Source organism: Kutzneria sp. NPDC051319, assembly GCF_040682195.1.
Classification (GTDB): Bacteria; Actinomycetota; Actinomycetes; order Mycobacteriales; family Pseudonocardiaceae; genus Kutzneria.
The window spans coordinates 1-55,000 of the sequence record NZ_JBFBAM010000024.1 but is presented as its reverse complement, the minus strand read 5'-3'; the positions used below and the strand labels follow the sequence as shown (position 1 = coordinate 55,000).

Below are 55,000 nucleotides of genomic sequence, written 5' to 3'. Positions count from 1 at the left end.
GTTCGGCCAGGAGGTCGGCGAGCAGCGGCCACGCCTCGGTGGGATGGCCGGCGCGCCAGGCAGTGCGGACCACGACCTCGTCGTCATCGCGAGTGAGCACGCCGATCTCGACGAGGCGGCGGCTGCCGTCGGAGGAGCGTTTGAGGTGGAGGACAACGCGGATGGCGGCGGCCAACTGGCTGTGCAAGGCGGCGCGCGAGACGCCGCCGAGGGCGGCGAGGGCCTCCATACGAGCGGGGACCTCGGCGGCGGAATTGGCGTGCAGGGTGCAGGCGCCGCCGTCGTGGCCGGTGTTCAGGGCCGCGAGCAGCTCGCACACCTCGGCCCCGCGAACCTCACCGACGACGATGCGGTCGGGGCGCATGCGCAGCGCCTGCCGAACGAGTTCACGGGAGGTGACCTCGCCGGCTCCTTCGACGTTGGGCGGACGGGAGACGAGACGGACGACCTGGGGATGGTCGGGGTGGAGCTCGCCGGCGTCCTCGACGCAGACGACGCGTTCGCCGGCGGGCACCTGGCCGAGCAGGGCGCCGAGCAAGGTGGTCTTGCCGGAGCCGGTGGCCCCGATGACGAGGAAGGCGAGGCGGGCTCGAACGATCCGGATCAGCAGCTCCTCGGCGGCGGCGTCGAACAGGCCGAGGTCACGGAGGGCGGAAAGGTCATGGCCGGCGGAGCGCAGGACCCGTAGCGACAGGCTGGTGCCGTCGGCGGCGATGGGCGCGAGCATGGCGTGCAGCCGAATGCCGCTGGAAATCCAGGCATCCACGAAAGGTTGGGCGTCATCGAGGCGTCGGCCGGCGGCCAGCGCCAGGCGCTGAGCCAGTTGTCGCACGGCGTCGTCGTCGCGAAAGGTGACAGAGGTGAGGCGAAGGCCGTCGGGACCGTCGATCCACACCCGGTCGGGCCCGGTGACGAGCACGTCGCTCACGCCGGGATCACGGAGCAGGGGCGCGAGCTGCCCCAGACCGGAGAACTCCTGCCGCAGCTCACGAACGGCGCCGAGGGTGTCAAGATCGCTGGCCACGCCGCCGGTTTCGGCCCGGAAGGCATCGGCCATCTCGGCGTCGGTGACGCCGCCGCCGATGGTGGCGATGCGGTCTCGCACGCGTTCTACGAGGTCACGCCGCATCGGGCACCCCGCACAGGACCTCGACCGCCAGGTCGGCGGCGTCGGCCAGCGGGCCGCGCGGCCGGGCCGGCGGACGGCCGGCTTCGAGCGACATGGCCAGGCCGGGCTCGGCCGGCATGCCGGTCAACAGGTTCAGGCCGACGGTGCTGGCGACCTCGTCGGCCCGCAGGCCGCCGGGGGCCGGCCCACGCACCACGAGCTGGGCTTCCCGTCCTTCCTCGATGAAGCGCTCGACCAGGCGACGCGCGGCGGCGCAGGCCCGGAACTCGGCGGGCATCACGACGACGATCAGGTCGGCCCGGTCCAGCACGACGTTGGACGGCTCGGTCGGATGTCGTGGCAGGTCACAGATGACCAGTTCCCCGCTGCGCTTGGCCGAGGTGACCACCGTGGCCACGGCCTGCGGATCGAGGTCGACGTTGCCGCGGTCGCAGGACAGGATCGTGAGCCGGGACTGCCCGCGTTCACTGCCGGGCAGTGCGGTGTGCAGCGAGGATGCGGCGACCCGGCCGGCGCTGAGCTTCAGCTCGGGCCATCGCAGCCCGTCCATCCGCTCCGCGCCGAGGACGAGATCGAGCCCGCCGGCCATCGGGTCGCAGTCGACGAGCAGCACTCGGCGACTTCGGCGCAGCGCCGCATAGCCGACGGCCGCAGCGAAAACGGAAGCGCCCGCGCCTCCTCGTCCGCCGATCACGGCCATGATGCGCCCGGTGTCCTTGGCCGGACCGGCCACGGCGTCGGCGATCGCCCCGGCCAGCCACGATTCCGCGTCCGGCAGGCCGACGACTCGTTCCGCGCCAACGGTCACGCCGTGCTCGAACATCACGGGCGGCGGCGTCCCGGCGGCGAGCAGCACCACGCCCGGTCTGCGTGGCAGGCCGACCTCGCCGCATCGCTGCGCGCCGTGTTCGTCCAGCACCACCATCGGCGCGTGGGCCCAGCCGGCGCGGACGGCAGAGACATCCGCCGCCCGTTCCACCTCGCAGCCGGCAGCCGCGGCGACTCTGAGCAGGTCGTCGAGCAGGTCGTCGTTGTCGACCAGGGCCAGCGGCCGTGCTCGGTCCACGTTCTCCCCCGTCCTCGTCCTGCGGCGCGGATGTGCGCCGCGGAACCAGACTCGCCCGGGCGGCGGGCGGCGAGGGGTCGTCGGAGATCCACATGTGGACAACTCGGGGGCTGTGGACAACTCGGCCGATGTTGATCTCTGCGGCCGAAATCGTCGGACCTGGTGGCCATACTGGAGCGGGCGATACCCGGGCTGCCGGCCGGAGGCCAGAGGACACGGAACCGGCGACACGGAACCGGACGAAGATATGGGACGACCCCCGTCAGGGGGGAGGGACGGGGGTCGCCTAGGTTCAGTCCCGGGGGGTTGGACTGAACACGTCCGGATCTGTGGCCGGACCTCACTACTGTATCCCCCCGAAGGCCTCTCGCGCTTCCCATCCCTGCAACAGACACGCCATATTTTCGCGACGACACCTATGCTGGCGCCGTGGATCCCAGCACCGGCGCTCGTGTGGCGGCCTTTTTCGACCTGGACAAGACCGTCATCGCGAAGTCGAGTCTGCTGGCCTTCAGCCGCCCCTTCTTCCAGGGCGGCCTGATCAACCGCCGAGCGGTGCTCAAGAGCGCATACGCCCAGTTCGTGTTCATGCAGTCGGGCGCCGACGCGGACCAGATCGAGCGGATGCGCCAGCACATCACCGCGCTGTGCGCGGGCTGGGACGTCGGCCAGGTGCGGGCCATCGTCGAGGAGACGCTGCACGACATCGTGGACCCGCTGGTCTACAAGGAAGCCACCCAGTTGATCGCCGACCACCGTGCCGCAGGTCACGACGTGGTGGTGGTCTCAGCCTCCGGCCAGGAGATCGTCGCGCCGATCGCCGACATGCTCGGCGCCACGCAGAGCCTGGCCACGCGCATGGTGGTGGCCGACGGCCGCTACACCGGCGAGGTCGACTTCTACTGCTACGCCGAGAACAAGGCCGTCGCGATCAAGCAGCTGGCCGCGGCCAACGGCTACGACCTCGCCGACTGCCACGCCTACTCCGACTCCGCGACCGACGAGCCGATGCTGGCCGTGGTCGGCCACCCGACCGCCGTCAACCCGGATCGGGCGCTGCGCAAGGCCGCCGCCCAGCAGGGCTGGCCGGTGCTGACCTTCTCCGACCCGGTGTCGCTGCGGGCCCGCATCCCCACCCCGTCGGGCACCGCCGTCGCGGTCACCGCGGTGAGTCTGGGCGCGGTCGCGGCCGCCGGCGTCGCCTGGTACGGCATTCGCCGCCGCCGTCGAGCCTGAACTCCACCCGAAAAGGGCATCGGCGCAGGTCAAGATCTGTGCGGTCATCCTGATCGGTCACGCAGCGCCACTTGACCGGTGCACCCGACCGTGCCCTTGATGTGGCCGCCGTCACCCACTACAAAGGAAGTGCGGACATCGAGTCGGCCAGGGACGGAGCGGAGGAGAAGCCCCGTCCACCCCGGAAGATCTCCGTGCGCGAACGTCGGGCACCCACGCACAGCACGCCGCGGGAGGCATGTCGTCTGGGGGCTGCGTACCGGGACGCCGGACGCCGAGCACCCCACCTATACGACACTAGTTGCACGCTTGGTAACCCGATTAGTTCGCGCTGAAGACGAGCGACTCCCCAGCCTCCCAGAGGCTGGGGAGTCGCTGTGTTCGGGGAGAAAAACACTGGGCCAATCCAGCGAGGATCGTTGACCGGCCGACCGTGACGTCAGTAACTTGCCGATTGATCTGCATAGTCGGTGAGAGGGTCACGGGAGGACGCCGTGCGCAGGACACACGTCGCCCTACTGGCAGGGTTGGCCGCGATGGCCACCGCGATCCCCGGCGCCGCCGACGCCCAACCCGACCAGGTCACCGCCCTCATGGGCGGCATGAGCCTGGCCGAGAAGGTCGGCCAGCTGTTCATGACGTACGGCTACGGCCCGAACGCCGACACCGTGGACGCCCGCAACCAGACGGAGTTCGGCGTCGAGACGCCCGCCCAGTTGGTGCAGAAGTACCACCTCGGCGGCGTCATCTACTTCGCCTGGTCGAACAATGTGCAGAACCCGACCCAGATCGCCGGGCTGTCCAACGGCCTGCAGAAGGCGGCGATCGGCTCCGGCGCGCACATCCCGCTGCTGATCTCCACCGACCAGGAAGAAGGCCTGGTCACGAGGATCGGCGCGCCGGCGACCACGTTCCCCGGCAGCATGGCGCTGGGCGCGAGCCGCAGCACCGCCAACGCCGAGCAGGCCGCCGCCATCACGGGGCGTGAGCTGCGGGCCATGGGCATCAACATGAACAACGCGCCGGATTCCGACGTGAACGTGAACCCGGCCAACCCGGTGATCGGGGTGCGCTCCTTCGGATCGGACCCGGATCTGGTGTCACGCATGGTGTCCGCGCAGGTCAAGGGCTACCAGTCGAGCGTGGTGACGACGGCCAAGCACTTCCCCGGCCACGGCGACGCCGCCACCGACAGCCACACCGGGCTGCCGGTCATCGACCACGACAAGGCCACCTGGGAGAAGATCGACGCGCCGCCGTTCCGGGCCGCGATCGCCAGTGGCGTCGACGTGATCATGAGTGCTCACATCGTCTTCCCGAAGATCGACCCGTCCGGCGACCCGTCGACGCTGTCGCCGACCGTGCTCACCGGCATGCTGCGGGACGAGCTCGGCTACCGCGGCATGGTGATCACCGACTCGCTCCAGATGGCCGGCGTGCGGCAGAAGTACACCGACGCCGAGATCCCGGTGAAGGCGCTCCAGGCCGGCGCGGACATGCTGCTGATGCCGCAGAACGTCGGCACCGCCGTGGACGCGGTGATCAACGCCGTCAAGACCGGGCAGTTGTCGGAGCGGCGGATCGACCAGAGCGTGGCCCGCGTCCTGGCCGTCAAGCTGCGGCGGGGCGTGCTGTTCAACCCGTTCACCGACGTCAACGCCGTGGCCAAGAAGGTCGGCACAGCCACGAATCTGGCCACTGCGCAGCGCATCACCGACTCGACGGTCACAGTGCTCAGCAATGACGGCGCGCTGCCGCTGAAGGCGAAGTCCGTGCTGGTCACGGGCTGGGGCGTGACGACGACCCAGACGCTGGCCGATGCCCTGACCGCACAAGGCATTCCGGCCAGCAAGACCGCCGCCGACTACGACGCGATCGTGGTGACGACGAACGGCGCCGCGACCGATCCCGGTCAGCAGCAACAGGTTCGCAACCTGGTCGCCACCGGCAAACCGGTGATCGCCGTCGGCGTCGGCAATCCGTATGACCCGGGGGCGATTCCCGAGGCCCGCACGTGGATCGACACCTACTCGTACACCGCAGTGTCGATGCGGTCGCTGGCCCGGGTGATCGCCGGGGCGGTCGGGCCGCGTGGCAAGCTGCCAGTGGACATCCCCAACTCCTACTCCTTCGGCACGGGAATGACCTGGTGAGCCTGTCGCGCAGGGGGTTCCTGGCCGCGTCGGCGCTGACCGCGGCTGTGCCGGCCGCGCCCGCGCAGGCGGAGTCGCAGAAACGGCTCAACGGCGCGGACGTGCTCGCCGCCGAGGGCTACAAACGGCTGCGGGGCCGCAAGGTCGGGGTGCTGACCAACCCGACCGGCGTGCTGGCCGACCTGACGCATCTGGTCGACGACATGGTGGCCCACCAGCTTCGTCCGGTCGCCGTTTTCGGCCCGGAACACGGCTTTCGCGGCACCGCGCAGGCCGGCGGATCCGAGGGTGACTACACGGATCCGCGGACCGGGATCCCCGTCTACGACGCGTACAACGTCACCGTCGACAAGCTGGCGGCCATGTACCGCAAGGCGGGCGTGGACACCGTGGTGTTCGACATCGCCAATGTCGGCGCGCGCTTCTACACGTACACGTGGACGATGTTCATCGCCATGGAGGCAGCCGCCGCGACGGGGGCGTCGTTCATGGTGCTTGACCGGCCGAATCCCATCGGCGGCCAGGCGTGCGGGCCGCAGCTGGACCCGAAGTTCGCCACGCTCGTCGGCCTGAAGCCGGTCGTGCAGCAGCCGGGCATGACCGTCGGCGAGCTGGCCCGGCTGTTCGACGCCGAGTTCCTGACGACCCGGCTGAGCAGCCTGGAGATCGTCAAATGCACGGGATGGCGGCGAAACGACCTGTTCAGCGGGCAGTGGGTGCCGCCGAGCCCGAACATGCCGACCGCCGACACAGCGCTGCTCTACCCCGGGACCTGCCTGTTCGAGGGCACTCTGCTGTCCGAGGGCCGCGGCACCTGCCGGCCGTTCGAGACGATCGGCGCGCCCGGCATCGACTGGCAGTGGGCCGAGCGGCTCAACGACCTCGGCCTGCCGGGGATCGAGTTCCGCGAGGCCTACTTCGTGCCGACGTTCAGCAAGTTCGTCAACCAGACCTGCGGCGGCGTGCAGGCGCACCTGACCGACCGGCCGCGGATCGACGCCATCCGCACCGCCGTCGCGATGATCGTGACGGCCCGCGATCTGTACCCGAAAGTGTTCGGTTGGCGGCCGGACAACTGGGTCGACAACCTCAGCGGTTCGGCCCGTCTGCGCAGCATGGTGGACGCGGGCGCGGGGGTCGACGACGTCGTGGGCGCATGGGCGGGCGAGCTCGCCGCCTTCCGCCGTGATCGCATCCGGTATCTGCTGTACAGATGAGGTGGCCATGCGGATTCGTGTCCTCGCCCTGCCGGCCGTGCTCGTGCTGGCGTTCGCCGTGACCACAAGCGCGGACGCCGGGCCGAACTCGGCCCGCTTCGACCGGCCGTACCAGGGATTCGCGCCGGCCGGCACGGTGCTGCGCGCGGGGTCGCCGCCGGCGGCGGGGTTGAACGCGGCACCGATCGACGCCTTCAACCAGCAGCTCGCCGCGTGGGTGCCGTCGATCTATCCCGGTGCCACGGTGTTGTTGGCGCACAACGGTGTCGTGGTCGACCGGACGGCGACGGGCGAGGCCGTCAAGTACAAGGACGCGACGACGCTGCTGCCGCCGGACCAGATGGTGGCGGCCCGCACCGACACCATCTACGACCTGGCGTCGCTGTCCAAGCTGTTCACCTCGATCGTGGCCGCGCAGCAGCTGGAAGCCGGACGGATCGCGCTGGACGAGCCGGTCGCGCACTACCTGCCGGAGTTCGCCACCAACGGCAAGAGCGCGATCACCATCGAGCAGCTGCTCACGCACACCTCCGGGCTGATCCCCGACCCGATTCCGTCGCTGTGGGCCGGCTACCCGGACATCCCGTCGCGGGAGAAGGCGATCCTCGACACGACGCCGGCCTCGCCGCCCGGCACCACGTACGTGTACTCCGACCTGAACATGCTGACCATGCAGCTGGTGTTGCAGCAGGTCACCGGCAAGCCGCTGGACGAGCTGGTGCGCAAGGACATCACCGAGCCGCTGCACATGGTCGACACCGGCTACAACCCGCCCGCGTCGAAGCTGGACCGGATCGCCGCCACCGAGTTCGAGGCGTCGCCGCCGCGGGGCATGGTGCGCGGGTCCGTGCACGACGAGAACGCCTGGGCGATGGGCGGCGTCGCCGGGCACGCCGGCGTCTTCTCCACGGCCGACGACCTGGCTGTGCTGGCCCAGGCGATCCTCAACGGGGGTGTGTACCGGGGGCACCGGATTCTCAGCGAGCACGGCGTGCATCTGATGCAGGTCAACTTCAACCAGAAGTTCCCCGACGACTCGCACGGGCTGGGCTTCGAGCTGGACCAGATCTGGTACATGGGCGGCCTGTCCGGCCCGGACACCATGGGGCACACCGGTTTCACCGGCACGTCGCTCGTGATCGACCCGCGCTCGCGGTCGTTCGCCATCCTGCTGACCAACCGGGTGCACCCGACCCGCAACACCCCGAGCACCAACGGCGCCCGTCGCGCGGCGGCGCAGGCGTTGGCGGAGGCCATGACCGTGCAGGCGCCGGGCGGCGGCAAGTCGTGGTTCTCCGGGGAGGGCGGCGGTTCGACGAGCACGCTGACCACGGGGACGCTGCACGGCACGGTTCGGGTGTCGTTCGACGCCTTCGTCAACACCGAGTCCTCGGATCTGCTGACGTTGGAGGCCAGTACCGACGGTGGCACCACCTGGACCACGGTTCCGGTCACGGTCCGTGGTCAGACCCGGACGTCGCTGTCGGGCCAGTCCGGCCGGGCCTGGCAGCAGGTTCGGGCCCAGGTGGCGAACCCATCGAACGCTTTGCAGCTCCGCTGGCGTTACACAACCGATCCCTCGTACGAAGGACGGGGCGTGAACGTCGCCGACATCTCGCTGAGCTGCGGCCGCACCACGTTCACACCGGTCGGCTGGCAGCTGACGTAACCGCAGGTCAGGGGCAGTCATGTTGACCGAAACAGTTACTGTTAGTAAGTTTCCCACGTGGCACCCGCCAAGTCAGTCAATGAGATCAGCGAGGCGAGCCCGCTGGTCCGGATCCGTTCGCTGCTGCCCGGCCTCGCCCGCGCCGAGCAGCGCGTGGCCAAGGTCGTGCTCGACAACCCGCAGGTCGTCGCGCACCGCAGCATCACCGAGGTCGCCGAGGCGGCCGGCACGAGCGAGACGACGGTGACCCGGTTCTGCAAGGCGATCGGTGTCGGGGGCTACCCCGAGCTGCGGATCGCCCTTGCCGCCGACACCGCGCGTACCGCCGCTCGGATCGACCGCGACCTGGGCAGCGACATCGCGCCCACCGACGACCTGTCGCAGGTGGTCGGCAAGGTCGCGTTCGCCGACGCGCGCGCCGTCGAGGAGACGGCCGACCAGCTGGAGATCCCGACGCTGACCGCCGTCGTGGACGCCGTCGCCGCCGCCGGCCGGGTCGACGTGTACGGCGTCGGCGCCAGCGCCTTCGTCGCCGCCGATCTCCAGCAGAAGCTGCATCGCATAGGGCGTATCAGCTTCGCGTGGAGCGACACCCACATCATGCTGACGTCCGCCGCCGTGCTGTCCGACGGCGACGTCGCATTCGGCATTTCGCACACCGGCGCCACCGTGGACACCGTGGAGGCGCTTCGGGTGGCGCGGGAGCACGGCGCGACCACCGTGGCGCTGACCAACTTCCCCCGCTCGCCCATCTCCGAGGTCGCCGACCACGTGCTGACCACCGCCGCGCGCGAGACCACGTTCCGCTCGGGCGCGATGGCCAGCCGGATCGCCCAGCTCACGGTGATCGACTGCCTGTTCATCGGAGTCGCTCAGAAACACCTCGACAGCGCGCGTAACGCGTTGGAGTCCACCTACGAGGCTGTGGGTGGGCATCGACTCGGTCCGCGTCCCGACGGCCGCCGAAAGGCACGGGAGACAGGTAAATGACGTTGCCGCAGCCACGCGAGTCGATCGTGCGTGTCGATTCCCCCACCGAGCAGCGCAATCCCAGGACGGAGGGGATTGACAGACTGCCGACGGTGGACGTGCTGCGGATGATCAACGCCGAGGACCGCCTCGTGCCGGCCGCCGTCGGCGACGTGCTGCCGCAGGTCGCCCGGGCCGTCGACTACGCCGTCGCCACGCTGCGCTCCGGCGGCCAGGTCCACTACGTCGGCGCCGGCACCTCCGGGCGCCTGGCCACCCTCGACGCCGCCGAGCTCATGCCCACCTTCAACACCCCCGCCGACTGGTTCGTCACCCACCACGCCGGCGGCACCGCCGCGCTGCGCACCGCCGTCGAGAATGCCGAGGACGACTGGGACGCCGGCGCCGCCGAGATCCACGGCTCAGTCCGCCCCACCGACCTCGTGTTCGGTCTCACCGCCTCCGGCCGCACCCCGTACGTGCTCGGGGCCCTGGCCGCCGCCAACGAGATCGGCACCCGCACCGTGCTGCTCTCCGCCAACCCCGTCGACGCACCTGCGGTGCCCCTCGACGTGCTCATCGCCGTCAACACCGGGCCCGAGGCCATCGCCGGCTCCACCCGTATGAAGGCCGGCACCGCCCAGAAACTCGTGCTCAACGCCTTCTCCACCGCCGTGATGGTGAAGTTGGGGCGCACCTACTCCAACCTGATGGTCAGCATGCGAGCCACCAACGCCAAGCTGCGCGGCCGCACCCTGCGCATCCTGCGCGAGGCCACCGGGCTGGACGAGGCGGAGTGCATGGCCGCGCTGTTGGAGGCCGACGGGGACCTGAAGGTGGCGTTGGTTCGGCTGCTGGCGGGGATCGACTCCGTGCAGGCGGCGGAGGCTTTGACCGCCACCGGCGGGCATGTCAGGAATGCGTTGGTGGCGCTGGGGGCAGCGGCGAGCTAGACCGACGGCTTGGCATGGGGTGGGCGGAGCCGCCGGGACCACTCGTGGTTACGGGCGGGCGCGGCCGGTTCGTGCGCTGACGAGCAACCCCCACCCGACCCGGGGGGCGACCCCGGACCCAGTCTACCCGCGCTGCATGCTGGGCGATCTTGAACGGCGGGCGCTGTGGACAAGGGCAGAACTGTCCACAGCCGGGGAATCAGCCTTGCCCGACGGCGTCGGCAATGCTGCGGGCTTCGGAGGCGCCGGCTTCGAGGGCGGAGCAGGTGAAGAGGAGCCAGCCGGCGACGCCCTCCGGGGTGCCGGAGGAGAAGCCCTCCAGAGCGGAGCGGTACTCGGCGGCGCGGCGGAGGTAGGCGACCTCGGGGACGGCGAGGCCCTTGGTGTCGAGGCCGGTGCCGATCATCGTCAACCTGGCGGCGGCGCGGGCGATGAGGCCGCTGACGGGGCCGAAGGGGGCCAAGGACAGGAGCTCGCCGTGGACGACGGCGACGAGGACGGGGCCGGGGGCCTTGGTGCCGCCGGCGACCAACGACGCGAGCAGCTCCAGGCGGGAGCCGCTGGAGGAGGGTCGGCCGAGGTCGGAAGGGGAGACGAGGTCGGCGGCGGCCAGCACGTGCAACCGGGCCAGGGCCTGCAAAGGGGCCTTCTGCCAGGTGGCGAGCAGGGGGCCGATGGCCTCGGCGACCCGGAGGGATCCGGCCAGCACGGGATCGGACACGGACCCGTCCGACGGGATCTCGACGGTGCCGCCGTCGAGGGCGGCCGAGGCCCGGGCGGCACGGACGGAGGCCTCGGCGGCGGTGGTGGGCCAGCCGCGACGGTTGGCGGGATGGCGGTGGACCTCGGCGACGGCGTCGCGAGCGGCCTCGACGGCCGCGGCGACACCGGGCAGATCCAGCAGGGGCGCCAGCGGGTCGGTCACGGACGTTCCCCGCTCACGCTCGGAGCACGAAGATCCGCGACCAAGGTCGCGGTGCTGGATGGCTCGGTCACAGCCGGCGACCCTACCCGGCCGATATGGTCTAGACCTTACGGCACTGGTACGGGAGTCTCCGTAGCACTAGGTTCAGCACCACTACCGCAGGCGAGTTCCAGGAGGCCACGCACCATGACAGAGTCGTCCGCGTTGGACAACCTGCTCTCCGAGAGCAGGTCGTTCCCGCCCAGCGAGGAGTTCGCAGCTCAGGCCAACGCGACCGCCGCGCTGCAGCAGGAGGCGGACGCCGACCGCGAGGCCTTCTGGGCCGAGCAGGCCGAGCGCCTGAGCTGGGCGACCAAGTGGGACCAGGTCCTGGACTGGTCGGGCGCCCCGTTCGCGAAGTGGTTCGTCGGCGGCAAGCTGAACGTGGCCTACAACTGCGTCGACCGACACGTCGAGTCGGGCCACGGCGACCAGGTGGCGATCCACTGGGTCGGCGAGCCCGGCGACACCCGCACGATCACCTACGCGGACCTCAAACGCGAGGTGTCCAAGGCGGCGAACGCGTTGCTGTCGCTGGGTCTTGAGGCCGGCGACCGGGTGGCCATCTACATGCCGATGGTGCCCGAGGCCATCTTCTCGATGCTGGCCTGCGCCCGCCTGGGCCTGGTGCACAGCGTGGTGTTCGGCGGCTTCTCGGCCGAGGCGCTGCGCTCGCGCATCGACGACGCCGCGGCCAAGCTGGTGATCACCACCGACGGCCAGTACCGCCGCGGCAACCCGGTCTCGCTCAAGGCGGCCGTGGACGAGGCGGTGGCCAAGACGCCGACCATCACCAACGTGCTGGTGGTCCGGCGCACGGGCGGCGAGGTCGACTGGACCGACGGCCGCGACCTGTGGTGGCACGACGTGGTGGACGGCCAGTCCGAGGACCACACGCCGGAGGCCTTCGACTCCGAGCACCCGCTGTTCATCCTGTACACCTCGGGCACGACGGGACGGCCCAAGGGCATCCTGCACACCTCGGGCGGCTACCTCACCCAGGCGTCCTACACGCACTACAACGTCTTCGACCTCAAGGCGGACACCGACGTCTACTGGTGCACGGCCGACATCGGCTGGGTCACCGGGCACAGCTACATCGTGTACGGCCCGCTGTCCAACCGGGTCACCCAGGTCGTCTACGAGGGCACGCCGAACACCCCGCACGAGGGCCGGCACTGGGAGATCATCCAGCAGTACAAGGTCTCCATCTACTACACGGCCCCGACGCTGATCCGCACGTTCATGAAGTGGGGCGCGGAGATCCCGGCCGGTTATGACCTGTCCTCGCTGCGCGTGCTGGGCAGCGTCGGCGAGCCGATCAACCCCGAGGCCTGGATCTGGTACCGGGAGCACATCGGCGCCGGCAAGACGCCGGTGGTGGACACCTGGTGGCAGACGGAGACCGGCGCGATCATGGTCGCCCCGCTGCCCGGCGTCACGGTGGCCAAGCCGGGTTCGGCGATGGGCCCGCTGCCGGGCATCGGCGCGAAGGTGGTGGACGACACCGGCAAGGAGGTCGGCCCGGGCGGCGGCGGCTACCTGGTGCTGGACAAGCCGTGGCCGTCGATGCTGCGTGGCGTCTGGGGCGACGAGGAGCGTTTCCGCGAGACCTACTGGGCGCGTTTCCACGATCAGGGCTACTACTTCGCCGGTGACGGCGCGAAGTACGACAGCGACGGCGCGATCTGGCTGCTGGGCCGGGTCGACGACGTGATGCTGGTGTCCGGCCACAACATCTCCACCACGGAGGTGGAGTCGGCGCTGGTGTCGCACCCGCGCGTGGCGGAGGCGGCGGTGGTCGGCGCGACCGACCCGACGACGACGCAGGCGGTCGTGGCGTTCGTGATCCTGCGCGGCGTCAAGGAGGGCGAGGATGCCACCGCGCTGGTGAAGGACCTGCGCGACCACGTGTCCAAGGAGATCGGCGCGATCGCCAAGCCGCGGCAGATCCTGGTCGTGCAGGAGCTGCCCAAGACCCGCTCCGGCAAGATCATGCGCCGGCTGCTGCGGGACGTGGCCGAGAACCGCAAGATCGGCGACGTGACGACGCTGGCCGACTCGTCGGTGATGGACCTGATCTCGTCCGGCCTGAAGTCGGGCAAGGCCGAGGACTGACCCACGGCTCGAAGGCGGCCCGGCAGCGGGCCGCCTTCGAGGGTCAGACCACCTTCGACGTGACGGAGCTGTAGGACAGCACGGTCCCGGTGTGCACGCCGTCGAAGTCCTGCATCGCCACCTCGCGCTCGCCGATGAACTGCCCGGTCGCCGGGTCGATGATCAGCTGCGTCTCGACGTTCTTGTTGGCACTGCCGGGATATCCGGCCCGCAGGCCCAGCGCGACGCCCTTCTTCCCGTTCAGGTTGGCCACCTGGTCGACGACCTCGAGCCCCTTGATGTAGGTCAGCGCGCGGTACAGCCGGGCCCGGAACTCGGCCGGCATCAGGCCGCTGGCCAGGCCGGCCCCGGCCGCTTCGAGCAGGCGCTCGTCGGTGCCGGCGAAGCCGGGGCCCTGCCCACGCTCGAGGGCGTCGTAGAGCTGCTTGGGATCGGTCGGCAGGCCGGCCAGGTACTTGGGCGTCGGGTTGCCCAGGGTCGCCGCGGCCTCCGGGCCACCGGGGTAGTGGTAGAAGTCGCCGCCGTCGGCCTCCTTGGTGCCCTCCTGGGACTTGCGCCACTGGGCCAGGTTGGCCCGGGCCTTCGCCTCGTCCCCGTAGAGAATCTTCGGGTCGGGGCTGACGGTCACGGTCTGCCGCCACTTCTTGCTCCGGTCGGCCGGGATCCAGGTGTCGGTTCGCACCTCGGCCAGGTACGCGTAGTCCGCCGGCCACGTCGCGTCGAACGGGCCGCCGGTCCACTGGTCCTCCTGCACGAGCAGGTACTGGCCGGGGCCGACCACCGGGTCCGGCGCGGAACCGATCGTCACGTCGGCGGCCTTGCTCAGCACCGGGGCCGCGGAGACGTGTGGCACCGGGGAGTCGGGCGAACCGGGGATGACGGCGATGCCGATGACCGCCGCGGCGGCCGCGGCCGCGCCGACGAGCAGGGGCGTGCGCACGCGGCGTCGGCGCATCGGGACCATGTTGTCGGCGGTCGCGGCGAACAGTCGGGCGCGGGTGGCCCGGAAGGACGCCTCGCTCATCTGCGGGGCGTCGGCCTGCACGCCGCCGACGGCTGCGTCGACGCGGTCGTCGTCGAGTTCAGACATCACGGCTGTCCTCCAGGTGCTTGCGAACGGTCGTGCGGGCGCGGTGGAGGCGGGTTCGCACGGTGGCGACGGCGACGCCCAGCGCCTCGGCCACCTCGGTCGGCGTCAAAGAGGCCCACGCGACCAGCAGCAGGACCTCCCGCTCCTCAGTGCGCAGCCGGGCGACACCCTCGGCGGCACGGCCGGCGAGCACCTCGGCGTCGGCCGCGGTGGCGACGCGCTCGCCAAGGTCGTCGTCGCTACGCCGGTGCCCGATGGAGCTGGACCACGCCCGGCCCCAGGCGCGCAGGCGCCGCTCCTCGCCACGGAGGTGACGGCGCATCAGGTTGGTGGCGATGCCGTACAGCCAGGCCTTGGCCCCGGCGCGCATCGGGTCGAAGGTGGCCCGCTGTTGCCAGGCGGCCAGGAAGGTCTCGGCGACCAGATCGTCGGCGGCCTCGGGCCCGACACGGCGGGACAGGTAGTGGAACAGCAGCCGGGCGTGGGTGTCGTACAGCGCGACCAGGTCCGATTCGCTCCCCAGTCGGTCCACGCCCGGCCCTCCTGTCAGCGCCGATGGCACGGTCTGAGTCAACATGCCACCTGATTTCCCGCAGCGCCGCACGGCGTTCCGGGCGCACCACACAGCGCACCCCACGGGGTGCATGGCACGATGACCACCGTGACAGGCCCAGGACACACCCCGAACGGCCACGGCGCTGGGCTGCCCCCGGTGCCCTCGATCCCGTTGACCGAGGAGACGCCGCGCGACGTCGCCGGCGAGCAGTCGGTCGGCGGCCTGATCAAGGACGTGATGACCCAGGTCTCCGTCCTGCTGCGGGCCGAGATCGAGCTGGCCAAGCTGGAGGTCGGCGCCGAGGTCAAGAAGGCGCTGCGGGGCAGCGTGTTCTTCATCGGCGCGCTGACGATCGTGATGTTCAGCCTGTTCTTCCTGTTCTTCGCGATCGCCGAGCTGCTGGCCGACCTCGGCCTGTACCGGTCGGCCGCGTTCGGCATCGTCTGGTTCGCCATGCTGCTGGTCGCGGGCCTGCTGGGCCTGCTCGGCTACCGCAAGGTGCGCCGGATCAGGGCGCCGCAGCGGACGATCGAGACGATCAAGGACACGGCCGCCGCGCTGAGCCACCCCGGCGAGCGCTCGTAACAGCGCCGCGCCACCGGACCGTCTCGGCCAACGGCATCCGGCTGCACGTCGCCGAGTCCGGCCGCGGTCCGCTGACGCTGATGCTGCACGGGTTCCCCGAGTTCTGGTGGACCTGGCGGCACCAGCTGCCCGCGCTCGCCGCGAACGGCCGGCACGCCGTGGCGGTGGACCTGCGCGGTTACGGCCAGTCCGACAAGACGCCCCGCGGCTATGACGGCTGGACGCTGGCCGGCGACGTCGCCGGGCTGATCAAGGCCCTCGGCGCGCGCCGGGCGCATCTGGTCGGGCATGGCTGGGGTGGCGTCCTCGCGTGGACGACGGCGGCCCTGCATCCCCGGCTCGTCGAGTCCGTCACGACGATCTCCGCGCCGCACCCGCTAGAGGTGCCGCTGCGCCCGCTGCTGCCGGCGCAACCACCGTTCTGGCCCGAGCGCCGGCTCGTGGCCGACGACGCCGCCCAGGTCGAGCGCCTGCTGCGCGCGTGGGCCGGTCCGCAGTGGACGCCCGATCCCGAGGTCCTGCGCCGCACTCGTGAGGCGATGCTGATCCGGGGTGTCCCGCATTCGAGCATGGAGTACTTCCGCTGGGCCTTCCGCTCCCGGCTACGCGCCGACGGCCGCGAGTTCGCCAAAGCCGTCAGCCGCCCGCTCGAAGCGCCCGTGCTGCGGCTGCGTGGCGAGCATGACGGCCGCACGTCGCCGGCCACGCGGTTCGCGCCGTACGAGGTGATCGACGGCGCCGGGCACTTCCCGCAGTGGGAGCGACCCGACGCCGTCAGCGAGCTGCTACTCGGCGCAGGATCCCGTTGACACCGGCCGGACCAGCGACCGCGCCTGCTGCACGACCCGGCTGACCTCGGCGGTGGTCAGCGCGAAGCCGGTCTCCGGGTCGTCCACGGCCGCGCCGAACACGACCCCGATGACCTGCCCGTTCGGGTTGATCAGCGGGCCGCCGGAGTTGCCGCTCTTCACGGTGGACCGGATCGTGTAGACGTCCCGGGTGACCTTCTGGGTGCCGTAGATGTCCGGCCCGTTGAGCTGGATGCGCTGCCGGACCCGGGCCGCCCGCGCGGTGTACGGGCCGTCCAGTGGATAGCCGAGCACGATGGAGTCCTGGCCGGAGCTGTAGTCCTGCTGGCTGAACGTCAGCGGCTGGGCGTCGAGGCCGGGCACGGACAGCACCGCGACGTCGGCCTCCGGGTCGTAGTAGACGACGTGCGCGGTGAGCTGGCCGCGGCCGACCTCCACCACCTCGTCGTCGGTGCCGGCGACCACGTGGGCGTTGGTCATCACGCGCTCGGGGGCGATCACGAAGCCGCTGCCCTCCAGCGCCCGCGAGCAGGACGGCGCGCGCCCGCGCACCTTGAGCACGCTGGGCTCCACGGCCTTGACGACCTGGCTGTTCTGCAGCGCGGTGTCCGGCGGGTCGACGTCGGTGATCGGGGTGCGGGTGAACGGCCCGGTGGCGGTGAGCAGGCCCGAGCTGAGCAGCTTGCTCACGTCGTTGGGCAGCTGCTCGGCCTCGGCCGGCATCAGGTTGTTGACGGTCCCCAGCACCACCGAGCCGCGGATGGCCGAAGCCAGGCCGGGCACCGGCACCGAGGTCAGCGGCAGCGCGAACACCCAGGCCACCACGAACACCACTGCGCACTGCACCAGCGCGCCCAGGGTGTGGTCGACGCCGGTGAACGGGCCGAGCCGGATGTGCTGGCGGATGGAGCGGCCCAGCCACACGCCTAATGTCTCGCCCAGCGCGACCAGCAGCACCAGCGCGCCCATCCAGACCGCGATCCGGGTGACGTTGCTGTTGAAGTTGGCCATGATCATCGGCGTCACGATCAGGCCGAGCACGGTGCCGCCGAGCACGCCGACGGTCGCGGGCAGGGTGGTGATCAGGCCGTGCCTGGCCCCGGACACCGCGGCGATCACGGCCAGCAGGACCACCACCAGGTCGACCCAGTTCACGCCTGCACCTCCGCGTTCGCCGCCCGCAGCGACTCGTCCAGATCACGCACGTCGGCCGTGTTCCAGGGGCGTTCCCACCCGGCCAGCGTCAACAGCCCGGCCAGCAGGCCCGCGGTGAAGCCCCACACCAGCATGCCCGGCGCCGAGAACGCCGGTCCGGTGAAGCCGGAGGGATGCTTCACCCGGAACCGGTTGGCCGGGTCGGCCAGGTGCGCGATCGGCACCCGCGCCACCGCGGCCGTCTCCGCCGAGTCGACCACGCGGACGGGCGACGGGCGCTCCCAGTGGGCCAGCACGGGCGTCACCATGAAGCCGGAGACCGGGACGAACAGGTCGGGCAGCAGCGCGACCGGGCGGACGCCGTCGGCCAGCACGCCGGCCTCCTCCTCGGCCTCGCGTAGCGCGGTGTCGACCGGGCCGTCGTCGGTGTCGTCGGCGCTGCCGCCAGGAAAGGCCACCTGGCCGGGATGGGAGTTGAGCGTGTCCGCGCGGCGGGTGAGCAGCACGTCAGGGCCGTCAACCCCGTCGCCGTCACCGAGCAGCATCAGCACCGCGGCCGGCCGGGTCGGCTTGCCGCTGGGCGGGCGCACCCTGGTCAACGCGGAGGCGTCCAGGTCGGCGGTGGCCGCGACCAGGCCGGACAGCCAGCCGGGCACGTCCGCCGGGTCCACCAGGGGGCCAGGACTCATCCGGTGACACTCCCGTCCGCATACTGCCGCACCGCCTGTTCCACCTGGTCCGCCGAGTCGAAGGGCGGTGTGGTGATCCTCTTCGAGGAGCCGTCCGCTGCAACTACGTAGCTGACAGGGAAGACGTTCGGCCGACCCAGCGCGTTGGCCACGACCGCGTTCGGATCCCAGACCGACGGCAGCCTGATCTTGAGCGAGCCGAGCAGGTCCAGGCCGCCGGCCTCGTCGCTCTGGGCCGGGATCTCGACGAGCAGGACCGGGATCGCGCCTGGTCGGGCCGCATATTCCTGGAGCGCGGGCAGTTCGGTGCGGCACGGCACGCACCACGGCTCCCAGAAGTTGACGAGCGTCGGGCCGCCGCCGAGCGTGATCTCGGCGCCGTCGGCCATGCACGTGACCTTGAGGCCGGTGAGGCCGCCTTTGCCGGTCGGCCTCGTGTCAGGTGACTGCGGGCAGGCCGGCAGCGCGGCCGCCTTCCGCAGCGCGCTGACGTCGGGCTTGGGCACGGACGGGTCCGCGTGGGTGGGGGCCTGGCCGCGCGGCCAGACGGCGATCGCGGTCGCCACCGCGAGCACCACCGCCACCAGAGCCCACCGCCAACGAACGCTCATCGCCCGGCGCCGGCCTTCTTCTTGCCCTTGCCGGCGGCGCGGACCCGCTCGGCCAGGGCCAGCAGGTGCGGCGCCTCGTCGCCCTTGACCAGCTTCTCCGCCACGTCCGGGTCGGTCGGGCCGTCGCCGAAGGACAGGCAGTCCGGGGCCAGGAAGCAGGCCCCGCAGGCCGGCTTGCGGGCGTGGCAGACCCGGCGGCCGTGGAAGATCGTCCAGTGCGAGAGCAGCGTCCAGTCCTTGCGAGGGACGAGCTCGCCGATGGCGTGCTCGACCTTGACCGGGTCGGTCTCCTCGGTCCAGCCCCAGCGCCGGACCAGCCGGCCGAAGTGGGTGTCGACGGTGATGCCGGGCACGTCGAAGGCCTCGCCGAGCACCACGTTGGCCGTCTTGCGGCCGATGCCGGGCAGCCGGACCAGCTCCTCCAGCGTGCCGGGCACCTCGCCGCCGTGCTTGTCGACCAGCGCCGAGCCCAGGCCCATGATCGAGGTGGCCTTGTTCCGGTAGAACCCGGTCGACCGGATCATCTCCTCCAGCTCGACCCGGTCGGCGCCGGCGTAGTCGGCGGCGGTCCGGTACCTGGCGAACAGCGCCGGTGTGACCTCGTTCACCCGCTTGTCTGTGCACTGGGCGGACAGGATGACGGCCACCGTGAGGTCAAGGGCCGTGCCGAAGTCGAGTTCGCAGTGCGCGTCTGGGTACCCCTGCGCCAACGCGCGGGTCATCCGCCGCACCCGGCGGACGAGGCTGAGGTTGTTCGCGGCGGCGGTCGCTGGCACCTGCCCAGCGTACGGACCCCGACCGACAACTCCGACACGCCGGGGTGACCCCCGATGCACGCGCCCGAACCGCCATGGGAGAGGATGAGGCCATCATGACTGCCTGGTTGGTGCTTGTCGTACCACTTCTGATCATGTTCTTCGCGCTCTTCATGGAGCGCGTGGAAGCTCGCCTGCGCCATGTTGCCGTGCAGGAGAACGAGGTCGAGGAATTCCTGGAGCAGGCCCGACCGGACGAGGTCAGGGCGCTGTACGGGCACGGCATCGGCCGGGCGCTGGAGCTGTTCCGTCTGCGTAGGCTGGGCGGACGCGCCGCGAGGCTGCGTCCCCGGCGGACCAGGGGCAACGGGTCCTAGACTGACACGCTAGTGATCGGCGGCACCGGCCGCCGCGTCTCGAAGGAGGGACGAGGTGGACGAGACCCTGGCCCGCGCGGGCATCTTCCAGGGTGTGGACCCGTCGGCAGCGGAGGCTCTGCTCGTCACGCTGGAGCCGATCGACTTCCCGCGAGGACATGTGATCTTCGCGGAGGGCGAGCCCGGCGACCGGCTCTACATCATCCACAGCGGCAAGGTGAAGATCGGCCGCAAGTCGCCGGACGGCCGCGAGAACCTGCTCAACATCATGGGTCCCTCGGACATGTTCGGCGAGCTGTCGATCTTCGACCCGGGTCCGCGCACGTCGACCGCGACCACCGTGACCGAGGTCCGGGCGCTGTCGATGGGCCGCCCCGAGCTGCGGGAATGGATCAGCAAGCGGCCCGAGATCGCCGAGCAGCTGCTGCGGGTGCTGGCCCGTAGGCTGCGCCGGACGAACAACATGCTGGCCGACCTGATCTTCACGGACGTGCCCGGCCGCGTGGCCAAGGCGCTGCTCCAGTTCGCCCGCCAGTTCGGCAGCCAGGAGGCGGGCCTGCTGAGGGTCACTCACGACCTCACGCAGGAGGAGATCGCCCAGTACGTCGGCGCCTCCCGCGAGACCGTGAACAAGGCCCTGGCCGACTTCGCGCACCGTGGTTGGCTGCGCCTGGAGGGCAAGAGCGTCCTGATCCTGGATCCGGAGCGCCTGGCCCGACGCGCGCGGTAGATCCAAGCGAGCACCGAAGGCCCCTGTTCACCACGTGGACGGGGGCCTTTCGGCTGTCCGAGCAGGCAGTCTTTGCTCACCGTTCGGCTACATTTCCGAGAACCGGGAAGATCGCCCAAGTCCGACAAAACAGGCGGAGACGCGCGCCGTCGAGCCACGCACGGGGTCCGGGGCGAAGCCCCGGCGTGGGGGCGTGGGGGGCCGGGCCCCCAAGGAGCACCTGGCGTGCAGCGGTCCGCGCAGCACAAAAGGCCGGCGGTGGCCCCCGACGCCACTGGCCGGCCTTTCGTGTTGCGCGGGCCATCCCCCGACGGGCCGCGCACCCCGTCCCCTCTGGCGTCAGGCCCCGAACCCGACACCGGAGGAGGTCTTGCCTGGTCACTGTGACATGGAACTACCCGTCACGGACAACCGGATTCACTCTCAAGGACTCCAAATTGGGTCTTTACGTTGCTTGCGTTCACCCACTCATCGCAACGCCGTGACCACATCGTGACGCACGCCTCCAGTCTGGTACGGCGGTACCACTATGTGTCATACTGGCACACATGTCCCAGTCCGCGTCTCTCACCGACTACCGCACCGCACTGACCACGCCCGGCGCCAGGCTGCCGGTGCTCGCCTCCGCACTGGCCCGGCTGCCTGTCGCGATGATCGGTCTGGCCCTGCTGCTGTACGTGCAGCGAGCCACCGGTTCCTTCGCCGTCGCCGGCCTGACCTCCGCGGCGGCGCTGATCGGTGTTTCGGTGGGCTCGGTGCTGCAGGGCCGGATCATGGACCGGATGGGCCCGACCCGCCCGCTGCTGTTCACCGCCACGCTGACGCTGCTGTTCGTCGCCGCCGAGGTGTGGGCGGTCGAGACGCTCCAGCCCGAGTGGCTGGTGATCCTGCTGGCCTTCGGCATCGGCCTGACCGAGATGACCGTGGGCTCGGCCTCCCGTTCCCTCTGGGTGTGCCTGGTGCCGCCCGGCCCGGTGCGTCAGGCGGCGTACGCCTACGAGGCCATCAGCATGGAGGTCTTCTTCATCCTGGGCCCGGGTCTGGCCGGTCTGATGACGGCGCTGCCCTGGGCCGGCACGGGCGTGGTCGTGGGCTCGCTGTCCATGGTCGTCGGCGGTGTCTCGTTCGCGTTGACGCCGACGGTCCGCGCCTGGCGGCCCAGCCGGGACGAGCTGCGTCCGACCAGCCTGCTCGGCGCGCTGGCCAGCCCCGGTATGCGGACGGTGGCGCTGGCCGCACTGGGCTTCGGCGTGACGATCGGCTTCGTCGAGGTCGCGGTGCCGGCGTTCGCCTCCGAGGCCGGGTCGCCGGCGGCCGGTGGCCTGATGCTGAGCCTGTGGTCGGTGAGCTCCGTGATCTTCGGCGTGCTGTACGGCGTGCGCCCGTGGCCGCGGTCCATGCACCTGCGGCTGCCGGTCCTGCTGGCCGGCTTCGCCCTGCTGATCCTGCTGCTGGCGATCCCGTCGTCGCTGTTCGGCCTCGGCCTCGCGCTGCTGGCCGTGGGCATCCTGATCACGCCGCAGTCGACCGCGCACTCGGCGGCCATCGACCTGGTCGCCCCGGCCGGCACCACCACGGAGGCGTTCGGCTGGGTGATCACCTCGGTGACGCTCGGCCTGGCCATCGGCCAGTCCACCAGCGGCCAGCTGGTGCAGAACTTCGGCACGAGCTGGTCGTTCTTCGCGGCGGCCGCCGCCGGCCTGGTGATCGCGACCCTGGTCTGGGCGTTCCGCGGCACGGTCAAGCAGTCCACCCTGACCACGGCCGCCCTGGTCAGCGTCGAAGAAAAACTGGGTTAGTCAGCGCGACCATCTGCTCGCCCCGCCGCACCTCGACCCGGATCCAGTCGGAGTCGGCGGGGCTGGTCGTGAACTCGACGCCCTGCTCGCCGGCGTGCACCACCCCGGTCTGGTCGATGACCCGGGTCTGCGTGCCTGGCACGCCGTCCACCTCGACGTGGACGGTCACCGGACGGCCCGTGCGCAGCGTCTCCCCGATACCGGCGCTGTGCCGGCCGTCCGTCACCTTCAGCGACAGCTGGACCTGCGCCGACTCGGCGATCCAGTTGTGCCCGGCCTTCAGCCCGGCGAACAGGAACGGCCCGAACAGGTCCTCGGCCAGCACCACGTTGTGCGGCAGGCCGACCACCTGCGGCTCGGCGTGGGCGTCGCTGTCGCCCACGGCCGGGATCCAGCGGCCCTCCCGCAGCATGGCGTCCCAGGACTGGAGGGTCTTCTCGTCGTCGTCGGTCCACGGCCCGTTCCAGACCTCGATGACGTCGACCAGGTCGTAGCGGAACTCGAACGAGCAGCCCAGGCACGGCGCGTACGGATGCGCGGCGACGACGAGGCCGCCGACCGAGTGCACCTCGTCGACGAAGCGCCGGAAGTCGTTGGGCTCGGTGTCCCGGTAGCGCCAGTCGATCCAGCGGCCCACCGGCAGGTTCCACGCCGGCCAGTGCCCGGAGCGGGTGGTGACCTCCTCGCCGTTGAGGATCAGCAGGTCCTCGGTGGCGTGCCGGCCCCACTGCAACGAGGCGCCGGGCGTGTTGTGCTCGGTGGAGATGATGAAGTCCAGGCCGGCCGCGCGGGCCGCCGCGACGAGCTCGTCGGGGGTGCGCTTGCCGTCGGAGTAGACCGTGTGGAGGTGGCCGTCGCCGCGATACCAGTCGCGGCCGCGGCGGCGGGCCGGCGCGAAGGACGGCGCCGGCTTCACCTCGAACGGCTTGCCGGGCGGCCCGAAGCGCAGCGTGATGTCCACGCGGTAGTCCAGGCCCTGCTCCGCCACCGTGTACGGCCCGAGGATCACGTGCCAGGTTCCGGCGTCGATCGGCCCCGGCAGGTAGCCGGGGGTCGCGTCGGAGGCGCTGATCGTGAACCGGTCGCGGGCGCCGCCTGACCAGCCCCGGAAACCGTGGTGGTTGCCCAACTCGTGGCCGGCCGGGCCGAAGACGCCGAAGTCCAGTGCATTGCCGAGCTGGCCGGGTGGCACCTGCGGTCGGTCGTAGCTGTAGACCACCGTCAGCTCCGCGACCCCGCGCGGCACGTCGACCGGGAGGTAGTACCAGTCGGGAGCACCCGGCTCGAACCGACCGGTCACGGTGATCGTCTGCTCGCTGCCGTCCGTGCCGTCCGCGAACGCGATCCCCGGCAACATCGTGCCGACCGCCCCCGCCGCCAGCACCCCACCCGCCCTGAGCAATGCCCTCCGGTTGATGCTCATGCGTCGGGACGCTATGCGGCAAAGCGTGACTCGAACACCACCGTCAGATGAACTGTGTTGCTGTTAACTTCCGGAAACTGTCAGGGGTGGGTCGTACGGTCGCGTTCATGGACCTGACCGCCACCACCGCGCAGCTCGCCGGCACGTTCGCCGACATGGTCCGGTTGCTGCCGGCCAGGATGTACGACCCGGTGCTGGCCGGCGTCCTGATCACCGCGGACCGGGACGGGGTGCTGGTCCGCGGCACCGATCGGGAGCGGGGCGTGCGGTTGCGGTGCGCGGCGACCGTGCACGAAGACGGTCAGGTTCTGGTGCCGGCCAAGCCCTTGGCCGAGACTCTGCGCGCGTTGGACGCCCCTCAGGTGCGGCTGGTCGTGGAGGGTTCGCGCCTGGCCGTCCGGGTGCCGGGCGCTCGGTTCGCGCTGCCGTTGTTGGAGGCCGACCTGCACCCCGGCGTCGCCGAGCCGCCGGCCCGCGTCGGCGAGGTCGACGGCCCTGAGTTCGCCCGCCTGCTGTCCGTCGTCGCCTCCGTCGCCTCTCGGGACGACGCCCTGCCCATGCTCACCGGCGTGCGCCTTCGCGGCGGTCCCGACGGTCCGCTGTCCATGGTCGCCACCGACCGCTATCGCCTGGCCATCGCCACCTTGCCGTGGACCGGTGAGTCCGAAGTGGACGCCATGGTGCCGGCCTCCCTGCTCGTCGAGGCGGCCAAGCAGGCCGCCTCCGCCGAGCGGGTCGCCCTCCACGTCGACCAGGACCGCGCCGGCCTGGTCTGGAACGACTCCGCCATCGTCACCTCGCTGCTCGCCTCCACGCTGCCCGACGAGCGCAAAATCCTGCCCACCGCCGTCGACGCCACCGCCACGGTCGACGCCGACGCGCTGGCCGGTGCCGTCCGCCGCGTCGGCCTGTTCAGCGAAGGCCCCCAGATCGTCCAGCTCTCCCTCGGCGACGGCGAGATCCGCGTCCACGGCGGCGGCCAGCAGGTCGGCGAGGCCGAGGAGCTCGTCAAGGCCTGCACCACCGGCGGCCGCCCCACCCCCGCCTACCAGCTCCGCTACCTCTCCGACGCCCTCAAGGCCTTCGCCGGGCAGCAGGTCACCCTCGCCGTCCAACCCGGCCGCCGCGGCACCATGCTCACCTCCGACGGCCGCCTCCAGTACCTGGTGGTGCCGATCCGGCCGCAGGGCTAGATCGACCGCAGGTACTTCAGCTGGGTGCGGACGGACCACTCGGCGGCGGGCCAGAGGGAGCGGTCGATGTCGGCGTAGACGACCTCGACGACCTGGCGGGCGGTGGCGTCGGGGCCGAGGTGGGCCAGGGCGGCGCGGACCTGGTTGAGGCGCTGCTCGCGGTGGGCGAGGTAGCCGCGGGCGGCGGTGCCGGCGTCGGGGAGGTCGGGGCCGTGGCCGGGCAGGACGACGGTGCCGGGCGGGAGCTCGGCCAGGCGGCGCAGAGAGTCGAGGTACGGCCCCAGGTCGTCGGTGACGGTGGTGCCGCGGCCGAGCACGGTGTCGCCGGTCAGCACGGCCGGCGGGGCGTCGTGTTCGAGCCAGAAGCAGAGGGAGTCGTCGGTGTGGCCGGGGGTGGCGAGCACCCGGATCTCCAGCCCGGCCTGGGCGATGACGTCGCCGTCGGAGAGGCCCTCGGAGCCGAGGCGCATGGCCGGGTCCAGGGCCTGCACGGGGGCGCCGACCAGCTCGGCGAAGCGGCGGGCGCCGGCGGAGTGGTCGGGGTGGCCGTGGGTGAGCAGCACGGTGCTGACGGGCCCGTGCGCGGCGACGAGGGCCAGGTGCCGCTCGTCGTCGGGACCGGGGTCGACGACAACGCATGCCTCGGAGTCGGGGGCACGCAGGATCCAGGTGTTGGTGCCGTCGAGGGTCATCTCGGAGGGGTTGTCGGCCAGCAGCACGGCGGCCGTGGGCGTGACGGGGCGCAACAGGCCGTAGGCGGGGTGCTCGGCCCGCTCGCCGATCGCGGGACGGTCGCTCACTGCACCACCTCGCTAGCGCTCGGCGTCCGCGTTCGCGGACGCTCTGCGCTGAACGGCTCGCTCGCAAGCTCGCTCACTGCACCACCTCGCTAGCGCTCGGCGTCCGCGTTCGCGGACGCTCTGCGCTGAATGGCTCGCTCGCAAGCTCGCTCACCGGCCGGCCACCTCGTCGTCGGGGCTGGGGTCCAGGTGCAGCGGCGCGCGGTCGTACTCGGGGTCGCCGGGCAGCACGGCATGCAGCTTGTTGCCGCGCCGGATCACCTTGGGAATGATCTTGTCGGTGGTCTGCCGCTCCATCGCCATGGCCGCCGCCACGGTGCCGGCGTCGCGCAGCTCGGCCAGGGTCATCCAGGTCGGCGGCAGCAGCCCGACCCGGCCGGCCTTCCAGTCGTCGATGGCCTCCTGCGGGCGTTGCCAGCCGGCCTGGTCGGCCTCGGTGGTGGCGCCGTCGGCGTGCTGGCCCTCGGGCAGCACGGCCAGGAAGAAGCGGGTGTCGTAGCGCCGCGGCTCCTCGGCCGGGGTGACCCAGTTGGCCCACGGCCGCAGCAGGTCGGCCCGCAGCACGAGGCCGGCGTCGGCCAGGAACTGGGCCAGCGACACCTCGCGGTTGACCAGCGCGTGCCGCACCTCGGCGTACTGGGCGGCGTCGGCGACCACGGACACGTCGTCCTTGCCGGCCAACAGCACGCCGGACTCCTCGAACGTCTCCCGCACGGCCGCGCACACCAGGGCCCGGGCCATGGTCGGGTCGCAGCTGAACTTGCGTCCCCACCACGCCGGCTCGGGCCCGACCCAGGCGACCGAGGTGTCCGCGTCGCGACGGTCGACGCCGCCGCCGGGGAACACGGTCATGCCGCCGGCGAACGCCATGCCGGTGACCCGACGCATCAGGAACACCTCCATGCCGGCGTCGCGCTCACGCACGAGCGCGACGGTGGCCGCGTCCTTCGGCGTCACGGGCGGATTGGGCGGGATGTCCGGCACCATCGACTCGGGCAGCGTCAGTTCCTCGGGCAGCTGTGGCACGTCCACGAGCCTAAGGGCGAATCGGCCCGGAGCCCCGTGGAGAATCGTCACGTGGAGGAACAACTGCGCGTGGGACTGATCGGCGCCGGGCCCTGGGCCAGCTCGGTGCACGCACCCGGCCTCGCCGAGCACCCCGGCACCCGGCTGACCACGGTGTGGGCCCGCCGGCGGGACGCCGCCGAGGAGCTGGCCGGCCGCTACGGGGCCGAGGTCGCCGACGACCCGGACCGCCTGATCGACGAGGTCGACGTGGTCGCGATCGCGGTGCCGCCGGCCGTGCAGGCCGGCATCGCGCTGCGGGCCGCCCAGGCCGGCAAGCACCTGCTGCTGGAGAAGCCGCTGGCCGGCACCGTCGAGGACGCGCGCCGCATCGCCGGCACGATCGCCGACAACGACCTGGCCTCGCTGGTCATGCTGACGTTGCGGTTCTCACCCGAGGTCATCGACTGGCTGGCCGAACTGGGCAAGCTCGGCGGCTGGACCGGCGGCAGCGCGCAGTGGCTGTCCGGTGCCCTGCTGGGCGGCGCGTACTCGGGTTCGCAGTGGCGGCACGACCAGGGCGCGCTGTTCGACGTCGGTCCGCACGCCTTCGACCTGCTCGACGCGGCCCTGGGCCCGATCGAGGACGTGATCGCCGCGCACAAGGCCGACGACGACCTCTGGCACCTGATCCTGGGCCACGCCAACGGCGTCACCAGCACGGCGACGCTGTCGATGCGGCTGGCCACCCGGCCGTCCGTGGTCGACGTCGCGGTGTACGGCTCGCACGGCCATCTCGCGCTCGGCGGCCGTCAGACCTCGGCGCAGCAGGCCTACACCGCCATGCTCGACAACTTCGTGGCCATGGTGGACAGCGGTGTGCACACCCACGCCTGCGACGCCCAGCGCGGCCTGCACCTCCAGCAGATCCTCGACCGGATCGTCGCCACACTCCCCTGATGCAGGGAAGGACGCCTTACCCGCGGTCAACGAGGGTAAGGCGTCCTTCCCTGCATACAAGTCAGGGTTTACTGCTCGCGCTGGGCCAGTTCCTCGTGCAGCTGACGGAGCAGGTCGCGCTCCACGTCGCTGAGCTTGTCCTCGGCGATCGGCTTGTAGTCCACGAGCCCGAGCGCCGACGGGTCGGCCGAAGGCTCCAGCACCGGCGGCTGGGCGGTCTTGTCGGTCGCCACCGGCTGCACCGGCTCGACCAGTTCGACCTGGGCCACGACGTCCGGCTTGGCCTCGGCGCGCGCGACCGGCTTGATCGGCACGACCGAGCCGCCGCCCTTGGCCCGACGGCCGCCGCTCGAGGTCGGAGCGGCCGCGTGCTGGCCCGATAAGTTGATCGGCTTGGCGTCCGAAGCGGCCAGCCGGTGGTAGTCGCTGCGGTCCGCGCCCGTCTTGAGCACCTCGACCACGGCCCGGATGCCCGCGACCTCCAGGGCCTGCCCGATCCGGTACGCCGTGGCCGGCGCGAAGCCGTCGGGGCCGATCTCGACCAGCACGATCCGTTGCGGCACCGCGCCGGGAGTCGCGCCCGCGGGCGTCACCCGCCACACCGCGTGCACCGACTGCACGCCGATCAGGAAGTCCACCACCGGGGCCAGCGCCGCGCCGATGCCCGCGCCCGCGTCCGGCTCGTAGCTGAACCGGTGCGGCGGGGCGTACCAGGTGTCGCGGACCTTGAGCCGGTCGGCCAGCGCCGGCTCCGAGCGGGACTGGTCCAGTAGCGACCGCAGCTGGCCGTTCTCCGCCGGGGTCACCGGCACGCCGCCGGCGATCAGGCAGCCGACCAGCAGTTCCACGGCGCGGTCCGACTCCGCGATGGCCACGAGCTCGCGCGCCGAGGTCAGCGCGTCGTCGTCGACGCGTCCGGCCATCCGCAGCAGGATGTCGTGCAGCCGATCGGGCAGTCCGTCCCCAGTGGCGACGTCCGACACGACGGGTCTCCTTTCAGGCGGTGGCGAGATCGGCAGCGCCGAAGCACAGCAGTTCGGACACGTCCACCGCGGCGCGGTGGTACGGCGGCAGCTCGAAGTCCGGCGCCACGACCTCGACGCACGGCTCGTGCTCGCCCAGCGCCCGCAGCATGCGCTGGAGCTCGCCGGTCAGCCGGTGCTGGTCGGACACGGCCGTCACCAGCACGACTCGGTGCACACGGCCGTCGGCGGCGTGCCGCCAGGCGCAGCGGACCTCGCCGAGGCCCTCGCGGCCGCGCAGCGTCGCGCCGAGCACGACGCCGACCGGGTCGCCGCTGGCGGCCTGGTCGGCGGCCTCGCCGACGAAGGTGAAGGCCGGGTCCGGCACTGCGGCGAGCCCCAGCACGGAGCTGGTCAGCGCCGGGTCGGCGCCGATGCCACGCAGCAGCGCGTGCTCGTCGGCGGTCAGGCCGACCCGGTCGTGCAGCAGCGCACGCGGGAGCGCCCGGCCGAGCACGGGCAGTGCCCCGCTGGCCAGCCAGTCCCGAAACCGCCACAGCTGGGCGTCGGACAGCCGTCCGGCCAGTCTCAGCAGCAGCTCATGCGCGTTCAGCTCGGCGTTGTCCCGCACGCCCACCGCCCCTTCCAGTGGCGAAGGTGACTCTCGCGGTCTAGCAGACCAGGAGACGCCACCTTAGCGCCACCCGAACGGGTTACTGAATTAGCCGATTTCGACGATCAGCTCAACCTCGACGGGTGCGCCGAGTGGCAGTTCGGCCACCCCAACGGCGGAGCGGGCGTGCACGCCGGCCTCGCCAAAGATCTCACCCAGCGCCTCGGACGCGCCGTTGACCACGGCCGGCTGGCCGGTGAAGCCCTCGGCCGAGGCCACGAAGCCGACCACCTTGACGATGCGGATGATCGAGTCCAGGCCGACCAGCGCGTCCACCGCCGCCAGCGCGTTCAGCGCGCAGGTGCGGGCGAAGGCCTTGGCCTCGTCCTGCCCGATCTCCCCGCCCACCTTGCCCGTCGCGGGCAGCGCGCCCTCGACGAACGGCAGCTGGCCCGAGGTGTAGACGAGCGAGCCGGTGCGCACCGCCGGCACGTAGGCCGCGACCGGCGCGGCCACCGCGGGCAGCTCGATGCCCAGTTCCTTGAGCCTGGCCAGCCAACTCATGCCTTCTCCCGCTTCAGGTAGGCGACATGCTGCTCGCCGCTCGGGTTGGGCAACACGGTCACCAGCTCCCAGCCGTCCTGGCCCCACTGGTCCAGGATCTGCTTGGTCGCGTGGATCAGGAGCGGGACCGTGGCGTACTCCCACTTAGTCATGCCGGCACCCTATCCGGCGCGCTATTTTCGATCACGTGGAGACGTGGCGGATCATCGCGACCTGCCTCATGGCCTTCGGCGGCATCATCATGACGCTGCTGATCACCGGCAAGGTCCGTGACGACCGGCACCGCAACGCCGGCGATGTGACGCGCGCCGCCCTCTGGTCGACGCTGGTGTTCGCGGTCCTGTGCCTGCTCATCGCCACCGTGCTGCCCAGCACCGTGGTCTGGGGCGTCGTCGCCGCCCAATACATGATCCTCGTCCTCATGCATCACATCGGGTAACCATCACAGCCGACCACTCCAGGCACCGACGCGGCCTCGCGATCGTGGGCGATGCCTCAGCGCCATCTCGGGCGAAGCTTCGGTGGAGCCGCCTAGGCTTGGCGGCGTGACCACACCCATAGGTGGCTGGACCGCCGGCTGGACCGAGGAGCTCACCCGGGCCCGGTTGCACGTGGTCACCGGCAAGGGCGGCACCGGCAAGACCACTGTGGCCGCGGCGCTGGCCATCGCGCTGGCCACCGGTGGCCGTCGCGTGCTGCTCGTCGAGGTCGAGGAGCGCCAGGGCATCGCCCAGCTGTTCGACCGCGCGCCGCTGCCGTACTCCGAGGAGCGCATCGCCTCCGCGCCCGGTGGTGGCGAGATCCGCGCGCTCGCCGTGGACGCCGACGCCGCGTTCATGGAGTACCTGGCCATGTTCTACAACCTGGGCTTCGCCGGCCGGACGCTGCGGCGCATGGGCGCGATCGAGTTCGTCACCACGCTCGCCCCCGGTCTGCGGGACGTGCTCCAGACCGGCAAGGTCAAGGAGTGCGTCGGCCGCACCGACGACGCCGGCCGCCACATGTACGACCACGTGGTTTTAGACGCGCCGCCGACCGGCCGCGTGGTGAAGTTCCTCGACGTCACCAAGGCCGTGCAGGACGTGGCCAAGGTCGGGCCGATCAAGGGCCAGAGCGAGGGCGTGGTCCGGCTGATGCACTCGGGCGACACCGCCGTGCACCTGGTCACGCTGCTGGAAGAGATGCCCGTCCGGGAGACCCTGGACGCCGTGGCCGAACTGGACGGCGCCGACCTGCGACCGGGCGCGGTGTTCGTGAACCGGGTGCGGCCGGCGCGGCTGGCCAACCGCTCGCTGCCGGCGGCGGCCGGCGGTCGGGTGGACGCCGCCCGCGTCCGGACCGGGCTGGCCACCGTGGGCCTGGAGCTGGCCGAGGACGAGCTGGCCGGGCTGGTCGAGGAGACCGTCGACCACGCCGTGCGCGTGCGGGCCGAGCAGCGGGCCCGCGAGCTGCTGGCCGAGGCCGACCTGCCCGCCCTGGAGCTGCCCGAACTGGTCGACGGCGTCGACGTCGGCGCGCTGTACGAGCTGGCCGAGACACTGGTCGACCAGGGGGTCCGCTGATGCCGGCCAAGCTTCATGTCGACAAGTTGCTGGACGACCCGGCGACCAAGGTGATCGTCTGCTGCGGCTCCGGCGGCGTCGGCAAGACCACCACCGCGGCGGCGCTGGCCGCGCGGGCGGCCGAGCGCGGGCGGCGCACCGTCGTGCTCACGATCGACCCGGCCCGGCGGCTGGCGCAGTCGCTCGGCCTGCGGGAACTGGACAACACGCCGCGCCAGGTGACGGTCGAGGGCTTCGACACCGAGGACCGGCTGCACGCGATGATGCTGGACATGCGCCGCACGTTCGACGACATGGTGCTGGCGCACGCGGGGCCCGACCGTGCCGAGCAGATCCTGGGCAATCCCTTCTACCAGACCATTTCCTCCTCGTTCTCCGGCACGCAGGAGTACATGGCCATGGAGAAGCTGGGGCAGCTGGCCGCCGACGGGTCGTGGGACCTGATCGTCGTCGACACCCCGCCCAGCCGGTCGGCCCTGGACTTCCTGGACGCCCCGCAGCGGCTGTCCACCGTGCTCGACGGGCGGATCATCCGGCTGCTCTCGGCCCCGGCGCGGGCCGGCGGCCGGGGCCTGCTCAAGATCGTCGGCGCCGGCTTCGGCATCTTCACCAAGGCCATCTCGACGATCATCGGCGGGCAGCTGCTGGCCGACGCGTCGGCGTTCGTGCAGGCCTTCGACAGCATGTTCGGCGGTTTCCGGGAGCGGGCGCAGAAGACCTACCAGCTGCTGCGCTCACCCGGCACCGCGTTCCTGGTGGTGGCCGCGCCGGAGCCGGACGCGCTGCGGGAGGCGTCCTACTTCGTGGAGCGGCTGGCCACCGAGTCGATGCCGCTGGCCGGGCTGGTGCTCAACCGCACCCATCCGGTGCTGGCCAAGCTGCCGGCGGGCAAGGCGTTGGCCGCCGCCGACGAGCTGGACCGGGGCGGCGAGGCGCCGCTGGCCGCCGCCGTGCTGCGGGTGCACGCCGATCGGGTGGCCGTGGCGACCCGCGAGCAGCGGCTGCTGGCCCGGTTCACCAAGGCGCACCCGTCGGTGGCCGTCACCGGCGTGCCGGCGCTGGCCGAGGACGTGCACGATCTGGCCGGGCTGCGCGAAATCGGCCGCCGGCTGACCGGTGAGTGAAACCGCGCACGCTTGTTTCGCCGAGGGCGGCGATTGCCGCCGTCGGCGAAATTCGCATGATCAGAGCTAATTAATTTGATTGTTCAACAAAGGACGTCGATCAACTGACCTTGTACTCGTCAAGATCGGCATGCTCGCGCCGCGCGGACTCCAGCAACTCGAACCACGAGTCCACATCCGGCCGGCGACGCAGCAGAGCCCTGCGCTCACGCTCGGTCATTCCGCCCCACACGCCGAACTCGATGCGGTTATCGAGCGCCTCGGACAGGCACTCCGTCCGCACCGGGCAACTCAGGCAGATGGTTTTGACTTTGCGCTGCTCAGCACCCCTGACGAACAGCTGCTCCGGGTCCTCGTCACGACACGAGGCACTGACACGCCAATCCCCCTGAACGAACTGCATGGCCCCCGCTCCCCTACGTCTCGTCCAAAAACCGATACCCCCCGGTACCGGCTGCCGTAGGCTCCCCGCGGGTGCGGAGTGCCGTCAGGCGTTGTCATGAGACGTTGACGGACTGTAGAGCCATCTGGTTCCCCTGCCAACACCGGGTTACCCGAATGTGAGCTTCACCCACCCGAAGTGGTGAATGAACGTCGCAGTGAGCGCTCACACCGGAGCACCACGTGATGACGCGTAGTGTGGCTGTCGTGCGTGTCGGCAACGGTCTTGTGAAGTTGGTCGGTCTGTGCCTTTTGGCCGGGGTTCTGGTGGCGGGCATGCTGTTCCCCACCGTGGGGGCGCTGGGAGTGGTCTCCAACCGCGCCAGCGACACCGTGGACGCCACCTCGGCGGACCTGGTGACCACCGACCCGCCGCTGATGTCCGTGATCGAGGACAAGAACGAAAAACCGATCGCGTACCTCTACCAGCAGTACCGGGTCAACACTCCGGGTGACCAGATCGCGCCCGTGATGAAGGCGGCCATCGTCGCCATCGAGGACCGCCGCTTCTACCAGCACTCCGGCGTCGACTGGCAGGGCACCTTCCGCGCGCTGCTGAGCAACCAGGTCAACGGCAGCGCCACCCAGGGCGCGTCGACCATCACCCAGCAGTACGTGAAGAACTACCAGGTGCTGGTGGCCGGCCGGGACAACAAGTCGGCCCAGGAGCAGGCCCAGGCGCAGACCGTCGCCCGCAAGCTCAAGGAGGCGCGGGTCGCCCTCCAGCTGGAGAAGAAGCTGTCCAAGGACGAGATCCTGACCAGGTACCTCAACCTGGTCACCTTCCTCGGCCGGGTGGACGGCATCGGCACCGCCTCCCAGGTGTTCTTCAACACCACCCCCGACAAGCTCTCGCTGCCCCAGGCGGCGCTGCTGGCCGGCGTGGTCAACAACCCGGTCAGCTTCGACCCGTGGCAGCACCCGGCGGCGGCCAAGAAGCGCCGCGACGTGGTCATCGACGCCATGGTCTCGACCGGCAAGATCACCACCGACATCGGCGAGGCCGCCAAGAAGACGGACCTGGGCGTCGGCCCCGAGCCGCAGCTGCCCGGCTCCGGCTGCGTCGGCGTCGCCCCCGAGGACGGCTTCTACTGCGACTACGTGCAGGGCTACCTGTCGCAGGCCGGCTTCACCGCGGACCAGTTGCAGACCGGCGGCTACGTGATCAGGACCAACCTGGACCCGGACATCTCCAAGATCGCCAAGCAGGCCGTCGAGCACAACGTGCCCAAGACCGCCAACGGCATCGCCAACACCATGGTGATCGTCAAACCGGGCCAGCAGACCCACGACCTCGTCGCCCTGGTGGCCAACCGCGACCTCGGCGTGGACGCCGCGCAGGGGCAGACCCTGACCAACCTGCCCGCCGACGTCAGCGACAACTTCGGCGCCGGCTCGATCTACAAGCTGTTCACCACCGCGGCCGCCATGGAGAAGGGCCAGATCGGCCTCAACACCGGCATCCCGAACCCGAAGCACACCTGCTTCACGCTGCCCGTGCACGACCGCAACACGCCGCCGTACTGCCTGCAGAACGACGACGCGACCAACCCGGACCCGATCAGCCTGCACGAGGCGCTGGCCATCTCGCCCAACACCTCGTTCACCAAGGTCGAGCTGGACGCCGGCATGCCGGCGGTGCTGGACATGGCGTCGCGGCTGGGCATGCGCAACACCATGAAGTCCAACCAGGCCGGTCAGACGCCCGACCCCAACAACAAGGACTACAACTACAACCAGTCGCAGACCCAGTTCTTCCAGAACGCCCCGGCCTTCACCCTCGGCGTGAGTCCGTTGAGCCCGCTGGAGCTGGCCAACGTCGGCGCCACCCTGGCCAGCGGCGGCGTGTGGTGTGAGGCCAACCCGATCGCCAGCGTGGTCGACCACACCGGCAAGCCGGTCCAGATCAACACCCCGCCGTGCGAGCAGGTCGTCAACAAGGCCGTGGCCGACACGATCATGAACGGCCTGAAGGACGACACCCTCAGCGGCACCTCGGCCGCCGCCGCCCGCAACGCGCACTGGACCCGCCCGCTGGCCGGCAAGACCGGCACCACCGACACCTCCGAGTCCGTCGGCTTCCTGGGCATCCTGCCCAACTACTCGACCTCCTCGCTGGTGTTCAACGATGGCTCCCAGCCGGAGCCGATCTGCGGCACGCTGCCCATCCGCACCAGCAAGGCCTGCGGCGGCAACGTCGGCGCCTTCGGTGGCACCATCGCCGCGCCGCCGTTCTTCAACGCCTTCAACCAGATCCTCGGCAGCTCGCCCCCGCTACAGCTGCCCAAGGCCGACCCGCAGTACATGGACAAGAACAACCACGGGCCCGCCATCCCGTACGTGGTCGGCCGCGGCGTCGACGACGCCACCAACGTCCTCAAGTCCGCCGGCTACCCGGGTGTGCAGACCGCCGACTTCAACTCCACCGCCCCCAAGGGCACCGTCGTCGGCCAGACCCCCATCGGGTCCGCCCCGCACAGCCAGACCGTCACGCTCTACGTGAGCACCGGCTTCGTGCCCCAAGCCCCCGGCGCGACATCACCCGCGCCGGCATCAGGCGCCGGCACACCAGGCGGCTGAGGTAACTGAACACGGTTCGAGGCCGGCGCCCTTGGCGCCGGCCTCGAACCATTTCGGGCTCAGGTACCGGAATCAGCAGTGACGCAGCGGCCCGAGCGGGTCATGGCCAAGGACTAACGAAGCCCGAGCCTCCGGCTCGGGTCGTCCGGTGACGCACCCACACGTCGACCGCCCATCCGTCCGGGTTGGTCAACGTGAGGCAGCCCTGGCTGCCCGGACCCCACAGCGGGACCACCGTCGCCGTCCAGTTGCCGTCCCAGGTCACCGATTCGGTGCCTTGGCCCGCAACGACGCGCTGGGCTCCCACCGCAGTCGGTCGCCCGGGTAGCACAGGCGGCCGAGCAGCTCGCCGGTCTGCGGCGCGTTGGCGCGGACATGCCGGCCAGGGACGACGCCGCCGAACTGCCGCGCGACGGCCAACGGCAGCTGCGCCGACCACGACGGCGGCTCGCCGGCGGCCCGCCGACGCAGTTCCGCCTGCCGATCACGCCAGACAATCAGCGTGCCCACGACGTAGATCAGCACGCACGTGCCGACGGCTGCGGCCAACACGACCCATGGCCCCACCCGCAGTGCCACGAAGGCACCCATAGCCACGGCGTAGCCCAACCGCAGCAAGGAACGTTGCCGGCGCGACGCTCCCTCTCGCGGCCGTACTCGGTCATGGTGGAAATCCGTTTCACTCAGTGACCGCACCCACGCTTGGCCCCGACCGAGTGTGCGTCCCAAGCCATGTCGTCAGACCACACCCAGATACCATTCGTCCGATTCTCGGCGCGGGCCGAACAGCGTCCACGGCTGGATCGGCCGGGCGACGGCGACGAAAACGTCGCCGTCGGCCAGCTCGATGCCGTACTCGAAAAAACTCTCCGACGTGGCCCGCCACGCCCGCAGCGTAAGCCCGTGACCGCCGGCGGCCAGCCCCCGCGCGACGGATCGACGAGAGTGCTGGTTCGACAGCTCCAGCCTGATCCCGTTGCCCCGCAGGGAAACAGTCGGGTCGAGCGAAGTCGGCCTGCGCCGGCCCGGCGTCATGATCGCCCCCAGGACGACGCCGGCCCGACCCGACCGCGTCAACCGGCGGACCCGACGCCGCACCGCCAATGGCAGCCGCAACTCGTCCAACTCGTGCACCGAAAACGGCACGACCGCCATCAGCCCAGCAGCTTGGCCTTCACGATGGCGGCGACACGGCCGCCCTCGGCCCGGCCGGCGACCTTCGCGTTGGCGGCCTTCATGACCTGGCCCATCTGCTTCTGCCCCGGCTGCTCGCCCGCCTGCGCGGCGACCTCGTCGATCGCCTGCGTGACGAGGTCGGTGAGCTCCTCATCGGACAGCTGGGCCGGCAGGTACGACTTGAGCACCTCGGCCTCGGCCAGCTCGGCGTCGGCCTGCTCCCGGCGACCAGCGCCCGCGAAGGCCTCGGCGGCCTCGTTGCGCTTCTTCACCTCACGGGACAACACCTTGAGGACCTCGTCGTTCGACAGCTCCCGCGCGGTCTTGCCGGCCACCTCCTCGACGGTCACAGCCGCCAGGGCCATCCGCAGGGTGGCGACCACAGTGGTCTGCCGCCCCTTCATCGCCGCGGTCAAATCGCTCCGCAGCTTCTCCTTCAGCTCCGCCATGAGCGCGAACGCTACTCCGACAGCCACCCCGACCCCGATCGAGTAAACCGCCGTACCCTGGAGCGCGTGAAGACGTTCGGTCGGATAGTCCTGGGCACCACGGCCCTCGGAGCAGCCACGGTCGGCTACGCCGCCGCCATCGAGCGGACCAGGTGGACCCTGCGCGAAGCCACGGTGCCGGTGCTCGCCGAAGGCGCGGCGCCGCTCCGCGTGCTGCACATCTCCGACCTGCACATGATGCCCGGGCAGCGCTCCAAGCAGCGCTGGGTCGCCGAGCTGGCCAAGCTGTCGCCCGACCTCGTCGTCAACACCGGCGACAACCTCGCCCACCGGCACGCCGTGCCCGCCGTCGTACGGGCGCTGGGCCCGCTGCTCGACCTGCCCGGCGTGTTCGTGTTCGGCAGCAACGACTACTACGCGCCCAAGCCCAAGAACCCCGTGCGCTACCTGCTGCCCAAGGCCCGCAAGAAGCGCATCCACGGCATTCCCCTGCCCTGGCGGGATCTGCGCGCCGCGTTCGTCGAACACGGCTGGGACGACCTCACCCACAGCCGGCAGACCATCACCGTCGCCGGCCAGTCCATCGTCGCCGCCGGCCTCGACGACCCGCACCTCAAGCGCGACCGCTACGAGAACATCGCCGGCCGCCCCGACCCCACCGCAGCGCTGCGGCTCGGCGTCACCCACTCCCCCGAACCCCGCGTCCTCGACCTGTTCGCCGCCGACGGCTACGACCTCGTCATGGCCGGCCACACCCACGGCGGCCAACTCCGCATCCCCGGCTACGGCGCCGTCGTCACGAACTGTGAGCTGGATCGCACCCGTGCCCGAGGCGTCTCTCGCTGGGGCGCCCACACCTGGCTCAACGTGTCCGCAGGCCTCGGGACCTCGCCCTATGCGCCCGTCCGCTTCGCCTGCCCGCCGGAGGCCAGCCTGCTCACGCTCGTGCCCCGCAGCAACGGCGCAGGTCACGACGGGTCCGGCCGCCAAAGCAGGACCCGATTCGGAGCTGGGGCCGACATCAGCTAGACTTCTCCTCGTTCGATCAACCGGGGTGTGGCGCAGTTTGGTAGCGCGCTTCGTTCGGGACGAAGAGGTCGCAGGTTCAAATCCTGTCACCCCGACGGGAGATCTGGGAGATCTCTGTGCGGATTTCACCGCACGGAGATCTCCCTTTTTGCTTTCTGGGGCTCTCGCCCCAGACCCCAAGGCAGGGCGGGCTTCGCCCCCTGCACCCCCCAAAGCTCGGCTGCGCCTTCGCAACGGCTCGGCTGCGCCTTCGCGACGTCTAGCTCGGCTGCGCCTTCGCGATAGCTAGGTCGGCTGCGCCTTTGTGGTGGGCTTTGCTGCGCTCGGCGGTCAGTTTCTCCGTTCGCCGCTCTCGCTCCGTTTGCTTTGGGGAGGGTTACGGGATGGGGAGGGTTGCGCGGAAATGGTCGCGCAGGGTGCGGATGGTGGCGGTCAGGTGGCGGGAGGCCTGGTCGAGGTCGGCGGTCGCGGGGGAGTTGCGGGCGGCGGCGGAGGTGGCAAGGAGGTCGTCGACGGCAGAGGTGGCGGCTGTGCGGATGGGGTCGGTGCCGATGAGCTTGAGGGTGGCGAGCTGATCGCTCATGGCGATGACGGCGGTGTGCAGCTCGGCGAGGGTCTGGTCATCGGCGGGGCCGCGCCAGGTGTCGACGGCGAGCTCGCGCCACGCGTTCATGGTCACCAGAAGGGCGAGGCACGCGTCCAAACGCTTGTCGCGCCAGTAGATCTGGTCGGCGCGGCGGATGGCGGCGGCCTCGCGGGCCCGCTCGCGCCAGGTGGTGACGAGTTGACCGGACACGACGCCCAGAACGCCGATGAGGCCGACGACGATCGGCACCAGGACTGAGACCGGCATGGCCGGCAAGATACTGGACGAAAACGTTTACAGAATGGATCGGCGCTGGCACGCTCGGGACCGCGGATCGGGGCCGGCCGCCACCGGGCCGGTCCGCGCCGAACGGCTACGAAAAGCACGGGACTGTCGTGACAGGATCGAGGGGTGACTACTCATCCTGTTGCGCGCGTGCCGGAGCGGCTGTTCGAGGATCCTGAGGCGGAGAAGCGCTGGAGGGACCGGTTCACGGCGCGCAGGGTGTCGCTGCCGGACTGGGCGTTGAACGCGCCGGAGCGCTCGCTGTACGTCTCCAACGCCAGTGGGGTGTGGGAGGTGTACGCCTGGAACCGGGAGACGGATGAGCACCGCCAGGTGACGAACCGGCCCAACGGCACGATGCACGCGACGTTGAGCCCGGACGGGGAGCAGATCTGGTGGTTCAACGACACCGACGGGGACGAGTTCGGTAGCTGGGTGGTCGAGCCGTACAGCGGGGGCGAGCACAGGCCGGCGTTGGAGGGTGTGCACGACGGGTATCCGGCGGGACTTGAGGTTGGCAGTTCGAGGATCGCGGTCGGGGCCTCTACGGATGACGGCACGACGATCTGGGTGACCCGCGACGGCAAGCCCGAGGTCATCTACGTCAACGAGAACGACGGCGGGGTGGCCAGCCTGTCGCGGGACGAGCGGCTGCTGGCGATCTCGCACTCGGAGCACGGCGACAGCCGGCACCCGGCGCTGCGCGTGGTGAACGCGGCCGAAGGCGCGGTGGTGGCGGAGAAGTGGGACGGCAAGGGCAAGGGACTGGACGGCATCTCGTTCAGCCCGGTGGAGGGTGACCCCAGGCTGCTGGTGCTGCACGAGCGCCGCGGCAAGGAAGAGCTGCTGATCTGGGACGTGGAGGCGGACACCGAGACGGAGATCCATCTCGACCTGCCGGGCGAGGTCGCCGCCGACTGGTTCACGGATGGCAAGTCGCTGCTGATCGTGCACAGCCACCGGTCGCGGACCACGTTGCACCGCTACGACATCGCCGCCGGCCAGCTGTCCACATTGGACACTCCACAGGGGACGATCGGCGGCGCGGGCGCGCGGCCGGACGGCGCCGTGGAGTACTCCTGGTCCTCGGCCGAGCACCCGTCCGCGGTGCGCGTGCTGACGGCCGAGGGTGACCGGGTGCTGCTGCAGCCGCCGGGCGACAAGGCGCCGTCGTCGCAGCCGATGGAGGATGCCTTCGTCGGCGACGTGCACGCGCTGATCACCAAGCCGGCGAACGCCGGAGATGGCCCGTTGCCAACGGTTTTCTCCATCCACGGCGGCCCGCACGCCAATGACGAGGACCGGTTCTCGGCCTACCGCGCGGTGTGGCTGGACGCCGGCTTCGCCGTGGTGCAGGTGAACTACCGCGGCTCCACCGGCTACGGCTCGGCCTGGCGGGACGCCATCGAGGGCCGCCCGGGCCTGACCGAGCTGGAGGACATCGCCGCGGTCCACGACTGGGCGGTCGAGTCCGGCCTGGCCGACCCGGCCAAGTGCGTGATCAACGGCGCGTCCTGGGGCGGCTACTTGACGCTGCTGGCGCTGGGCGTGCAGCCGAAGCGCTGGGCGGCGGGCGTCGCGGGCGTGCCGGTCGCGGACTACGTCGCCGCCTACGAGGACGAGATGGAACCGTTGCGAGCCTTCGACCGGGCGCTGTTCGGCGGCTCGCCGGAGGAGCTGCCCGACCTGTACCGGGAGTGCTCGCCGCTGACCTACGTGGACGAGGTGGCCGCGCCGGTGATCGTGCTGGCCGGCGAGAACGACCCGCGCTGCCCGATCCGCCAGATCGACAACTACCTGGATCGCCTGGCGGTCAGGAAGGCGCCGTACGAGGTGTACCGGTACGAGGCCGGCCACGGCTCGCTGGTGGTGGCCGAGACGATCAAGCAGACGGCCATCGAGGTCGACTTCACCCGGCGGGCGCTGGGAATGTGACGGCAGAGGGTGGGGCCGCAAGGCCCCACCCGCAACGCTTTAAGCCAGCTGGGCCTGCCACATCCAGTGGGCTTCCTCCAGCTTGGCGGTCAGCGCGATGATCAGGTCCTGGGTGACCAGGTCCGTGTCGTCGGTGGTCTTGATCCGAGCCCGCATGCGCTGCACGACCTCGCCCAGCGTCGTGGTGATGGCCCGCGCCACGGCCTCGTCGTCACGCCAGCCGGTGGCGAAGTCGGGCACCCCGGAGTCCTTGGCCACGGTGGCGGCCCGGCCGTCCGGGGACACGCCGATGGCCGAGGCGCGCTCGGCGACCTGGTCGGTGTACTGCCGCGCGGCGGCGACCAGCTCGTCGAGCTGGAGGTGCACGCTGCGGAAGTTGCGGCCGACGACGTTCCAGTGCGCCTGTTTGGCCACCAGCGACAGGTCGATCAGGTCGACCAGCGCCTCCTGAAGGACGCGGCCGGTCTCTTCCTTCGCCCCGGCCTCGAGCGGGCTGGTGATCGGGGCCTTGCCCATATCTGCCTCCTCGGGATCGCGTGTCGAACGAGTACCCCGAGGAGGCGCGGGCTAACGGCGGCTCCGGTCACACGGTCGCGGTGACCGTGACCTCGATGTTGCCGCGGGTGGCGTTGGAGTAGGGGCAGACCTGGTGGGCGGCGGCCACGAGCTGGTCGGCGGCGCCCTGCTCGAAGCCGGGCACGTGGGCGGCCAGCGCCACGCCGAGGGTGAAGCCGCCGTTGTCCAGCGCGAACACGCTCACCTGGGCGGTGATGGAGGTCTCCGGCAGCGTGATCTTCTGCCGGCGGGCGACCGCCTGCATCGCGCTGTGGAAGCAGGCCGCGTAGCCGGCGGCGAACAGCTGCTCGGGGTTGGTCTTGTCGCCGCCGGGGCCGCCCATCTCCTTCGGCACGGCCAGGATCTCGTCGATCACGCCGTCCGAGGATCGGACCTCGCCGTTGCGGCCTTCGCCGATCGCGATCGCCTCGGCGGTGTACAGCGCTGCCATCGTCTTCTCCTCGCTCACGAAGTTACTGACGGGTACAACGCCACGAACCGGCTCAATGTAGCCGGTGGTGACCGACTTCACCGAGGGCGAACTCGGCGACCTGACGGCCGACCAGCCGCAGCGAGTCGTACGCGCGCTGATCGGAGCAGGTGCCGTCGGCCTCGAAGCGCACCTCCGCAGTGTTCAGCGGGACGCCCAACGGCGTCGGCCAGCCGCGCAAGGCATGCACGATCGAGCGAAGGGCGGTCAGCGTGCTCACCGCCGCCTGCCAGCCCATGGCACTGGTCACGCAACCGACCGCACGGCCGTCGAGGAACGGGTGCGGGTCGCCACTGAGATCCTGGACGTAGTCGAGGGCGTTCTTGACCAGTCCGGACAGCGAGCCGTGGTAGCCGGGCGAGACCAGGACCACGCCGTCGGCCTCACGCAGCAGCTCGATCAGCCGCTGCGCGGACTCGGGGCGCTCGGGCACGGCCGGGTCGTAGAACGGCAGCACAAGATCGGTTCCGGTGAGCGCGATCGTCTTCGCGCCGGCCTCTTCCGCACCCGACAGCGCCACGTGCAGCGCCCGCTCGGACTGCGAGTCGGCCCGCAACGAGCCGCCGATCCCCACCACTGTCACCGTCATACGTCCACCGTACGAGTTACAGCGTGCTTGAGGTCAAGATCCCTCGGCATGGGTCCTACCGACCGGTAGTGTCCTGGGCCATGGCGAGCCTTGCGCAGTCCGTTCCGCTCCGGTGGCAGGCCCGGGTGCTCCAGGCGCTGTTCGCGCTGCCGACGCCGGTGCGACGGCTGCTGGCCGGCAAGCCGGTCCGGCTCGACGGCCAGACCCTCGACCTGGACGCCCAGTTGCTGCTGAGGATGCAGCAGCTGGCCGGCACCGAGCTGCACAGCACGGACGTCCGCCAGGCCCGCGCGGCGATCCGCGCCGGTCGCGTGCTGGTCGGCGGCGCGCCGATCGAGCCCGTCACGACCAAAGACCTCCAGCTGCCCAACGACATTCCGGCCCGGCTGTACCGGCCCGGCGACCTGCCGGAGGGCTCGCCGCTGCTGGTGTTCTTCCACGGTGGCGGTTTTGCCATCGGCGACATCTACAGCCACGACCACCTCTGCCGGTTCCTGGCCCGCAACGCCGGCGTCCGGGTGCTGTCCGTCGGCTACCGGCTCGCGCCGGAGGATCCGTTCCCGGCCGCGGTGGACGACTGCGTGACGGCGTTCAAGTGGGCCGCGGCGGAGGCGACGTCGCTGGGCGCGGACCCGAAGCTCATCGCCCTCGGCGGCGACAGCGCGGGCGGCAATCTCGCCACCGTGACGGCACTTCAGGTGGGCTCGGGCAATCCCCGACCGGTGTTCCTGCTGCTGCTCTACCCGACGGTGGACGCGACGATGCGGCAGCGGTCGCGGGACATCTTCGGCAACGGCTACTTCCTGACCGACGCCGGCATGGACTGGTTCATGGAGCGCTACGTCCCGGACCCCGAGACCCGCACCGATCCCCGCGTGTCGCCGCTGCTGGCCGAGGACCTGAGCGCGCTGCCGCCCACCTACATCGCGACGGCCGGCTTCGACCCGCTGCGGGACGAGGGCGAGCTGTTCGCCCGCCGGGTCGCCGAGGCCGGCGTGCCGGTGGTGCTGCGCCGGCACGAGGGCCTGTTCCACGGCTTCGCGAGCATGACGGGCATCGGGCACGCGTTCAAGGAGGCCACCCTGGAGGCGGCCAGCGCGCTGCGGACGGGGCTGGCCATCGGCCGCAACGGGCGGCCGAGGCGCAAGGCGGTCAACGCCGACGAGCTGAACGGCTACCCGGTCGGCAGCTGGCTGGCCTGAGCTCGCTTGCAGTCCGGGCAGTAGCCCCAGAACACGACCTCGGCCTCGACCACGTCGAAGCCCATCGAGTCGGACGGCTCCAGGCACGGCGCCGGCCCGACGGCGCAGTCCACGTCCTCGGTGCGGCCGCAGCCCCGGCAGACCAGGTGGTGATGGTTGTCACCGGTGCGCGTCTCGAACCGGGCCGGCGAGCCCGCGGGCTCGATCCGGCGTACCAGGTCGGCCCGCACACAGGCGTTGAGCACGTCGTACACGGCCTGCGTCGACACCGAGCCGATGTGGTCGCGAACTCCGGTGGCGACCTGGTCAGCGGTGGTATGAGGGTGACCGGAAAGCCACTCCAGCACCGCGAGGCGCGGCGCCGTCACCCGTAACCCCGCGGTGCGCAACCTGCGCCGCAGGGTCTCCACGGTGGATCCGTCGGTAGCCATATCCCGCCCAGGACACCACGCTTTCTGGAATCGGACAAGAAATCGGTTGCGCCGCGGCCGCAGACCTTGTCACATCGGCGTGTGGTCCTGACGTCCTACGGCCGGGTGACGCGCCTCCCCGGTGTGCGCACGCTGTTCCTGGTCACGGGATTGGCGCGCATCCCGCTGGCCGCCTCCGGCGTGACCATCACCCTGCACGTGGTGCTCGGCCTCGGCCGCGGCTACGGCGAGGCCGGTGTGGTGGCCGCCGCCACCACCATCGGCATCGCCCTGGGCGGACCGCTGATCGGCCGGCTACTCGACCGCCGTGGCCTGCGGCGGGTGGTGTTGCTCACCACTGTGGCCACCGGCGTGTTCTGGGCGGCGGCGCCATGGCTGTCCTACTGGGGGCTCATCGCGCTCTCGTTCGTCGGTGGCTTCCTGTCGCTGCCGGTGATGTCCATCGCCCGGCAGGGCATGGCCGCGCTGCTGCCCTCGGACGACAGCTACCGGCGGCCGGCGTTCTCGCTGGACTCGGTGCTCACCGAGATGTCGTACATGATCGGTCCGGCGGCCGGGGTGTTCCTCACCACGGCGTTGTCCTCGACCGCGGCGATGATCATCGTCGGTGCGGCCATGGTGGCGGCCGGCGTCTGGCTGTACCTGTTCGATCCGCCGATGAAGTCCGGCGACGCCGAGCAGCACGAACACGTGCCGGTGCAGTCGTGGCTGCGCGGGCCGATGATCGCGGCGCTGGTGATCGCCGCCGCAATGGTGTTGATCATGGCCGGCTCCGAGGTGGCCATCGTGGCGGTCCTGCGCCAGCACGACCAGGTCGACTGGTCGGGGCTGGTCATCGCGGTCTGGTGCCTGGCATCGGTCATCGGCGGCATCCTGCACGGCGCGGCCCGGCGGCCGATCCCGCTGATCGTGCTGATCAGCCTGATCGGCGTGCTGACGTTGCCGGTCGGGTTGTTCGCCGGCCAGTGGTGGACACTCGCGCTGGCCCTGACGCCCAGTGGCCTGCTGTGCGCACCCACGTTCGCGTCGACGTCGGACGTGGTCACACGGATGGCGCCGGAGTCGGTGCGCGGCGCGGTAATGGGCATCTACAGCTCGGCGTTCACCGCGGGCGCGGCCATCGGGGCACCGCTGATCGGCTACGTGATGGACAACTCGGCACCGGCCTGGGGCTTCGTCGCGGCGGGCGCGGTCGGGCTGCTCGGCACGGCGGTCGCATCGCCCTTGGCGGGCGCAAGCTCAGCCAGCCTCAGCTGTCGAGTTCCCTGAGCGCCTCGTAGATCCGCTCCAGGGCGGGGCGGTTGCGGGCCATCCGGCGGCTGTCGATCTCCTCCGGCGCGACCGTGCCGACCGGCGTCACCAGGTCGGCGGCCGCGTCGAGGGACGGCAGCTCGCCGAGCGCCCGCCAGCCCAGAAGTGCCGCCCCCACACCGGATCCCTCGTTCCCATCCACGAAGGACAGTTCCTGGCCGAAGGCCGCCGCGATCACCGACGTCCACAGTGGACCACGGAAAGCCCCGCCGGTGGCCCGGATCTCGTGCACCGCCGCGCCCGCGTCTCGGACGGCGTCGAGCACCAGGGCCAACTGCTGGCCGACGCCTTCGACCATGGCCCGGGTGATCACGGCCCGGCCGTGCTCGCGGCGCAGCCCGACCAGCACCGCACGCGGGTCCGGATCCCACCACGGCGCTCTTTCGCCCAGCAGGTAAGGCAAAGCCAGCAGGCCTGCGGCACCCGGCGGCTCGGCTTCGGCCTCCGCCAACAGGTCCGCCACCGGGACCCCGAACACCTCGGACGCCCACTGCGCCACCACACCGCCGTTGCTCACCGAGCCGCCGAGCACCCAGAGCCCGTCGGCCAAGGCGTAGCAGAAAACGCGGCCGCGCTCGTCGACACCGGGCTGGTCGCGGACGACCCTGAGCGCACCACTCGTGCCCAGCGACAACGCCGCCATGCCCGGCCGCACCGCGCCGACGCCAAGGTTGGCCAGCGGACCGTCGCCACCGCCGGCGATCACCGGCAAGCCGCTGGGCAGGCCGGCGACGCCGTCGACCAGCGACAACGCCTTGGTCGGCGCGACCAGCGTCGGCAACTGGTCCGGGTGCACGCCGGCGATGGCCAGCGCCGGCTCGTGCCAGTCCAGCCGGCGCATGTTGAGCATGCCGGTGCCGGAGGCGTTGGAATGCTCGGTGACCAGCCGTCCGGTGAACCTGGAAAGCACGTAATCCTTGAGGCCGGCCCACTTCACGGCCCGGGCGCACAGTTCCGGCTCGTGTTCGGCGAACCAGGCCAGCTTGGCCAGCGGGAACGACGGATGCACCGGGGCGCCGGTCGCCGCGTGCAGTTCGAGCGCCAGCTCCTCGTCCGCCCGCAAGCGTTTGGCGACATCGGCCGCACGGTGATCAGCCCAGCTCAGGGCCGGGGTGAGCGGCTCGCCGTGGCCGTCGAGGGCGAGCAGCGTGTGCATCGCGGAGCTGAACGACAGGGCCCTGACCTCGCCGTCGACCTTCTCGACGCACTCGGCCAACGCCTTCGTGGCCGCCGCCAGCACCGCCTGCGGATCCTGCACGGCCTCACCGTGCTCGCCCGTCTCCAGGAGGTAACCCTGCTCGGCGGTGGCCACCACCCGGCCGTCCAGCCGGGTGGCGACCACCTTCGTCGCCGTGGTGCCGAGGTCGACACCCAACACGACCTCGGTCATGTCCGCCTCAGCCGAACTCGGGGGCCAGGGTCTCGGCGATCTCGTAGGTGTTGAGCGCGGCGCCCTTGCGCAGGTTGTCGCCGCACACGAAGAAGTCCAGCGTGTTCGGGAAGTCCAGCGCCTGGCGCACCCGGCCGACATAGGTCGGGTCCTCGCCGACCACGTCCGCCGGCGTCGGGAACTTCTTCTGCTCCGGCTCGTCCATCAGCACGATCGTCGGCTGCGCGGCGAACACCTTGTGCGCCTGCTCCACCGTCACCTCGCGCTCGAAGGTCGCGTGCACGGCCAGCGAGTGCGTGGTGATGACCGGGACCCGCACGCAGGTCGCCGAGACCTTCAGGTCCGGGATGCCGAGGATCTTGCGGGACTCGTTGCGGACCTTGAGCTCCTCCGAGGTCCAGCCGTCGCCCTTGTAGGAACCGGCCCACGGCACCACGTTCAGCGCGAGCGGGGCCGGGAACGGCGAGCTCTCGAAGTCCAGCCCGGCCGCGATCAGCGCCTCGCGCACATCGCCGGCCTTCACGCCGAGCTGCTTGCCCGCGACGACCGACAGCTCCTCGTACAGGCGGTCGATGCCGGGCGCGCCGGCGCCGGAAACCGCCTGGTAGGACGCGACAACGAGCTCCTTGAGGCCGAACTCGCGGTGCAGGGCGCCCAAGGCGGCCATCATGGACAGCGTCGTGCAGTTGGGGTTGGCGATGATGCCGCGCGGGCGCTCGGTCGCCTTGTGCGCGTTGACCTCCGGCACCACCAGCGGCACCTCGTCGTCCATGCGGAACGCGCCGGAGTTGTCCACCGCGATCGCGCCGCGGGCGGCCGCGATCGGCGCCCACTCGGCCGAGATCTCGTCCGGCACGTCGAACATCGCGATGTCCACGCCGTCGAACACCTCGGGCGCGAGCGCCCGGACGGTGATCTCCTCGCCGCGCACGGTCAGCTTGCGTCCGGCCGAGCGGGCCGAGGCGATCAGGCGGATCTCGCCCCACGGCACCGTCTCACGGGCGTTGATGATCTCGATCATCACGCTGCCGACCGCGCCGGTCGCTCCCACCAGCGCCAGTACAGGTCCGTTGGTGCTCATCGACCGCTCCCCGCGTAGACGACGGCCTCTTCGTCGCCGCCGAGTTCGAACGCATCGTGCAGGGCACGGACCGCGTCATCCAACTGAGTATCCCGGCAGATGACCGAGATCCGGATCTCCGAGGTGGAGATGATCTCGATGTTGACGCCGGCCTCGGACAGCGCCTCGCAGAAGGTCGCCGTGACGCCCGGGTGCGAGCGCATGCCGGCGCCGATCAGCGACACCTTGCCCACGTGGTCGTCGTAGAGCACGCCGCTGTGGCCGATCTCCGGCTTGGCCTTCTCCAGCGCGGCCACCGCCCGCGGGCCGTCGGTCTTGGGCAGCGTGAAGGTGATGTCGGTGCGGCCGGTGGCGACCTGGGAGACGTTCTGCACGACCATGTCGATGTCGACCTCGGCGTCGGCGACCACGCGGAAGACGCGGGCCGCGATGCCCGGGTGGTCCGGCACCGCCGTCACGGTGACCTTGGCCTCCGACCGGTCGTGCGCGACGCCGGTGATGATCGCCTGCTCCACGGGAAGGTCCTCCATCGACCCGGTCACCAGCGTGCCGGTCTTGTTGTTGAACGAGGAACGGACGCGCAGCGGCACGTTGTACCGCCGGGCGTACTCGACCGAGCGCAGGTGCAACACCTTCGCCCCGGCCGCGGCCATCTCCAGCATCTCCTCGTAGGTGATCTGGGGCAGGTGCCTGGCGTCGCGCACGATGCGGGGGTCGGCGCTGAACACGCCGTCCACATCGGTGTAGATCTCGCAGACGTCGGCCTTGAGCGCCGCGGCCAGCGCGACGGCGGTGGTGTCCGTGCCGCCGCGGCCGATCGTGGTGATCTCCTTGCTGTCCTGGCTCACGCCCTGGAAGCCGGCCACGATGCAGATCGCGCCGTCGGCCAGCGCGTCCTGGATGCGGCCCGGCGTCACGTCGATGATGCGCGCGTTGCCGTGCACGGCGGTGGTGATCACGCCGGCCTGCGACCCGGTGTACGAGCGTGCCTCGAATCCCAAGGCGTGGATGGCCATGGCCACCAGCGACATGGAGATCCGCTCGCCCGCGGTGAGCAGCATGTCCAGCTCGCGGGCCGGCGGCACCGGGGCGACCTGGGACGCGAGGTCCAGCAGCTCGTCGGTGGAGTCGCCCATGGCCGAGACCGCGACGACCACGTCGTTGCCCGCTCGTTTGGTGGCGGCGATCCGCTCGGCCACGCGTTTGATCCGCTCGGCACTTTCCAGTGAGGAGCCGCCGTACTTCTGCACGACCAGTGCCACTGATCGAACCTCCTCGCAGACCGGGCCAGAGCGTGTCCGGACGCAGCGTACCCTCGCCTTCGGACCCGGTGGCCAGACGAAGGGATCGGGGTGTCAGCCATCACGACGGCCCGGCCCGAGGCCAGTTCCGCGACGTCGCGGCAGGTCGCGTACCTGACCGCGCCCGCTCTGGTGTTCCTCGGCGTGCGCGCCATCGGCCTCGTGGTGCTGGCCTGGATGGCCGCCCGCAACGGCCGATCCATCACCACTGCTCTCACTTCGTGGGACGGACACTGGTTCCTGGGGCTCGCCCAGGGCGGCTACGGCGCGGCCGGCCGCGACCTCGTGGACGCCCACTTCCAGCACGACCAGAGCAACCTGCTGGCCTTCTTCCCCGGCTTTCCGGCACTGACCAGCCTGATCGCCCACGTGCCCGGAGTGACGCTGGTCGACGCCGCCTTCGCCGTGACCGTGCTGTCCGGCCTGGCCTGCTCCTACGGCCTGGTCCGGCTCGGGGAGTCGGTGCCCGGGGGCTCGCGGCGGCTCGGTCTCGTGCTGGCCGCGCTGTTCGCCGCCTCGCCGATGGCCGTCGTGCTGTCGATGACCTACTCCGAGGCCCTGTTCTGCGCCTTCGCCGTGTGGTCGCTCGTGTTCACGCTGGAGCGCCGGTGGGTGTGGGCCGGCGTCTTCTGCGCCCTGTCCGGGCTGGTCAGGCCGACCGCCGCCGCCGTCATCGTCGCCGTCGGCCTCGCCGCCGTGATCGCCATCGTGCGGCGGGAGGACGGCTGGCGGCCCTGGGTCGGCGCCTTGGTGGCACCCGTCGGCCTCGTCGGCTACCTGGCGTGGGTCGGCGTTCGGACCGGCAGTTGGGACGGCTGGTTCCAGGTGCAGCAGCGGGGCTGGGGTTCCCAGTTCGACGGCGGCATCGCCACCTTCAAGTTCGCCCTCGACGCCCTCGCCTCCGGCCGCTCCGTGCTCGAGGTCCTCACCGTCGGGCTCTGCGTCGTCGCCATCGCCCTGGTCGTGCTGTGCATCCGGCGGCGCGTGCCGTGGCCCCTGATCGCCTACGGCATCGCCGTGCTGATCATGGATCTCGGCTCCAACGGCCTGATGAACTCCAAGGCCCGGCTCATGCTGCCGGCGTTCGTGCTGCTCATCCCCGTCGGCATGGCGTTGGTCCGGCGGCTCCGCAGCACCCAGTGGCTCACCCTGATCACCGTGTCGGTGATGAGTGCCTGGTTCGGCGCTTACGCCATCACCGCGTGGCCCTACGCTATTTGAGGTGCATCCCCTCATCAGCGAGCGCTGGAGCCCCCGGGCCCTCGACCCGTCCGCCAAGGTCACCGACGAGCAACTCGAGTCCCTGTTCGAGGCCGCCCGCTGGGCTGCTTCGTCCGGCAACACCCAGCCCGCCCGCTGGCTCGTCGGTCGCCGCGGCGACCCTTCGTTCCAGCAGATCTTCGACGCCCTGCGCCCCGGCAACCAGTCCTGGGCCGGCGCCGCGTCCGCGCTGATCGTCGGCTGTGTCGTCACCGAGGACGAGACCGGCCGCCCCATGCCCAAGCCCGACTACGTGCTCGGCCTCGCCGGCCAGAACCTCGTGCTCCAGGCCGTCGCCGAGGGCCTCGTCGCCCACCAGATGGGCGGCTTCTCCCCCGAGGCCATCGCCTCCTCATTCGGACTGCCGGAGACCGCCCGCGCCGTCGTGGTGATCGCCGTCGGCGTGCTGGGCTCCCCTTCCCTGCTCCCCGAGGACCTCGCCGCCCGGGAAGTCGCCCCCCGCGTCCGGAAACCCTTGTCGGAGCTGGTCTTCACCGACACCTGGGGCTCCGCCGCCTTCTAGCCTCCCCAGTTCACCGAAGCCTCTGCGACACACACCGGCCAGTACTCGACGTCCCCCACCTGGCAACCCCACCGATCGCGCGGCACCGGAAACACCGCTCACCAGCGACCACCTGGTTCCGGCAATCGCACCACACCAGCGACCGCCCAACACTGGCAATCCCGCGACCTCAACGATTGCCTGACACCCGCCCTCTGGTTCGCTGACGATCGCCCGACGCCGGCATTCCCGCGGCACCAATGACCACCTGCCATCGGCAGGCCGTACTCACTGCCAATGGACTCACTGCCAATCACCGCAGCCCCCACGCCCCGCCGCACGCCCACGACCCGCCGCACGCCCGCGGCCCGCCCTTCCCCGGGGGCCACCGTCCCCGCCCAGCCTACCGGCGCGCACCTCTCGTGGATCTTGAAACCGGGCGGCCTGTGGACAACTGGGGCCCTGTGGACAACTCAGCCCAGGCGGCGGACCAAGCGCACCAAAATGCTGGTGACGATGAGCCAGAAGATCGCGGCCAGGCCGTAGTTGGCCAGCACGCGGAGCTTGGCGTCGGCCGGCGTGAACAGGTCGCGGAAGGCCAGGGCCAGCGGGTCGGCCCAGGCGCGGACGAAGGTGGTGATGGGGTTGTCCGGGTTGGCGCCGAAAACGGTGAGCAGCACGTGCGCGACAAGGATGACGGCGATGATCGTGCCGATCCAACGCAGGACGGCGGCGACGATGCCGACAACCCTGCCGCGCGCGTGCGTCTGCGTCTGTTCGGCCATACGGGGCAGTCTGCCACGCCGGCCGACCGGCGTCGATCAGCCGGCGCGGTAGAGCACTCGGGCGATGAGACCCGTTACGACCAGCCAGAACACTGCGGCCAGGCCGTAATTCAAGATCACATTGAGCGCGTCGCTACCGGTGGCGAACAGGTTGCCGAACCACAGCGCCAACGCGCCGGCCCACTGCGCGTCCCACACCACGAGCGGGTTGCCCGGGTTGGCGGCCAGCAACGTGAACAGGATGTGCGCGACCAGGATGACCGCGATGATCGTGCCGATGACGCGGACCACCGTTCCCGCCGTCGCCCGACCGCCACGAACGTAGGTAGCCATGTCCGACCTCGCCTCGCTCGATACAGGTCGCCACCCGATCGGGTGGCGTCGAGCGGTGAATACCCACCCCGAGTGATCGCTACACGGGTCAGCGCAGCACCCGGGCGAGGATGCGGGTCACCAGCAGCCAGAACACGGCCGCGAGGGCGTAGGTGATGATCACGCTGGCCGGCGCGCCCTGCGGCTGCACGATGTTGCCCCACCACAGAACCAGCAGGTCGGACCACACCTTGACCACCGAGAACAGCGCGTTGTCGGCGGTCGATCCGCTCAGCACCAGCAGCATGCGAATGATCATGACCAGGGCGGTGAGCACGCCGAACAGGTTGATCACCGTGGACAGCACGCCCGACTTCTTGCCCCCTGACGCCATGCGTCCACCTAACCACAGCCCCCAGGTGCCCGATCGTGCCCAGCATGTGGGTCCCGGGTTTCACGATCCGGCGATAGCGGTTACGCTCCGCCCGTGCGCTTCACCCTCCTGCTTCGCTGCCGTGACGGGGTCTGATCCAGACCGGCCCCCCGTCTCGGAGTTCAGCGCTGCCGCCGGTCGAGTCATCCCGGTCAGCAGGAGTTCACCCCATGAGCGAGTCCAGCAAGATCCGCATGCCGTCCCGTCCCGCGCCGGCCGAGCAGCCGGCCTGGAACACGCAGCGCGGCAGCTCGATGCCGGTCCACCGTTACCGGCCGTTCCACGAGCTCGTCGAGGAGATCTCGGTACCCGACCGCACGTGGCCCGACAAACGCATCACCACCGCGCCCCTGTGGTGCGCCGTCGACCTGCGTGACGGCAACCAGGCGCTGATCGACCCGATGTCGCCGGCCCGCAAGCGCAAGATGTTCGACCTGCTGGTCCGGATGGGCTTCAAGGAGATCGAGGTCGGCTTCCCGGCGGCCAGCCAGACCGACTTCGACTTCGTGCGCGAGATCATCACCGACGGCGCGATCCCGGACGACGTCACCATCCAGGTGCTGTCCCAGTGCCGCGTCGAGCTGCTGGACCGCACCTTCGAGGCGCTGCGCGGGGCCCGCAAGGCCATCGTGCACATCTACAACTCGACCTCGATCCTGCAGCGCCGCGTGGTGTTCCGCGAGGAGCGCGAGGGCATCAAGAAGATCGCCACCGCGGCCGCCGAGTACGCCGTCGAGCTGGCCGCCAAGCAGCCCGACACCGACTTCCGCTTCGAGTACTCGCCGGAGTCCTACACCGGCACCGAGCTGTCCTACGCGGTCGAGGTGTGCAACGCCGTCACCGAGATCCTGGGCGCGACCCCGGAGCGGCCGGTGATCATCAACCTGCCGGCCACCGTCGAGATGGCCACGCCCAACGTGTACGCCGACTCCATCGAGTGGATGAACCGCCACCTGGAGCGCCGCGACTCGGTGATCCTGTCGCTGCACCCGCACAACGACCGCGGCACCGGCGTGGCCGCCGCCGAGCTGGGCTACCAGGCCGGCGCCGACCGCATCGAGGGCTGCCTGTTCGGCAACGGCGAGCGCACCGGCAACGTCTGCCTGGTCACGCTGGCGATGAACCTGTTCAGCCAGGGCATCGACCCGCAGCTGGACATGTCCGACATCGACGAGATCCGGCGCACGGTCGAGTACTGCAACCAGCTGCCGGTGGCCGAGCGCCACCCGTACGGCGGCGACCTGGTGTTCACGGCCTTCTCCGGCAGCCACCAGGACGCGATCAACAAGGGCCTGGACGCCCTGAAGTCCGAGGCGGACCGGGCCGGCGTGCCGGTCGAGGACTTCCCGTGGGAGGTCCCGTACCTGCCGATCGACCCCAAGGACGTCGGTCGCAGCTACGAGGCCGTGATCCGGGTCAACTCGCAGTCCGGCAAGGGCGGCGTCGCCTACGTGATGAAGACCGAGCACCAGCTCGACCTGCCGCGCCGGCTGCAGATCGAGTTCTCCAAGGTCGTCCAGGGCGTCACCGACTCGCAGGGCGGCGAGGTGTCGCCGCGGCAGATGTGGGACGCCTTCGCCGGCGAGTACCTGGACCGGGTGACGCCGCTGGAGCTGGTCCGGCATCGCGTGGACGACGACGAGGAAGGCCACTACCGGATCACCGCCCAGGTCCGGGTCGAGGGCGAGCAGCACGAGATCACCGGCGTCGGCAACGGCCCGCTCGCCGCGTTCGTGGACGCCCTGAGCACGGTCGGCTTCGACGTGCGGGTCATGGATTACGTAGAGCACGCCCTCACCGCCGGCGACGACGCCCGCGCCGCCTCCTACGTGGAGTGTGCGGTCGGCGACGTCGTGCTGTGGGGTGTCGCCGTGGACAGCTCCATCGTCGCCGCCTCGCTGCGTGCCGTCGTCTCCGCGGTCAACCGCACCTCCCGCTAACGCCTGATGCGTGATGCAGGGAAGGACGCCTTACCCGCGTTGAACGAGGGTAAGGCGTCCTTCCCTGCATTCAGCCCCTGCATTCAGCCCCTGCATTCAGC

Annotated in this window: 56 protein-coding genes and 1 tRNA gene (1 of these 57 cut by a window edge); 26 read left to right on the top strand and 31 right to left on the bottom strand. The window is 70.9% G+C overall.

The window, feature by feature from the left end; genetic code table 11:
- Together AB0M73_RS24100 and ssd are read right to left on the bottom strand one after the other, a co-directional pair.
- Positions 1-1,129 carry the 5' portion of a TadA family conjugal transfer-associated ATPase gene (locus AB0M73_RS24100; RefSeq protein ID WP_363894212.1) on the bottom strand. Its footprint begins 17 nt before the window's first position, so 1,129 of the gene's 1,146 nt are visible here — the first part of the coding sequence; the start codon lies at positions 1,127-1,129; its stop codon lies beyond the left edge, outside the window.
- On the bottom strand, positions 1,119-2,195 hold the full coding sequence (gene ssd / locus AB0M73_RS24095) for a septum site-determining protein Ssd (RefSeq protein WP_043720023.1): 1,077 nt from the start codon (positions 2,193-2,195) through the stop codon (positions 1,119-1,121). The genes AB0M73_RS24100 and ssd overlap by 11 nt, the downstream gene beginning before the upstream one ends.
- A 429-nt stretch (positions 2,196-2,624) precedes the next feature.
- Here ssd and AB0M73_RS24090 point away from each other — a divergent pair, with 429 nt between their 5' ends.
- The 6 genes from AB0M73_RS24090 to AB0M73_RS24065 all read left to right on the top strand — a co-directional run bounded on the left by AB0M73_RS24090 (position 2,625) and on the right by AB0M73_RS24065 (position 10,392).
- Positions 2,625-3,431, top strand: coding sequence for an HAD-IB family hydrolase (locus AB0M73_RS24090; RefSeq protein WP_043720026.1), 807 nt, complete (start codon positions 2,625-2,627; stop codon positions 3,429-3,431).
- A gap of 536 nt (positions 3,432-3,967) precedes the next feature.
- Complete coding sequence (locus AB0M73_RS24085; RefSeq protein WP_363894359.1) at positions 3,968-5,584, top strand: glycoside hydrolase family 3 N-terminal domain-containing protein; 1,617 nt, start codon at positions 3,968-3,970, stop codon at positions 5,582-5,584.
- Positions 5,581-6,801, top strand: coding sequence for a DUF1343 domain-containing protein (locus tag AB0M73_RS24080; protein WP_363894208.1), 1,221 nt, complete (start codon positions 5,581-5,583; stop codon positions 6,799-6,801). The genes AB0M73_RS24085 and AB0M73_RS24080 overlap by 4 nt, the downstream gene beginning before the upstream one ends.
- A 7-nt stretch (positions 6,802-6,808) precedes the next feature.
- Positions 6,809-8,470, top strand: a complete 1,662-nt coding sequence (locus AB0M73_RS24075) for a serine hydrolase domain-containing protein (protein WP_363894205.1) — start codon at positions 6,809-6,811, stop codon at positions 8,468-8,470.
- Positions 8,471-8,527: 57 nt separating this feature from the next.
- Positions 8,528-9,460 carry a MurR/RpiR family transcriptional regulator gene (locus AB0M73_RS24070; protein ID WP_363894203.1) on the top strand — a complete coding sequence of 311 codons (933 nt, stop codon included), beginning with the start codon at positions 8,528-8,530 and terminating at the stop codon, positions 9,458-9,460.
- Entirely contained in the window at positions 9,457-10,392 is a 936-nt protein-coding gene (locus tag AB0M73_RS24065; protein ID WP_043720028.1) for an N-acetylmuramic acid 6-phosphate etherase, read from the top strand. Before AB0M73_RS24070 ends, AB0M73_RS24065 begins: the two co-directional genes overlap by 4 nt.
- Before the next feature lie 199 nt (positions 10,393-10,591).
- Here AB0M73_RS24065 and AB0M73_RS24060 read toward each other — a convergent pair whose 3' ends face one another.
- Entirely contained in the window at positions 10,592-11,317 is a 726-nt protein-coding gene (locus tag AB0M73_RS24060; protein WP_363894200.1) for an oxidoreductase, read from the bottom strand.
- Between the two features lie 186 nt (positions 11,318-11,503).
- Between AB0M73_RS24060 and acs the strand changes: the two genes are divergently transcribed.
- Positions 11,504-13,474 (top strand): acetate--CoA ligase, encoded by a 1,971-nt coding sequence (acs, locus tag AB0M73_RS24055; RefSeq protein ID WP_363894197.1) that lies wholly within the window; start codon positions 11,504-11,506, stop codon positions 13,472-13,474.
- 43 nt (positions 13,475-13,517) lie between these two features.
- On the opposite strand, the gene AB0M73_RS24050 is transcribed toward acs, so the two are convergent.
- Both AB0M73_RS24050 and AB0M73_RS24045 read right to left on the bottom strand, forming a co-directional pair.
- On the bottom strand, positions 13,518-14,564 hold the full coding sequence (locus AB0M73_RS24050; protein WP_363894194.1) for a CU044_5270 family protein: 1,047 nt from the start codon (positions 14,562-14,564) through the stop codon (positions 13,518-13,520).
- On the bottom strand, positions 14,557-15,096 hold the full coding sequence (locus AB0M73_RS24045) for an RNA polymerase sigma factor (protein ID WP_363894191.1): 540 nt from the start codon (positions 15,094-15,096) through the stop codon (positions 14,557-14,559). The genes AB0M73_RS24050 and AB0M73_RS24045 overlap by 8 nt, the downstream gene beginning before the upstream one ends.
- 120 nt (positions 15,097-15,216) lie before the next feature.
- Here AB0M73_RS24045 and AB0M73_RS24040 point away from each other — a divergent pair, with 120 nt between their 5' ends.
- Together AB0M73_RS24040 and AB0M73_RS24035 are read left to right on the top strand one after the other, a co-directional pair.
- A complete protein-coding gene (locus AB0M73_RS24040; protein ID WP_043720035.1) occupies positions 15,217-15,705 on the top strand; it encodes a phage holin family protein in 489 nt (162 codons plus the stop codon).
- Positions 15,706-15,785: 80 nt separating this feature from the next.
- Entirely contained in the window at positions 15,786-16,514 is a 729-nt protein-coding gene (locus tag AB0M73_RS24035) for an alpha/beta hydrolase (protein ID WP_363894187.1), read from the top strand.
- Here AB0M73_RS24035 and AB0M73_RS24030 read toward each other — a convergent pair.
- Genes AB0M73_RS24030 through nth form a run of 4 tightly spaced genes read right to left on the bottom strand, consistent with a single transcriptional unit; the run spans position 16,491 to position 19,691 of the window.
- Positions 16,491-17,669: a MarP family serine protease gene (locus AB0M73_RS24030; RefSeq protein WP_363894184.1), complete on the bottom strand. Its 1,179-nt coding sequence runs from the start codon at positions 17,667-17,669 to the stop codon at positions 16,491-16,493. The genes AB0M73_RS24035 and AB0M73_RS24030 overlap by 24 nt on opposite strands.
- A complete protein-coding gene (locus AB0M73_RS24025) occupies positions 17,666-18,358 on the bottom strand; it encodes a CoA pyrophosphatase (protein ID WP_363894181.1) in 693 nt (230 codons plus the stop codon). The genes AB0M73_RS24030 and AB0M73_RS24025 overlap by 4 nt, the downstream gene beginning before the upstream one ends.
- The gene (locus tag AB0M73_RS24020) at positions 18,355-18,969 is read right to left on the bottom strand and encodes a TlpA disulfide reductase family protein (protein WP_363894179.1); all 615 of its coding nucleotides are present in this window, start codon (positions 18,967-18,969) and stop codon (positions 18,355-18,357) included. Before AB0M73_RS24020 ends, AB0M73_RS24025 begins: the two co-directional genes overlap by 4 nt.
- Positions 18,966-19,691 carry an endonuclease III gene (gene nth / locus AB0M73_RS24015; RefSeq protein ID WP_363894356.1) on the bottom strand — a complete coding sequence of 242 codons (726 nt, stop codon included), beginning with the start codon at positions 19,689-19,691 and terminating at the stop codon, positions 18,966-18,968. Before nth ends, AB0M73_RS24020 begins: the two co-directional genes overlap by 4 nt.
- 149 nt (positions 19,692-19,840) lie before the next feature.
- On the opposite strand from nth, the gene AB0M73_RS24010 reads away from it, so the two are divergent.
- From AB0M73_RS24010 to AB0M73_RS24000, 3 genes are all read left to right on the top strand, one after another.
- Positions 19,841-20,101, top strand: coding sequence for a hypothetical protein (locus AB0M73_RS24010; RefSeq protein WP_043730536.1), 261 nt, complete (start codon positions 19,841-19,843; stop codon positions 20,099-20,101).
- Between the two features lie 55 nt (positions 20,102-20,156).
- Positions 20,157-20,831, top strand: coding sequence for a Crp/Fnr family transcriptional regulator (locus AB0M73_RS24005; protein ID WP_043720043.1), 675 nt, complete (start codon positions 20,157-20,159; stop codon positions 20,829-20,831).
- 548 nt (positions 20,832-21,379) lie between these two features.
- Positions 21,380-22,630: an MFS transporter gene (locus AB0M73_RS24000; RefSeq protein WP_363894175.1), complete on the top strand. Its 1,251-nt coding sequence runs from the start codon at positions 21,380-21,382 to the stop codon at positions 22,628-22,630.
- Here AB0M73_RS24000 and AB0M73_RS23995 read toward each other — a convergent pair.
- The gene (locus AB0M73_RS23995) at positions 22,605-24,053 is read right to left on the bottom strand and encodes a CehA/McbA family metallohydrolase (RefSeq protein WP_363894172.1); all 1,449 of its coding nucleotides are present in this window, start codon (positions 24,051-24,053) and stop codon (positions 22,605-22,607) included. The genes AB0M73_RS24000 and AB0M73_RS23995 overlap by 26 nt on opposite strands.
- Before the next feature lie 107 nt (positions 24,054-24,160).
- Here AB0M73_RS23995 and dnaN point away from each other — a divergent pair, with 107 nt between their 5' ends.
- Positions 24,161-25,246 (top strand): DNA polymerase III subunit beta, encoded by a 1,086-nt coding sequence (gene dnaN / locus AB0M73_RS23990; RefSeq protein WP_363894169.1) that lies wholly within the window; start codon positions 24,161-24,163, stop codon positions 25,244-25,246.
- Here the strand turns inward: dnaN and AB0M73_RS23985 are convergent.
- Together AB0M73_RS23985 and AB0M73_RS23980 are read right to left on the bottom strand one after the other, a co-directional pair.
- Positions 25,243-26,046 carry an MBL fold metallo-hydrolase gene (locus AB0M73_RS23985; RefSeq protein WP_363894166.1) on the bottom strand — a complete coding sequence of 268 codons (804 nt, stop codon included), beginning with the start codon at positions 26,044-26,046 and terminating at the stop codon, positions 25,243-25,245. The genes dnaN and AB0M73_RS23985 overlap by 4 nt on opposite strands.
- A 150-nt stretch (positions 26,047-26,196) precedes the next feature.
- Entirely contained in the window at positions 26,197-27,033 is an 837-nt protein-coding gene (locus AB0M73_RS23980; protein ID WP_363894354.1) for an NUDIX hydrolase, read from the bottom strand.
- Between the two features lie 90 nt (positions 27,034-27,123).
- Between AB0M73_RS23980 and AB0M73_RS23975 the strand changes: the two genes are divergently transcribed.
- Positions 27,124-28,011, top strand: a complete 888-nt coding sequence (locus AB0M73_RS23975) for a Gfo/Idh/MocA family oxidoreductase (protein ID WP_363894163.1) — start codon at positions 27,124-27,126, stop codon at positions 28,009-28,011.
- A gap of 68 nt (positions 28,012-28,079) precedes the next feature.
- Here AB0M73_RS23975 and AB0M73_RS23970 read toward each other — a convergent pair whose 3' ends face one another.
- The 4 genes from AB0M73_RS23970 to AB0M73_RS23955 all read right to left on the bottom strand — a co-directional run bounded on the left by AB0M73_RS23970 (position 28,080) and on the right by AB0M73_RS23955 (position 30,302).
- A complete protein-coding gene (locus AB0M73_RS23970; RefSeq protein WP_363894160.1) occupies positions 28,080-28,994 on the bottom strand; it encodes a hypothetical protein in 915 nt (304 codons plus the stop codon).
- Between the two features lie 13 nt (positions 28,995-29,007).
- On the bottom strand, positions 29,008-29,604 hold the full coding sequence (locus tag AB0M73_RS23965) for a hypothetical protein (RefSeq protein WP_363894158.1): 597 nt from the start codon (positions 29,602-29,604) through the stop codon (positions 29,008-29,010).
- Between the two features lie 90 nt (positions 29,605-29,694).
- Positions 29,695-30,150, bottom strand: a complete 456-nt coding sequence (locus AB0M73_RS23960) for a RidA family protein (protein WP_363894155.1) — start codon at positions 30,148-30,150, stop codon at positions 29,695-29,697.
- Complete coding sequence (locus AB0M73_RS23955) at positions 30,147-30,302, bottom strand: DUF4177 domain-containing protein (protein ID WP_116174671.1); 156 nt, start codon at positions 30,300-30,302, stop codon at positions 30,147-30,149. Before AB0M73_RS23955 ends, AB0M73_RS23960 begins: the two co-directional genes overlap by 4 nt.
- Positions 30,303-30,337: 35 nt before the next feature.
- On the opposite strand from AB0M73_RS23955, the gene AB0M73_RS23950 reads away from it, so the two are divergent.
- From AB0M73_RS23950 to AB0M73_RS23940, 3 genes are all read left to right on the top strand, one after another.
- Positions 30,338-30,589, top strand: a complete 252-nt coding sequence (locus AB0M73_RS23950) for a hypothetical protein (RefSeq protein ID WP_043720056.1) — start codon at positions 30,338-30,340, stop codon at positions 30,587-30,589.
- A 106-nt stretch (positions 30,590-30,695) separates the two neighbouring features.
- Positions 30,696-31,712 (top strand): ArsA-related P-loop ATPase, encoded by a 1,017-nt coding sequence (locus AB0M73_RS23945; RefSeq protein WP_363894151.1) that lies wholly within the window; start codon positions 30,696-30,698, stop codon positions 31,710-31,712.
- Positions 31,712-32,836 (top strand): ArsA-related P-loop ATPase, encoded by a 1,125-nt coding sequence (locus AB0M73_RS23940; protein ID WP_363894148.1) that lies wholly within the window; start codon positions 31,712-31,714, stop codon positions 32,834-32,836. Before AB0M73_RS23945 ends, AB0M73_RS23940 begins: the two co-directional genes overlap by 1 nt.
- A 100-nt stretch (positions 32,837-32,936) precedes the next feature.
- Here AB0M73_RS23940 and AB0M73_RS23935 read toward each other — a convergent pair whose 3' ends face one another.
- On the bottom strand, positions 32,937-33,239 hold the full coding sequence (locus AB0M73_RS23935; RefSeq protein WP_043720062.1) for a WhiB family transcriptional regulator: 303 nt from the start codon (positions 33,237-33,239) through the stop codon (positions 32,937-32,939).
- A gap of 245 nt (positions 33,240-33,484) precedes the next feature.
- Here AB0M73_RS23935 and AB0M73_RS23930 point away from each other — a divergent pair, with 245 nt between their 5' ends.
- Entirely contained in the window at positions 33,485-35,857 is a 2,373-nt protein-coding gene (locus tag AB0M73_RS23930; RefSeq protein WP_363894144.1) for a transglycosylase domain-containing protein, read from the top strand.
- 261 nt (positions 35,858-36,118) lie between these two features.
- Here the strand turns inward: AB0M73_RS23930 and AB0M73_RS23925 are convergent, their stop codons facing one another.
- The 3 genes from AB0M73_RS23925 to AB0M73_RS23915 form a co-directional block, all read right to left on the bottom strand.
- On the bottom strand, positions 36,119-36,436 hold the full coding sequence (locus tag AB0M73_RS23925) for a hypothetical protein (RefSeq protein WP_363894141.1): 318 nt from the start codon (positions 36,434-36,436) through the stop codon (positions 36,119-36,121).
- Between the two features lie 159 nt (positions 36,437-36,595).
- The gene (locus AB0M73_RS23920; RefSeq protein ID WP_363894139.1) at positions 36,596-37,012 is read right to left on the bottom strand and encodes a hypothetical protein; all 417 of its coding nucleotides are present in this window, start codon (positions 37,010-37,012) and stop codon (positions 36,596-36,598) included.
- The gene (locus tag AB0M73_RS23915; RefSeq protein WP_363894137.1) at positions 37,012-37,482 is read right to left on the bottom strand and encodes a GatB/YqeY domain-containing protein; all 471 of its coding nucleotides are present in this window, start codon (positions 37,480-37,482) and stop codon (positions 37,012-37,014) included. The genes AB0M73_RS23920 and AB0M73_RS23915 overlap by 1 nt, the downstream gene beginning before the upstream one ends.
- A 66-nt stretch (positions 37,483-37,548) precedes the next feature.
- On the opposite strand from AB0M73_RS23915, the gene AB0M73_RS23910 reads away from it, so the two are divergent.
- Entirely contained in the window at positions 37,549-38,511 is a 963-nt protein-coding gene (locus tag AB0M73_RS23910) for a metallophosphoesterase (RefSeq protein ID WP_052395386.1), read from the top strand.
- A 21-nt stretch (positions 38,512-38,532) separates the two neighbouring features.
- Positions 38,533-38,606, top strand: a tRNA-Pro gene (locus AB0M73_RS23905).
- A gap of 281 nt (positions 38,607-38,887) precedes the next feature.
- On the opposite strand, the gene AB0M73_RS23900 is transcribed toward AB0M73_RS23905, so the two are convergent.
- Positions 38,888-39,364, bottom strand: a complete 477-nt coding sequence (locus AB0M73_RS23900) for a hypothetical protein (protein ID WP_363894133.1) — start codon at positions 39,362-39,364, stop codon at positions 38,888-38,890.
- 144 nt (positions 39,365-39,508) lie between these two features.
- Here AB0M73_RS23900 and AB0M73_RS23895 point away from each other — a divergent pair, with 144 nt between their 5' ends.
- The gene (locus AB0M73_RS23895) at positions 39,509-41,317 is read left to right on the top strand and encodes a prolyl oligopeptidase family serine peptidase (RefSeq protein ID WP_363894130.1); all 1,809 of its coding nucleotides are present in this window, start codon (positions 39,509-39,511) and stop codon (positions 41,315-41,317) included.
- A 39-nt stretch (positions 41,318-41,356) separates the two neighbouring features.
- Here the strand turns inward: AB0M73_RS23895 and AB0M73_RS23890 are convergent, their stop codons facing one another.
- The 3 genes from AB0M73_RS23890 to AB0M73_RS23880 all read right to left on the bottom strand — a co-directional run bounded on the left by AB0M73_RS23890 (position 41,357) and on the right by AB0M73_RS23880 (position 42,951).
- Complete coding sequence (locus tag AB0M73_RS23890; protein WP_363894127.1) at positions 41,357-41,833, bottom strand: DNA starvation/stationary phase protection protein; 477 nt, start codon at positions 41,831-41,833, stop codon at positions 41,357-41,359.
- Positions 41,834-41,900: 67 nt separating this feature from the next.
- Entirely contained in the window at positions 41,901-42,323 is a 423-nt protein-coding gene (locus AB0M73_RS23885; protein WP_363894124.1) for an organic hydroperoxide resistance protein, read from the bottom strand.
- 52 nt (positions 42,324-42,375) lie between these two features.
- Positions 42,376-42,951, bottom strand: coding sequence for an NAD(P)H-dependent oxidoreductase (locus AB0M73_RS23880; protein ID WP_043720118.1), 576 nt, complete (start codon positions 42,949-42,951; stop codon positions 42,376-42,378).
- A gap of 80 nt (positions 42,952-43,031) precedes the next feature.
- Here AB0M73_RS23880 and AB0M73_RS23875 point away from each other — a divergent pair, with 80 nt between their 5' ends.
- The gene (locus AB0M73_RS23875; RefSeq protein WP_363894119.1) at positions 43,032-44,153 is read left to right on the top strand and encodes an alpha/beta hydrolase; all 1,122 of its coding nucleotides are present in this window, start codon (positions 43,032-43,034) and stop codon (positions 44,151-44,153) included.
- Here AB0M73_RS23875 and AB0M73_RS23870 read toward each other — a convergent pair.
- Positions 44,126-44,584, bottom strand: a complete 459-nt coding sequence (locus AB0M73_RS23870; protein WP_052395392.1) for a Fur family transcriptional regulator — start codon at positions 44,582-44,584, stop codon at positions 44,126-44,128. The two genes, AB0M73_RS23875 and AB0M73_RS23870, sit on opposite strands and share 28 nt — an antisense overlap.
- An 81-nt stretch (positions 44,585-44,665) precedes the next feature.
- On the opposite strand from AB0M73_RS23870, the gene AB0M73_RS23865 reads away from it, so the two are divergent.
- Positions 44,666-45,853, top strand: coding sequence for an MFS transporter (locus AB0M73_RS23865; RefSeq protein ID WP_363894116.1), 1,188 nt, complete (start codon positions 44,666-44,668; stop codon positions 45,851-45,853).
- On the opposite strand, the gene AB0M73_RS23860 is transcribed toward AB0M73_RS23865, so the two are convergent.
- The 3 genes from AB0M73_RS23860 to AB0M73_RS23850 are packed head-to-tail and all read right to left on the bottom strand — an operon-like array spanning position 45,834 to position 49,628.
- On the bottom strand, positions 45,834-47,285 hold the full coding sequence (locus tag AB0M73_RS23860) for a gluconokinase (RefSeq protein ID WP_363894113.1): 1,452 nt from the start codon (positions 47,283-47,285) through the stop codon (positions 45,834-45,836). The two genes, AB0M73_RS23865 and AB0M73_RS23860, sit on opposite strands and share 20 nt — an antisense overlap.
- A gap of 7 nt (positions 47,286-47,292) precedes the next feature.
- Positions 47,293-48,366: an aspartate-semialdehyde dehydrogenase gene (locus tag AB0M73_RS23855; protein WP_363894110.1), complete on the bottom strand. Its 1,074-nt coding sequence runs from the start codon at positions 48,364-48,366 to the stop codon at positions 47,293-47,295.
- Positions 48,363-49,628, bottom strand: a complete 1,266-nt coding sequence (locus AB0M73_RS23850) for an aspartate kinase (RefSeq protein ID WP_363894107.1) — start codon at positions 49,626-49,628, stop codon at positions 48,363-48,365. The genes AB0M73_RS23855 and AB0M73_RS23850 overlap by 4 nt, the downstream gene beginning before the upstream one ends.
- 90 nt (positions 49,629-49,718) lie before the next feature.
- Here AB0M73_RS23850 and AB0M73_RS23845 point away from each other — a divergent pair, with 90 nt between their 5' ends.
- A complete protein-coding gene (locus tag AB0M73_RS23845; protein WP_363894104.1) occupies positions 49,719-50,888 on the top strand; it encodes a hypothetical protein in 1,170 nt (389 codons plus the stop codon).
- Position 50,889: 1 nt separating this feature from the next.
- Complete coding sequence (locus tag AB0M73_RS23840) at positions 50,890-51,450, top strand: nitroreductase family protein (protein WP_363894102.1); 561 nt, start codon at positions 50,890-50,892, stop codon at positions 51,448-51,450.
- A 452-nt stretch (positions 51,451-51,902) separates the two neighbouring features.
- Here the strand turns inward: AB0M73_RS23840 and AB0M73_RS23835 are convergent, their stop codons facing one another.
- From AB0M73_RS23835 to AB0M73_RS23825, 3 genes are all read right to left on the bottom strand, one after another.
- Positions 51,903-52,214 (bottom strand): hypothetical protein, encoded by a 312-nt coding sequence (locus AB0M73_RS23835; protein ID WP_363894099.1) that lies wholly within the window; start codon positions 52,212-52,214, stop codon positions 51,903-51,905.
- 36 nt (positions 52,215-52,250) lie between these two features.
- A complete protein-coding gene (locus AB0M73_RS23830; protein ID WP_363894096.1) occupies positions 52,251-52,547 on the bottom strand; it encodes a hypothetical protein in 297 nt (98 codons plus the stop codon).
- 88 nt (positions 52,548-52,635) lie between these two features.
- Positions 52,636-52,920: a hypothetical protein gene (locus tag AB0M73_RS23825; RefSeq protein ID WP_363894093.1), complete on the bottom strand. Its 285-nt coding sequence runs from the start codon at positions 52,918-52,920 to the stop codon at positions 52,636-52,638.
- A 209-nt stretch (positions 52,921-53,129) separates the two neighbouring features.
- Here AB0M73_RS23825 and leuA point away from each other — a divergent pair, with 209 nt between their 5' ends.
- Positions 53,130-54,899 carry a 2-isopropylmalate synthase gene (gene leuA, locus AB0M73_RS23820; protein WP_363894090.1) on the top strand — a complete coding sequence of 590 codons (1,770 nt, stop codon included), beginning with the start codon at positions 53,130-53,132 and terminating at the stop codon, positions 54,897-54,899.
- The last annotated feature ends 101 nt before the right edge of the window (positions 54,900-55,000 follow it).

What these genes read in the sequence shown, in the direction of transcription:
- AB0M73_RS23870 (WP_052395392.1), bottom strand. Translation starts at nt 44,584, where the DNA reads ATGGCTACCGACGGATCCACCGTGGAGACCCTGCGGCGCAGGTTGCGC.
- acs (WP_363894197.1), top strand. Translation starts at nt 11,504, where the DNA reads ATGACAGAGTCGTCCGCGTTGGACAACCTGCTCTCCGAGAGCAGGTCG.
- AB0M73_RS23885 (WP_363894124.1), bottom strand. Translation starts at nt 42,323, where the DNA reads ATGGCAGCGCTGTACACCGCCGAGGCGATCGCGATCGGCGAAGGCCGC.
- AB0M73_RS23900 (WP_363894133.1), bottom strand. Translation starts at nt 39,364, where the DNA reads ATGCCGGTCTCAGTCCTGGTGCCGATCGTCGTCGGCCTCATCGGCGTT.
- AB0M73_RS24000 (WP_363894175.1), top strand. Translation starts at nt 21,380, where the DNA reads ATGTCCCAGTCCGCGTCTCTCACCGACTACCGCACCGCACTGACCACG.
- AB0M73_RS23960 (WP_363894155.1), bottom strand. Translation starts at nt 30,150, where the DNA reads ATGAGTTGGCTGGCCAGGCTCAAGGAACTGGGCATCGAGCTGCCCGCG.
- leuA (WP_363894090.1), top strand. Translation starts at nt 53,130, where the DNA reads ATGAGCGAGTCCAGCAAGATCCGCATGCCGTCCCGTCCCGCGCCGGCC.
- AB0M73_RS23860 (WP_363894113.1), bottom strand. Translation starts at nt 47,285, where the DNA reads ATGACCGAGGTCGTGTTGGGTGTCGACCTCGGCACCACGGCGACGAAG.
- AB0M73_RS23920 (WP_363894139.1), bottom strand. Translation starts at nt 37,012, where the DNA reads ATGGCGGTCGTGCCGTTTTCGGTGCACGAGTTGGACGAGTTGCGGCTG.
- AB0M73_RS24075 (WP_363894205.1), top strand. Translation starts at nt 6,809, where the DNA reads ATGCGGATTCGTGTCCTCGCCCTGCCGGCCGTGCTCGTGCTGGCGTTC.
- AB0M73_RS24040 (WP_043720035.1), top strand. Translation starts at nt 15,217, where the DNA reads ATGACCACCGTGACAGGCCCAGGACACACCCCGAACGGCCACGGCGCT.
- AB0M73_RS24065 (WP_043720028.1), top strand. Translation starts at nt 9,457, where the DNA reads ATGACGTTGCCGCAGCCACGCGAGTCGATCGTGCGTGTCGATTCCCCC.
- AB0M73_RS23915 (WP_363894137.1), bottom strand. Translation starts at nt 37,482, where the DNA reads ATGGCGGAGCTGAAGGAGAAGCTGCGGAGCGATTTGACCGCGGCGATG.
- dnaN (WP_363894169.1), top strand. Translation starts at nt 24,161, where the DNA reads ATGGACCTGACCGCCACCACCGCGCAGCTCGCCGGCACGTTCGCCGAC.
- AB0M73_RS23855 (WP_363894110.1), bottom strand. Translation starts at nt 48,366, where the DNA reads ATGAGCACCAACGGACCTGTACTGGCGCTGGTGGGAGCGACCGGCGCG.
- AB0M73_RS23955 (WP_116174671.1), bottom strand. Translation starts at nt 30,302, where the DNA reads ATGACTAAGTGGGAGTACGCCACGGTCCCGCTCCTGATCCACGCGACC.
- AB0M73_RS24085 (WP_363894359.1), top strand. Translation starts at nt 3,968, where the DNA reads ATGGCCACCGCGATCCCCGGCGCCGCCGACGCCCAACCCGACCAGGTC.
- nth (WP_363894356.1), bottom strand. Translation starts at nt 19,691, where the DNA reads ATGACCCGCGCGTTGGCGCAGGGGTACCCAGACGCGCACTGCGAACTC.
- AB0M73_RS24050 (WP_363894194.1), bottom strand. Translation starts at nt 14,564, where the DNA reads ATGTCTGAACTCGACGACGACCGCGTCGACGCAGCCGTCGGCGGCGTG.
- AB0M73_RS23835 (WP_363894099.1), bottom strand. Translation starts at nt 52,214, where the DNA reads ATGGCCGAACAGACGCAGACGCACGCGCGCGGCAGGGTTGTCGGCATC.
- AB0M73_RS23875 (WP_363894119.1), top strand. Translation starts at nt 43,032, where the DNA reads ATGGCGAGCCTTGCGCAGTCCGTTCCGCTCCGGTGGCAGGCCCGGGTG.
- AB0M73_RS24020 (WP_363894179.1), bottom strand. Translation starts at nt 18,969, where the DNA reads ATGAGCGTTCGTTGGCGGTGGGCTCTGGTGGCGGTGGTGCTCGCGGTG.
- AB0M73_RS24035 (WP_363894187.1), top strand. Translation starts at nt 15,786, where the DNA reads ATGCTGCACGGGTTCCCCGAGTTCTGGTGGACCTGGCGGCACCAGCTG.
- AB0M73_RS23880 (WP_043720118.1), bottom strand. Translation starts at nt 42,951, where the DNA reads ATGACGGTGACAGTGGTGGGGATCGGCGGCTCGTTGCGGGCCGACTCG.
- AB0M73_RS23940 (WP_363894148.1), top strand. Translation starts at nt 31,712, where the DNA reads ATGCCGGCCAAGCTTCATGTCGACAAGTTGCTGGACGACCCGGCGACC.
- AB0M73_RS23825 (WP_363894093.1), bottom strand. Translation starts at nt 52,920, where the DNA reads ATGGCGTCAGGGGGCAAGAAGTCGGGCGTGCTGTCCACGGTGATCAAC.
- AB0M73_RS23830 (WP_363894096.1), bottom strand. Translation starts at nt 52,547, where the DNA reads ATGGCTACCTACGTTCGTGGCGGTCGGGCGACGGCGGGAACGGTGGTC.
- AB0M73_RS23890 (WP_363894127.1), bottom strand. Translation starts at nt 41,833, where the DNA reads ATGGGCAAGGCCCCGATCACCAGCCCGCTCGAGGCCGGGGCGAAGGAA.
- AB0M73_RS23935 (WP_043720062.1), bottom strand. Translation starts at nt 33,239, where the DNA reads ATGCAGTTCGTTCAGGGGGATTGGCGTGTCAGTGCCTCGTGTCGTGAC.
- AB0M73_RS24010 (WP_043730536.1), top strand. Translation starts at nt 19,841, where the DNA reads ATGACTGCCTGGTTGGTGCTTGTCGTACCACTTCTGATCATGTTCTTC.
- AB0M73_RS23995 (WP_363894172.1), bottom strand. Translation starts at nt 24,053, where the DNA reads ATGAGCATCAACCGGAGGGCATTGCTCAGGGCGGGTGGGGTGCTGGCG.
- AB0M73_RS24025 (WP_363894181.1), bottom strand. Translation starts at nt 18,358, where the DNA reads ATGAGTCCTGGCCCCCTGGTGGACCCGGCGGACGTGCCCGGCTGGCTG.
- AB0M73_RS23980 (WP_363894354.1), bottom strand. Translation starts at nt 27,033, where the DNA reads ATGGTGCCGGACATCCCGCCCAATCCGCCCGTGACGCCGAAGGACGCG.